General features: G+C 59.8%; 58 protein-coding genes and 4 tRNA genes (2 of these 62 running past the window's edge). 36 read left to right on the plus strand and 26 right to left on the minus strand.

Translation table 11 applies throughout. From position 1 onward, the window contains the following. A protein-coding gene (locus tag V3390_RS06560; protein WP_331703878.1) for a M14 family metallopeptidase crosses the window boundary here: on the plus strand, window positions 1-52 show its 3' portion. Its footprint begins 866 nt before the window's first position; 52 of the gene's 918 nt are visible here — the last part of the coding sequence; the start codon falls outside the window, past its left edge; its stop codon occupies window positions 50-52. Between the two features lie 72 nt (window positions 53-124). On the opposite strand, the gene V3390_RS06565 is transcribed toward V3390_RS06560, so the two are convergent. Further along, window positions 125-673: a peroxiredoxin gene (locus V3390_RS06565; RefSeq protein ID WP_331703879.1), complete on the minus strand. Its 549-nt coding sequence runs from the start codon at window positions 671-673 to the stop codon at window positions 125-127. On the opposite strand from V3390_RS06565, the gene V3390_RS06570 reads away from it, so the two are divergent. Next, window positions 672-1,178, plus strand: coding sequence for a VOC family protein (locus V3390_RS06570; protein WP_331703880.1), 507 nt, complete (start codon window positions 672-674; stop codon window positions 1,176-1,178). The genes V3390_RS06565 and V3390_RS06570 overlap by 2 nt on opposite strands. A 32-nt stretch (window positions 1,179-1,210) precedes the next feature. Here the strand turns inward: V3390_RS06570 and V3390_RS06575 are convergent, their stop codons facing one another. Then, complete coding sequence (locus V3390_RS06575) at window positions 1,211-2,434, minus strand: TIGR03862 family flavoprotein (protein ID WP_331703881.1); 1,224 nt, start codon at window positions 2,432-2,434, stop codon at window positions 1,211-1,213. A gap of 40 nt (window positions 2,435-2,474) precedes the next feature. Here V3390_RS06575 and V3390_RS06580 point away from each other — a divergent pair, with 40 nt between their 5' ends. Together V3390_RS06580 and V3390_RS06585 are read left to right on the plus strand one after the other, a co-directional pair. Next, a complete protein-coding gene (locus tag V3390_RS06580; protein ID WP_331703882.1) occupies window positions 2,475-4,118 on the plus strand; it encodes a serine hydrolase in 1,644 nt (547 codons plus the stop codon). A 12-nt stretch (window positions 4,119-4,130) separates the two neighbouring features. Then, window positions 4,131-4,400 carry a hypothetical protein gene (locus V3390_RS06585; RefSeq protein WP_331688546.1) on the plus strand — a complete coding sequence of 90 codons (270 nt, stop codon included), beginning with the start codon at window positions 4,131-4,133 and terminating at the stop codon, window positions 4,398-4,400. Between the two features lie 87 nt (window positions 4,401-4,487). Here the strand turns inward: V3390_RS06585 and V3390_RS06590 are convergent, their stop codons facing one another. Further along, on the minus strand, window positions 4,488-6,416 hold the full coding sequence (locus tag V3390_RS06590) for a DEAD/DEAH box helicase (RefSeq protein WP_331703883.1): 1,929 nt from the start codon (window positions 6,414-6,416) through the stop codon (window positions 4,488-4,490). 201 nt (window positions 6,417-6,617) lie between these two features. Here V3390_RS06590 and V3390_RS06595 point away from each other — a divergent pair, with 201 nt between their 5' ends. The 6 genes from V3390_RS06595 to V3390_RS06620 are packed head-to-tail and all read left to right on the plus strand — an operon-like array spanning window position 6,618 to window position 12,494. After that, window positions 6,618-8,153 carry a protein adenylyltransferase SelO gene (locus tag V3390_RS06595; protein WP_331703884.1) on the plus strand — a complete coding sequence of 512 codons (1,536 nt, stop codon included), beginning with the start codon at window positions 6,618-6,620 and terminating at the stop codon, window positions 8,151-8,153. A 31-nt stretch (window positions 8,154-8,184) separates the two neighbouring features. Next, a complete protein-coding gene (locus V3390_RS06600) occupies window positions 8,185-10,059 on the plus strand; it encodes an ATP-binding cassette domain-containing protein (protein ID WP_331703885.1) in 1,875 nt (624 codons plus the stop codon). 42 nt (window positions 10,060-10,101) lie between these two features. Then, window positions 10,102-10,698 (plus strand): rhomboid family intramembrane serine protease, encoded by a 597-nt coding sequence (locus V3390_RS06605; protein WP_331688550.1) that lies wholly within the window; start codon window positions 10,102-10,104, stop codon window positions 10,696-10,698. Between the two features lie 29 nt (window positions 10,699-10,727). Beyond that, on the plus strand, window positions 10,728-11,000 hold the full coding sequence (locus V3390_RS06610) for a GNAT family N-acetyltransferase (protein WP_331688551.1): 273 nt from the start codon (window positions 10,728-10,730) through the stop codon (window positions 10,998-11,000). Beyond that, a complete protein-coding gene (locus V3390_RS06615; protein WP_331688552.1) occupies window positions 11,001-11,747 on the plus strand; it encodes a pseudouridine synthase in 747 nt (248 codons plus the stop codon). A gap of 33 nt (window positions 11,748-11,780) precedes the next feature. Further along, the gene (locus V3390_RS06620) at window positions 11,781-12,494 is read left to right on the plus strand and encodes a hypothetical protein (protein WP_331703886.1); all 714 of its coding nucleotides are present in this window, start codon (window positions 11,781-11,783) and stop codon (window positions 12,492-12,494) included. Between the two features lie 26 nt (window positions 12,495-12,520). On the opposite strand, the gene V3390_RS06625 is transcribed toward V3390_RS06620, so the two are convergent. The 3 genes from V3390_RS06625 to V3390_RS06635 form a co-directional block, all read right to left on the minus strand. Then, window positions 12,521-12,889, minus strand: a complete 369-nt coding sequence (locus tag V3390_RS06625) for a nuclear transport factor 2 family protein (protein WP_331703887.1) — start codon at window positions 12,887-12,889, stop codon at window positions 12,521-12,523. Window positions 12,890-12,944: 55 nt separating this feature from the next. Beyond that, window positions 12,945-15,146: a M3 family metallopeptidase gene (locus V3390_RS06630; RefSeq protein WP_331688555.1), complete on the minus strand. Its 2,202-nt coding sequence runs from the start codon at window positions 15,144-15,146 to the stop codon at window positions 12,945-12,947. 97 nt (window positions 15,147-15,243) lie between these two features. Next, complete coding sequence (locus V3390_RS06635) at window positions 15,244-16,038, minus strand: ferredoxin--NADP reductase (protein WP_331703888.1); 795 nt, start codon at window positions 16,036-16,038, stop codon at window positions 15,244-15,246. Window positions 16,039-16,165: 127 nt separating this feature from the next. Between V3390_RS06635 and V3390_RS06640 the strand changes: the two genes are divergently transcribed. After that, complete coding sequence (locus V3390_RS06640; protein WP_331688557.1) at window positions 16,166-17,731, plus strand: fumarate hydratase; 1,566 nt, start codon at window positions 16,166-16,168, stop codon at window positions 17,729-17,731. Between the two features lie 32 nt (window positions 17,732-17,763). Here V3390_RS06640 and V3390_RS06645 read toward each other — a convergent pair whose 3' ends face one another. Continuing rightward, window positions 17,764-18,291 (minus strand): DUF456 domain-containing protein, encoded by a 528-nt coding sequence (locus V3390_RS06645; protein ID WP_331688558.1) that lies wholly within the window; start codon window positions 18,289-18,291, stop codon window positions 17,764-17,766. Between the two features lie 310 nt (window positions 18,292-18,601). Here V3390_RS06645 and V3390_RS06650 point away from each other — a divergent pair, with 310 nt between their 5' ends. After that, complete coding sequence (locus tag V3390_RS06650) at window positions 18,602-18,811, plus strand: cold-shock protein (RefSeq protein ID WP_331688559.1); 210 nt, start codon at window positions 18,602-18,604, stop codon at window positions 18,809-18,811. A 116-nt stretch (window positions 18,812-18,927) separates the two neighbouring features. On the opposite strand, the gene V3390_RS06655 is transcribed toward V3390_RS06650, so the two are convergent. Further along, entirely contained in the window at window positions 18,928-19,377 is a 450-nt protein-coding gene (locus tag V3390_RS06655) for a cytochrome c (RefSeq protein WP_331703889.1), read from the minus strand. An 83-nt stretch (window positions 19,378-19,460) separates the two neighbouring features. Here V3390_RS06655 and V3390_RS06660 point away from each other — a divergent pair, with 83 nt between their 5' ends. After that, entirely contained in the window at window positions 19,461-20,285 is an 825-nt protein-coding gene (locus V3390_RS06660; RefSeq protein ID WP_331703890.1) for a tRNA threonylcarbamoyladenosine dehydratase, read from the plus strand. Here V3390_RS06660 and V3390_RS06665 read toward each other — a convergent pair. After that, window positions 20,271-21,044: a TatD family hydrolase gene (locus V3390_RS06665; protein ID WP_331688562.1), complete on the minus strand. Its 774-nt coding sequence runs from the start codon at window positions 21,042-21,044 to the stop codon at window positions 20,271-20,273. The two genes, V3390_RS06660 and V3390_RS06665, sit on opposite strands and share 15 nt — an antisense overlap. 6 nt (window positions 21,045-21,050) lie before the next feature. Next, window positions 21,051-21,287, minus strand: coding sequence for a DUF6116 family protein (locus tag V3390_RS06670; protein ID WP_331688563.1), 237 nt, complete (start codon window positions 21,285-21,287; stop codon window positions 21,051-21,053). A gap of 144 nt (window positions 21,288-21,431) precedes the next feature. On the opposite strand from V3390_RS06670, the gene V3390_RS06675 reads away from it, so the two are divergent. The 4 genes from V3390_RS06675 to V3390_RS06690 all read left to right on the plus strand — a co-directional run bounded on the left by V3390_RS06675 (window position 21,432) and on the right by V3390_RS06690 (window position 26,308). Beyond that, window positions 21,432-22,163, plus strand: coding sequence for a glycine zipper 2TM domain-containing protein (locus V3390_RS06675; RefSeq protein WP_331703891.1), 732 nt, complete (start codon window positions 21,432-21,434; stop codon window positions 22,161-22,163). 121 nt (window positions 22,164-22,284) lie between these two features. Next, the gene (locus V3390_RS06680) at window positions 22,285-23,448 is read left to right on the plus strand and encodes an acyl-CoA dehydrogenase family protein (RefSeq protein ID WP_331688565.1); all 1,164 of its coding nucleotides are present in this window, start codon (window positions 22,285-22,287) and stop codon (window positions 23,446-23,448) included. An 8-nt stretch (window positions 23,449-23,456) separates the two neighbouring features. After that, on the plus strand, window positions 23,457-24,029 hold the full coding sequence (locus V3390_RS06685) for a GNAT family N-acetyltransferase (RefSeq protein ID WP_331688566.1): 573 nt from the start codon (window positions 23,457-23,459) through the stop codon (window positions 24,027-24,029). Beyond that, the gene (locus V3390_RS06690; protein WP_331703892.1) at window positions 24,029-26,308 is read left to right on the plus strand and encodes a thiamine pyrophosphate-dependent enzyme; all 2,280 of its coding nucleotides are present in this window, start codon (window positions 24,029-24,031) and stop codon (window positions 26,306-26,308) included. Before V3390_RS06685 ends, V3390_RS06690 begins: the two co-directional genes overlap by 1 nt. Here V3390_RS06690 and V3390_RS06695 read toward each other — a convergent pair. The 4 genes from V3390_RS06695 to ygfZ form a co-directional block, all read right to left on the minus strand. Then, window positions 26,305-27,096, minus strand: coding sequence for a hypothetical protein (locus tag V3390_RS06695; RefSeq protein ID WP_331703893.1), 792 nt, complete (start codon window positions 27,094-27,096; stop codon window positions 26,305-26,307). The genes V3390_RS06690 and V3390_RS06695 overlap by 4 nt on opposite strands. Next, window positions 27,093-27,650 carry a sigma-70 family RNA polymerase sigma factor gene (locus V3390_RS06700; protein WP_331703894.1) on the minus strand — a complete coding sequence of 186 codons (558 nt, stop codon included), beginning with the start codon at window positions 27,648-27,650 and terminating at the stop codon, window positions 27,093-27,095. Before V3390_RS06700 ends, V3390_RS06695 begins: the two co-directional genes overlap by 4 nt. A gap of 19 nt (window positions 27,651-27,669) precedes the next feature. Next, window positions 27,670-29,511 (minus strand): vWA domain-containing protein, encoded by a 1,842-nt coding sequence (locus V3390_RS06705; protein WP_331703895.1) that lies wholly within the window; start codon window positions 29,509-29,511, stop codon window positions 27,670-27,672. A gap of 97 nt (window positions 29,512-29,608) precedes the next feature. Further along, entirely contained in the window at window positions 29,609-30,388 is a 780-nt protein-coding gene (ygfZ, locus tag V3390_RS06710; protein ID WP_331703896.1) for a CAF17-like 4Fe-4S cluster assembly/insertion protein YgfZ, read from the minus strand. A 28-nt stretch (window positions 30,389-30,416) separates the two neighbouring features. Here ygfZ and sdhC point away from each other — a divergent pair, with 28 nt between their 5' ends. The 17 genes from sdhC (at window position 30,417) to V3390_RS06795 (ending at window position 45,203) form a co-directional block, all read left to right on the plus strand. Beyond that, window positions 30,417-30,812, plus strand: a complete 396-nt coding sequence (gene sdhC / locus V3390_RS06715) for a succinate dehydrogenase, cytochrome b556 subunit (RefSeq protein WP_331703897.1) — start codon at window positions 30,417-30,419, stop codon at window positions 30,810-30,812. Continuing rightward, complete coding sequence (gene sdhD, locus V3390_RS06720; RefSeq protein WP_331688572.1) at window positions 30,809-31,204, plus strand: succinate dehydrogenase, hydrophobic membrane anchor protein; 396 nt, start codon at window positions 30,809-30,811, stop codon at window positions 31,202-31,204. Before sdhC ends, sdhD begins: the two co-directional genes overlap by 4 nt. A 45-nt stretch (window positions 31,205-31,249) precedes the next feature. Next, on the plus strand, window positions 31,250-33,004 hold the full coding sequence (gene sdhA / locus V3390_RS06725; protein ID WP_331688953.1) for a succinate dehydrogenase flavoprotein subunit: 1,755 nt from the start codon (window positions 31,250-31,252) through the stop codon (window positions 33,002-33,004). 18 nt (window positions 33,005-33,022) lie between these two features. After that, window positions 33,023-33,805: a succinate dehydrogenase iron-sulfur subunit gene (locus V3390_RS06730; protein WP_331688573.1), complete on the plus strand. Its 783-nt coding sequence runs from the start codon at window positions 33,023-33,025 to the stop codon at window positions 33,803-33,805. A 31-nt stretch (window positions 33,806-33,836) separates the two neighbouring features. Next, the gene (locus V3390_RS06735; protein ID WP_331688574.1) at window positions 33,837-34,133 is read left to right on the plus strand and encodes an FAD assembly factor SdhE; all 297 of its coding nucleotides are present in this window, start codon (window positions 33,837-33,839) and stop codon (window positions 34,131-34,133) included. Further along, a complete protein-coding gene (locus V3390_RS06740; RefSeq protein ID WP_331688575.1) occupies window positions 34,072-34,521 on the plus strand; it encodes a hypothetical protein in 450 nt (149 codons plus the stop codon). Before V3390_RS06735 ends, V3390_RS06740 begins: the two co-directional genes overlap by 62 nt. Before the next feature lie 4 nt (window positions 34,522-34,525). After that, window positions 34,526-35,770, plus strand: a complete 1,245-nt coding sequence (locus tag V3390_RS06745) for a lipoprotein-releasing ABC transporter permease subunit (RefSeq protein WP_331688576.1) — start codon at window positions 34,526-34,528, stop codon at window positions 35,768-35,770. Beyond that, window positions 35,763-36,455: a lipoprotein-releasing ABC transporter ATP-binding protein LolD gene (lolD, locus tag V3390_RS06750; protein WP_331703898.1), complete on the plus strand. Its 693-nt coding sequence runs from the start codon at window positions 35,763-35,765 to the stop codon at window positions 36,453-36,455. The genes V3390_RS06745 and lolD overlap by 8 nt, the downstream gene beginning before the upstream one ends. 49 nt (window positions 36,456-36,504) lie before the next feature. Further along, window positions 36,505-38,892 carry a DNA internalization-related competence protein ComEC/Rec2 gene (locus tag V3390_RS06755; RefSeq protein WP_331703899.1) on the plus strand — a complete coding sequence of 796 codons (2,388 nt, stop codon included), beginning with the start codon at window positions 36,505-36,507 and terminating at the stop codon, window positions 38,890-38,892. Next, on the plus strand, window positions 38,873-40,633 hold the full coding sequence (msbA, locus tag V3390_RS06760) for a lipid A export permease/ATP-binding protein MsbA (RefSeq protein WP_331688579.1): 1,761 nt from the start codon (window positions 38,873-38,875) through the stop codon (window positions 40,631-40,633). Before V3390_RS06755 ends, msbA begins: the two co-directional genes overlap by 20 nt. Further along, complete coding sequence (lpxK, locus tag V3390_RS06765; protein WP_331703900.1) at window positions 40,630-41,652, plus strand: tetraacyldisaccharide 4'-kinase; 1,023 nt, start codon at window positions 40,630-40,632, stop codon at window positions 41,650-41,652. The genes msbA and lpxK overlap by 4 nt, the downstream gene beginning before the upstream one ends. Next, window positions 41,649-42,416, plus strand: a complete 768-nt coding sequence (gene kdsB, locus V3390_RS06770; RefSeq protein ID WP_331688581.1) for a 3-deoxy-manno-octulosonate cytidylyltransferase — start codon at window positions 41,649-41,651, stop codon at window positions 42,414-42,416. The genes lpxK and kdsB overlap by 4 nt, the downstream gene beginning before the upstream one ends. After that, window positions 42,413-44,239, plus strand: a complete 1,827-nt coding sequence (gene uvrC / locus V3390_RS06775; protein WP_331688582.1) for an excinuclease ABC subunit UvrC — start codon at window positions 42,413-42,415, stop codon at window positions 44,237-44,239. The genes kdsB and uvrC overlap by 4 nt, the downstream gene beginning before the upstream one ends. A gap of 7 nt (window positions 44,240-44,246) precedes the next feature. Then, a complete protein-coding gene (gene pgsA, locus V3390_RS06780) occupies window positions 44,247-44,810 on the plus strand; it encodes a CDP-diacylglycerol--glycerol-3-phosphate 3-phosphatidyltransferase (RefSeq protein WP_331688583.1) in 564 nt (187 codons plus the stop codon). A gap of 69 nt (window positions 44,811-44,879) precedes the next feature. Continuing rightward, window positions 44,880-44,955: transfer RNA gene (locus V3390_RS06785), tRNA-Gly, on the plus strand. 59 nt (window positions 44,956-45,014) lie between these two features. Further along, window positions 45,015-45,088 (plus strand) — tRNA-Cys (locus V3390_RS06790). A 39-nt stretch (window positions 45,089-45,127) separates the two neighbouring features. Then, window positions 45,128-45,203: transfer RNA gene (locus V3390_RS06795), tRNA-Gly, on the plus strand. Window positions 45,204-45,293: 90 nt separating this feature from the next. Here V3390_RS06795 and V3390_RS06800 read toward each other — a convergent pair. Continuing rightward, window positions 45,294-45,677 (minus strand): PAS domain S-box protein, encoded by a 384-nt coding sequence (locus V3390_RS06800; RefSeq protein WP_331704329.1) that lies wholly within the window; start codon window positions 45,675-45,677, stop codon window positions 45,294-45,296. 6 nt (window positions 45,678-45,683) lie between these two features. Then, entirely contained in the window at window positions 45,684-46,343 is a 660-nt protein-coding gene (locus V3390_RS06805) for a hypothetical protein (RefSeq protein WP_331703901.1), read from the minus strand. Window positions 46,344-46,431: 88 nt separating this feature from the next. Between V3390_RS06805 and V3390_RS06810 the strand changes: the two genes are divergently transcribed. After that, window positions 46,432-46,516, plus strand: a tRNA-Leu gene (locus V3390_RS06810). A 21-nt stretch (window positions 46,517-46,537) separates the two neighbouring features. Further along, window positions 46,538-48,166 (plus strand): FMN-binding glutamate synthase family protein, encoded by a 1,629-nt coding sequence (locus tag V3390_RS06815; protein WP_331703902.1) that lies wholly within the window; start codon window positions 46,538-46,540, stop codon window positions 48,164-48,166. Between the two features lie 116 nt (window positions 48,167-48,282). Here V3390_RS06815 and V3390_RS06820 read toward each other — a convergent pair whose 3' ends face one another. The 10 genes in view from V3390_RS06820 to ccmB are tightly spaced (at most 33 nt apart) and all read right to left on the minus strand, a layout consistent with a single transcriptional unit that may run on beyond the window. After that, window positions 48,283-48,876: a cysteine dioxygenase family protein gene (locus V3390_RS06820; RefSeq protein ID WP_331688586.1), complete on the minus strand. Its 594-nt coding sequence runs from the start codon at window positions 48,874-48,876 to the stop codon at window positions 48,283-48,285. A gap of 33 nt (window positions 48,877-48,909) precedes the next feature. Next, entirely contained in the window at window positions 48,910-49,998 is a 1,089-nt protein-coding gene (metX, locus tag V3390_RS06825) for a homoserine O-acetyltransferase MetX (protein ID WP_331704331.1), read from the minus strand. After that, window positions 49,995-50,996, minus strand: a complete 1,002-nt coding sequence (locus V3390_RS06830) for a tetratricopeptide repeat protein (RefSeq protein WP_331703903.1) — start codon at window positions 50,994-50,996, stop codon at window positions 49,995-49,997. Before V3390_RS06830 ends, metX begins: the two co-directional genes overlap by 4 nt. Beyond that, on the minus strand, window positions 50,993-51,433 hold the full coding sequence (locus V3390_RS06835; RefSeq protein WP_331688588.1) for a cytochrome c-type biogenesis protein: 441 nt from the start codon (window positions 51,431-51,433) through the stop codon (window positions 50,993-50,995). Before V3390_RS06835 ends, V3390_RS06830 begins: the two co-directional genes overlap by 4 nt. Beyond that, entirely contained in the window at window positions 51,430-52,005 is a 576-nt protein-coding gene (locus V3390_RS06840; RefSeq protein ID WP_331703904.1) for a DsbE family thiol:disulfide interchange protein, read from the minus strand. The genes V3390_RS06835 and V3390_RS06840 overlap by 4 nt, the downstream gene beginning before the upstream one ends. Further along, window positions 52,002-53,936 (minus strand): heme lyase CcmF/NrfE family subunit, encoded by a 1,935-nt coding sequence (locus V3390_RS06845; RefSeq protein ID WP_331704332.1) that lies wholly within the window; start codon window positions 53,934-53,936, stop codon window positions 52,002-52,004. Before V3390_RS06845 ends, V3390_RS06840 begins: the two co-directional genes overlap by 4 nt. 11 nt (window positions 53,937-53,947) lie before the next feature. After that, on the minus strand, window positions 53,948-54,403 hold the full coding sequence (ccmE, locus tag V3390_RS06850; RefSeq protein ID WP_331703905.1) for a cytochrome c maturation protein CcmE: 456 nt from the start codon (window positions 54,401-54,403) through the stop codon (window positions 53,948-53,950). Continuing rightward, entirely contained in the window at window positions 54,400-54,546 is a 147-nt protein-coding gene (locus tag V3390_RS06855) for a heme exporter protein CcmD (protein ID WP_331688591.1), read from the minus strand. The genes ccmE and V3390_RS06855 overlap by 4 nt, the downstream gene beginning before the upstream one ends. Beyond that, window positions 54,543-55,292, minus strand: coding sequence for a heme ABC transporter permease (locus V3390_RS06860; protein ID WP_331703906.1), 750 nt, complete (start codon window positions 55,290-55,292; stop codon window positions 54,543-54,545). The genes V3390_RS06855 and V3390_RS06860 overlap by 4 nt, the downstream gene beginning before the upstream one ends. Next, window positions 55,289-55,501 carry the final stretch of a heme exporter protein CcmB gene (gene ccmB, locus V3390_RS06865; protein ID WP_425493026.1) on the minus strand. Its footprint extends 471 nt past the window's final position, so the window shows 213 of its 684 coding nt (coding positions 472-684); the start codon falls outside the window, past its right edge; its stop codon occupies window positions 55,289-55,291. Before ccmB ends, V3390_RS06860 begins: the two co-directional genes overlap by 4 nt.

Genomic DNA, 55,501 nt, shown 5'->3' on the forward strand with positions numbered 1-55,501 from the left:
GCAGGTAGCCGCCGTGACTGCAGCGATTGAGTTTGCGCTGGCCAATCCGTAATTAAGCCACCAAATCTGCAATAAAAAAGGCCGGACTGTATAAGAGTCCGGCCTTTTGCGTTGGCATTGGCGGTTACAGCTTGCCTGCGGCTTCCAGCATGCTGCTCACATGCTCTTTCGGACTCAGATCCGAATGCGTAGCCTTGATCTTGCCATCGGTGCCGATCAGATAGCTGGTACGGTTCGACCAGCCCGGCTTGAGGGCCAGAGTCGCATCGTACTGTTTGGCGATTTTTGCGCCAGGGTCGGCGACGACCTGAAACTTGCCCGAGCAATGCTCGGTGGATGCCGAAAATTCAGCAAGACGGTCAATGTTGCCGGCGGTCACGCCGATGACGCTCACGCCCTTCTTCTTGAAGTCGTCGATGGCGACGCTGAAGAGGCGGGCCTCAATATTGCAGCCCTGGGTAAATGCAGCGGGGAAGAAGTACACGACAACCGGTCCTTTGCGCAGCGATTCGGCCAGATTGAACTTGATTGGCTTGCCGGCCAGATAGCCGGGCGCCTTGAACTGGGGCGCGGTGTCGCCGGGCTTAAGTGCAGCTGCTGCAGGGAATGCCAGCAAGGCGGTAACCGCTGCGGTGATGGCAGCCGTCATGCGGAGAAAAGGGAGGCGGATCATGGCAATGTGCCCGGTTGTTGCGGACTTTAATGATGGCACAATGAGAGCCTCTCCAACTGAACCTCAGGGCATACGCATCATGGGATTGGCAACCTATTTAACGTTTAACGGCAACTGCGAAAAGGCGATGACGTTTTACGCTTATGCGCTCGGCACTCAGATCAATGAGCTGCATCGTTTCAGCGACATGCCGGGCGATGAAATTCCCGCCGATTTTGGCGACAAAGTGATGCACGCCAATCTGACGTTTCAGGGCTGTGTTCTGATGGGCTCCGACGCACCTCCGGGGACCGGATTTGACGGAACGCACTGCGGCTTTTCTGTTTCCGTTAATGTCGCTTCAGTGGAGCAGGCCGAAACCGTCTTTGCCGCACTGTCTGACGGCGGCAATGTCACCATGCCAATCGGAGAGACCTTCTGGGCCAAGCGCTTCGGCATGCTGGTCGATCAGTTCGGCGTGGCCTGGATGGTCAACTGCGAAAACAGCGGTGATATCTCGTACTGAGATCGCCGCATCGCGCAATAAAGTAGTGCCGGCTATTGGCGCGCCAGTGTTAGCCAATAGTCCGCAGCCGCACGGCCGGCAATCACACCGCTGGCCATGCAGGCATTGAGCAGAAAGCCGCCGGTTGGAGCTTCCCAGTCCAGCATTTCGCCGGCGCAAAAGATGCCCGGCTCCTGCTTACGCATCAGGCCGTCTGTCAGCGCTTCGCGGCGTACACCACCGGCGGTGCTAATCGCCTCCTGCATCGGTCGCAGGCCGGTAAACGTGATAGGCGTATTGCGAATGGTATGGGCCAGTGCATCGGGCTCCAGCGGCGATTGCCGATAGAACTCGTTGAACAGATGCAGGCGACCGCCACTGAGTTTGAGCGCCTTGCGCGCGGTCTCCGTAAGCGAATGCTTGCCGCGTGAGGCCAACACCTCCGCCACTTTCTTGGTGGTCCAGTGCGGCATCAGATCCAGGTGCACCGTGGCTTTGCCGGTGCGCCAAATCCCATCGCGCAAGTCGGGGACTGCAGGGTAGAGGACACTGCCTTCGAGACCATAAGGCGTGATGACGCACTCGCCCTGACGCTCCACCGTTCGACCGGTCTGGTCGGTCCATTTCAGAATCACCGGTTTGATCGGCTCGCCAGCCTTACTCTGCAATACCGGTGACCACTCGCACTCCATACCACAGTTGGTCGCTTGCAGGGGCTCGAGCTCATCGGCGTGAAACAGAGACTGCCATTGGCCATCGCTGCCCAGCTGTGGCCACGATCCACCGCCCATGGCCAGCACCACGGCTGGTGCATCCCATGCGGCGATGCCTTCGGGCGTGTCAAACATCCAGCCTTGTTCGGTTCGATGCGTCAGCCGATGCCGGGTATGTATCTGCAGGCCGGCAGCACGGAGTCGGGTCAGCCAGGCGCGCAACAGAGGCGCGGCCTTTTTTTCGCGCGGGAACACACGTCCCGAGGTGCCGACAAAGGTCTCTGCGCCCAGCGCATCGGCCCATTGCATTAGTGCCTGATTGTCCAGGGCATCGAGCCAGCCGGCGACCCAGTCCTGCTGCTCGCGATATGCGGTGTCAAACTGCGGACGGCCCAAGCTGTGCGTGAGGTTGAGACCACCAATGCCCGCCAGCAAAAACTTTCTGCCGACCGATCGTTGCGAATCCATCAGGGCGACGCGCGCGCCGGCGGCCAGCAGTTGCTCTGCAGCCATCAACCCGGCGGGTCCGCCACCGATTACCAACGCATCTGCTGTTCGAGTCATTGGTATATTGTGAAGCGGTCCTGATCAATTGGAAACCCGAATGTTGCGCAAATCCCTATCTGTTGCTCTGTGCTCCGTACTGCTGATCGGTGCGCCGCTGTCGTTGTCTGCGCAATCGTCCGCGGTAACGCCGGTCGCTGCAGAACAAGGTAGCGCCGCCATCCTGCCCGATTTGGCGGCCTTTGACGCGTTCATTGAGCAGACGCGCAAGCAATTCGATGTGCCGGGTGTGGCGGTCGCGATTGTGAAAGACGGTCGGATCGTTCTGGCGAAGGGCTACGGTGTCCGCGAGCTGGGTAAACCGGACGCGGTGAACGCGCAAACGCAGTTTGCAATTGCATCCAATACCAAGGCCTTTACCGCGGCCGCTCTGGCCATGTTGGCAGACGAAGGCAAGCTGAGCTTCGATGACCGTGTCATTGATCACTTGCCCTGGTTCCGCATGAGCGACCCCTACGTCACGCGCGAGATGCGGATCAAGGATCTGCTGTCACATCGTTCGGGTTTGAGTCTGGGTGCCGGTGACTTGCTGTATTGGCCGACCACCACTTACACCACGCAGGAAGTGGCACAACGATTAAAAGACGTGCCGCTGTCAGGCGGTTTTCGCGAACGCTACGCCTACGACAACATTCTGTTTGGCGTTGCCGGTCTGGTCGTAGAGCAGGTTAGCGGCCAATCGTTCAAGTCGTTCTTAGAGCAGCGCTTTTTCAAGCCGCTGGAAATGAACAGCACGGTGTTCAATAGCGATGATTTGCGACCGGGCATGAATACCGCCGTCGGCCATGCCAAGTCCGACTGGACGCGACTGGAACCGGTCAAGGTGATGAGCTGGCACAACGTCTCGGGTGCCGGTGGTATCTATTCGTCGGTGCTGGATCTGTCGCAATGGATGGTGGCGCAATTGCGCAAGGGACAGTACGGCTCCGGCGATCAGCGCCTGTTCTCTGCAAAACAGCAACAGGCCATGTGGTCTATGCTTACGCCGATTAATGTCGGTACCCCGTCGGTCCCCGAGCTGCTGCCGACCAAGCCGAACTTTCTCGGTTACGGCATGGGTTGGCAACTGTCGGATTACCGGGGTCAGCGCATGGTCTGGCATACCGGCGGCTGGCCCGGCCAAGTAAGTCGAGTGACGCTAGTTCCTGATCAGGATCTGGGCATCGTAGTGCTGACCAATGCTGAAGTTGGCGCCGCCTTCAACGCAGTGACTTACAGGGCGCTCGATCTGATGCTGGGCACCGGCAGCACCGATTGGAACGCAGCCTACGGCAAGGCCGTCGCGAAGGCACAGGCGAACGCAGATGAGTCCTGGGCTAAGCATGTTGCCAAGCGCAATGTGAAACTCAAGCCCTCGCTACCTTTGAGCCGTTACGAAGGCACTTACGCCGATCCCTGGTACGGCGATGTGCGCTTGTTCAGGGACAAAGGCAAGCTGCGCATTCAGTTCAGTAAGACGCCGGATCTGCTCGGCACTTTGGAACCATGGCAAGGAGATACCTTTATTGCCCGTTGGGATCAGCGCTGGCTCAACGGCGATGCGTTCCTTACCTTCAATCTCGATGCCGATGGCCAGATCACGCTGGCGACTATGGCCGCCGTATCCCCGCTCACCGATTTCAGCTTTGATTTTCAGGACTTGCGCCTGAAGCCCGTCGCCGCTGACAATGCGACTGCCAAGTAACTAGGACACTTCATGACCGTTTCGTTTGCCATTTTGCTGTTTGTTGTCGTGCTGCTGTTCGTGCTCGTGTTTAAGGCGGTGCGTCTGGTGTTCAAGCTGCTGCTCTGGGCCTTGGCACTCGCTGCGATTTACTGGGTCGTCGCGCCCTTTGCAGGATTAACACCGCTTCCCGAAGTCCTCGAGTCGCGCGGCTTGCCGGTACCGGCATTTATGGATCGTGACCACACCATAGAACCGTCCGAGGTTCCGGTGGCAGATCCTGCCGCGCCCTTGCAGCAGTAATTCGGCAAGCAATAAAAAAGCCGCGACAGTCACGTCGCGGCTTTTTTGTGTCGGAGTCGTTTGACGGCCAGCGCCAAGGGTCAGTCCTTATTTGCGGAAACCTTGCTTGGAGCCCGAGCGGAAACCACCGCCACCGGGACGGCCACCGCCGCCGGGACGATCGCCGCGTGGGGCACGGTCGCCGCCACCGCCAAAGCGATCGCCGCCACCGCCGAACTTGCGCGGACCGCCACGGTTGTCACGGAAGTCACCGCCACGGCTTTCGCGGAAATCACGGGGTGCTTCGACGAAATCCAGGTCTTCCTTAGTGGCTGCACGGATGCGCAGACGTTGGCCTGCGACCCACACTTCCTGCAGGTGTTGCGTGACTTCTTCCGGCATGCCTTCGGGCAGATCAACCAGCGAATGGTCCTGACGAATATCAATGCGGCCGATGAAACGCGATTCGAGGCTGGCCTCATTGGCGATGGCGCCAACCAAGTTGCCCGGACGCATGCCATGGCGATGACCGACTTCGACGCGGTAGGTCATCATGCCGGCTTCGGGTTCAGCACGTTCGCGAGGTGCGCGTGGTTCACGCGGTTCACGACGTTCGCGCGGTTCGCGTTCGGCGCGTTCCGGACGCTCGCGTCCCGGCTTGTCGTCATCGAACTTGCGTGACTTGGGCTCAAACGAAGGCTCGGCCAGCAACAGCGCCGATTTGCCCTGCGACAGGACGCCCAGTGCGGCGGCCACTTCGGCCATCGGCACGTCGTTTTCCGTGGCGTAGCGCTCGACCATTTGGCGGAAATCGTTGATGGCCGGGTTGGACATCGCCTCGGTGATGCGATTCAGAAAGCGATCAACGCGCGTCACATTGACTTGGGCGACAGTCGGCAGATCCATCGCGTCGATGGGCTTGCGTGTGGCGCGTTCAATGGCTCGCAGCATGCCGCGTTCGCGCGGGGCAACGAACAGGATGGCATCGCCTTGACGACCGGCACGACCGGTACGGCCAATGCGGTGGATATAGCTTTCCGTATCGTACGGAATGTCGTAGTTCAGCACGTGGGTGATGCGTTCCACGTCGAGACCGCGGGCGGCCACGTCGGTGGCAACCAGCACATCAATCTTGCCGTCCTTGAGTTGCTGGATAGTGCGTTCGCGCTGAGCCTGCTGCACGTCACCGTTGATGGCGGCAGCGGCGACACCACGAGCGGCGAGCTTTTCAGCCAGCTCTTCGGTCATTTGCTTGGTACGGGCAAAGACGATCATGGCGTCGAAAGGTTCGGCTTCGATGATGCGGGTGATGGCATCGAGCTTGTGCACGCCGCCGACAACCCAGTAACGCTGACGCACGTTTTCGGACGTGACGGTCTTGGACTTAATCGCGATTTCGATCGGATCTTTCAGATAGGTTTGGGCAATGCGGCGAATTGCGGTCGGCATGGTGGCCGAGAACAGGGCGACCTGACGCGATTCCGGCGTACGCTTGAGCACGTTCTCGACATCGTCAATAAAGCCCATGCGCAGCATTTCGTCGGCTTCGTCGAGCACCAGGCACTTGAGTTCGGACAGATCCAGCGAGCCACGTTCCAGATGGTCGATGACGCGACCGGGCGTGCCGACAATGACTTGTACGCCGCGCTTTAGCGCTTGCAGCTGCGGGTAGTAGCTTTGACCGCCGTAAATCGGCAGGACGTGGAAGCCGGGAATATGGTGTGCATATTTCTGGAAGGCTTCAGCCACTTGGATGGCCAGCTCGCGCGTCGGTGCGAGTACCAGCACTTGCGGCTTCTTGGCGTTAGGGTCCAGGCGGGTCAGCAAGGGCAGCGCAAAGGCGGCCGTCTTGCCGGTACCGGTCTGGGCTTGGCCCAGCACGTCACGGCCTTCGAGAATCGGAGGAATCGTAGCGGCTTGAATAGGTGAGGGGGTCTCGTAGCCGACTTCAATCAGGGCTTTGAGAACGGGCTCGCTGAGTTCTAAATCGGCAAAGCGAACGGTTGCGGAATCCGCAACAGGAGTTTCTGTGGTCATGGGTTGTTCCATCCGGGCGGCCCTGTCGATAGTGGGCGCAAAAAAAGGTCGACATCGTCGAGATCGCCCACGAATGGATGGCGTCAACACAGACGCGAGTCATTGCACTAGGGCCAATTTCGAGGCTCATTCTACCACAGATGCCGTTCGATCCCGATGAGGCAATGGGTTTCGTTCATCGGCGTACACTGTTTGGAGCCTATGAGCACGCCCACACTCCCGTTTCCGTTCGCCAATTGGCAGCTGCAAGAGCAATGGGCCCAGTCCCTGCCGATGGATGCCAATACGAGTCCCAAACCGCGCCCGGTGGACTCCATGGGCGCCTTCGTGCAGCCCACACCGGTAGCGACGCCGCAGTTATTGGCGGCCTCTGCAAAGCTGTGTCAGTCGCTGCAGTTTGATCCGCGCGTGTTGGCAGACCCGGTCTTTGCGCCAGTTCTGACCGGCAACACCACCTTTAAAGGATTCCGTTCGTATGCCACCAATTACGGCGGGCATCAGTTCGGTAACTGGGCAGGTCAGTTGGGCGACGGTCGTGCCATTGTCATTGCCGAGTTGCGCAATGCAAAGGGCGAGCGGCAGGAATTGCAGCTCAAGGGCGCCGGGCTGACTCCGTTTTCACGCTTTGCCGATGGCCGTGCGGTGCTTCGATCGTCCGTGCGCGAATATATTGCGTCGGAGGCCATGCATGCCCTGGGCGTGCCGACATCGCGGGCACTGTGGTTGGCATCGACCGGTGATTCGGTTGTGCGTGATCGCTATTACGATGGCCATCCCGAGCCCGAACCCGGCGCGGTGGTGTGTCGCGTGGCGCCGTCGTGGATCCGTTTCGGTCATTTCGAACTACCGGCAGCGCGCGGCGATACGGCCTTGGTCAGGCAGCTCGCTGATTTTTGCATTGCGAAGGACTTTCCGCATCTGCAATCACATCGCGATGAGAACCGCTACGGCGACTGGTTCCGTGAGATTTGCGAGCGCACTGCCCGCATGATCGCGCATTGGCAGGCAGTGGGCTTTGTGCATGGCGTGATGAATACCGACAACATGTCGGTGCTCGGGCTCACCATTGACTACGGTCCGTTCGGTTTCATGGATCGTTTCGATTCGCAGTGGACACCGAACACCACCGATCACGCCCAACGACGTTATCGCTATGCGCAGCAACCGGCGGTCGGGTTCTGGAATCTGCAGCGGCTGGCCATGGCCTTGGGTTCACTGTTCCTCGATCCCGAGCCCTTGCGCGAGGGGCTAATGCACTATCAGCATCTGTTTGTGGCCGAGGATCTGCGCATGCAGTCCGCCAAGTTGGGCTTGACTTCGTATCCCAAAGACGTGGTGCAGGGCTTTGCCGAATTGCTGCAAGCGCAGGCGCTGGATTTCCGCCTGGCCTATCTGGCACTGCAGTTCAATGGCGATCTGGCGGAAACTTCGTATCTTGAGAGGCCCGACCAGGCGGCCATCAATCTATGGCTGGCTGATTATCGGGTGGCGCGTGCATCGCATGCGGCTCCGTTTGCCCACAATTCGCGCCTGTTACCGCATAACTGGCTACTGCAGGAGCTAATTGAGTCCACAGAGCAGGCCACTGCCCAGTCGCGTCAGGCGTCCGATCTCCATCTGTACTTACAGGCGATGGATACACCGACGACCACCCGCTATCCGTCTCATTGGGGTCAAATGCGTCCGGATTGGGCGTCTGAGCGGCGCGGCTGCACAGATCTGTCCTGCAGTTCCTAGGCCAGCAGTCGCGCTCCCAGTACAATGGGGCATGTCATTAGTTGCCTTTCAGAACGTAATTTTCGCCGTCGGCGGTCCTCCGCTGCTGGATAACGCCCAGTTCACTCTCGAGCGCGGCGAGCGCGTCGCGGTCATTGGCCGTAACGGAGCCGGTAAATCCACCTTCCTCAAGTTAATCGCCGGCGAGCATCGCCCCGACGAGGGTGAGGTGCGCGTGCAGACGGGCGTGCGCATCTCCCGCCTGGAGCAGGAAGTCCCGAATGACTGGCAAGGGCCGGTATTCGATGTAGTGGCGCAGGGCCTTGGCGATGTCGGTGGTCTGCTGGCGCGCTGGCACGATATCAGCCACGACCCCGATCCGGACTTGTCGGAGATGGCCTCGCTGCAGACACAGATCGAAGAGATCGGCGGCTGGGAACTGGAACGTCGCGTCGAACAGGCACTGCAACGGGTAGAGCTCGACGGCGAACTCGACATGCAATCGCTGTCCGGTGGTATGAAGCGTCGCGTCGGTCTGGCGCGTGCGTTGGTACAGAATCCGGACGTCCTGCTGCTCGACGAACCGACTAACCATTTGGATCTCGAATCCATTCAGTGGCTCGAAAAATTTCTGCTCAACTGGCCCGGTGCCACTGTCTTTATTACCCACGACCGACGCTTCCTGCGGTCATTGGCAACGCGCATTGTGGAAATCGACCGCGGTGAACTGAGCTCTTGGCCCGGCGATTACGCCAACTTTTTGCGCCGTCGCGATGAGCGCATGCATGCGCAGGCACAGGAGCAGGCGCGTTTTGACAAACTGCTCGCCCAGGAAGAAGTCTGGATCCGGCAGGGTATCAAGGCCCGTCGCACCCGTGACGAAGGCCGTGTTCGCCGTCTCAAGGCCATGCGCGATGAACGCAGCCAGCGCCGTAACGCGCAAGGTAACGTGCGGATGGAAATCTCGTCGGCACAGGGATCCGGCAAGCGTGTCTTCCTGCTCGACAACGTCACCCACGGCTTTAGCGATCGTTGTCTGATTCGCGATTTCAGCTCCACGGTGCTGCGCGGCGACCGCATTGGTCTAGTCGGCCCCAACGGTACCGGCAAGTCCACGCTGATCAAGCTGCTGCTTGGGCAAATGCAGCCCGATCAGGGACAGATCACTATTGGTACGCAATTGCAGGTGGCGTATTTCGATCAGTACCGTTCGATCCTGCGCGAGGACTGGAACGCACTCGAAAACGTCGCCGAAGGTCGTGACTTTGTGGAGATCAACGGCGCGCGCAAGCATCCGATCGGTTATCTGCAGGAGTTCCTGTTCAGCCCCGAGCGTGCCCGCGCACCGATCTCCGCGTTGTCGGGCGGTGAGCGCAATCGTCTGCTGTTGGCTAAGTTGTTTGCTCAGCCTTCGAACCTGCTGGTGATGGACGAACCCACCAACGATCTCGATGTCGAAACGCTCGAACTGCTCGAAGAACTGCTGGCCGATTACTCGGGCACCTTGCTGCTGGTCAGCCATGACCGCGAATTCCTCGACAACGTCACCACCCAGCTGTGGGTGTTCGAAGGCGATGGCCAGATCACCGAAGTGGTCGGCGGTTACGAGGATTGGGAGCGTCAGGCCAAAGCGCGCGAGAACGCCGCCGCTAGCGCTTCGAGCAAACCGCAAGCCGCTGCGACGGTTACATCGAGTGCGGTCAACGAGACGCCCAAGCGCAAGCTCAGCTACAAAGAGCAGCGCGAACTGGAGCAGTTGCCGCCGGTTATTGATGGCCTGGAACAGCAGATTGCGCAGCTGACCGCGCAATTGTCCGATCCGGCGATTTTCGGCGATCCTGCGGCGCTGCGCCGGGTCAGTGAGACGCTAGAGGCCGCTCAGGCGGAGCTGGATGCCGCCTATGCACGGTGGACCGAGCTTGAATAAACTGTATTTGCAATCCCTGACTCTAAGAGGCGCCGCCAGTTCATGATGACCTTACTGATCATTGCCGTGACCGTTCTTGTTTCCGTCCTGGCCATGAAGAACCAACGTCTGATGGATCGCCTGGTGTTCTGGGTTCATGCCATTCGACGCAACCACCAGTGGGATCGTTTCGTCACCCACGGCTTTGTCCACGCCGACTTTTCGCATCTGGCGTTCAACATGATCACGCTGTTCTTCTTCGGGCAGTTTGTTGAGCGTATTGTCAGTGCGCGTCTGGGCTCGTTTGGCTTTCTGCTGTTCTATCTGAGTGCGATTGTAGTGGCCATCGTGCCCACCTATCTCAAGCACCGAAACCAGGCCAACTACATGAGCCTGGGCGCCTCCGGCGCGGTGTCGGCTATGACCATGGTGTTCGCGCTGGTTAATCCGTGGTCGCTGATTTTTGTGTTTTTCATTCCGGTGCCGGCCATTATTTACGCGGCTCTGTTTATCGGTTACTCGATCTGGCGTGATCGCCAGCAAGGTGACAACGTCAATCACAACGCCCACTTGGCGGGTGCCCTGTACGGCATCCTGTTCATGCTGCTGCTGGAGCCCGGCCTGGTCGGAAACTTCCTCGGCAAGCTGCTGAACCCTTAAGATCATAGATTCAGATCGGGAGAGATCGAATGAATACCATTGAACATCGTCCGCAGGAATCGCGTTTCGTTACAGTTGTCGAAGGCATCGAGGCCGAGTTGAACTACACGGAGCTCGGCGGCGTTATGCACATCACGCACACGGGCGTCCCTTCGGAGATCGGTGGCCGCGGCATCGCCGGGCAGCTGGTCAAGTCCGCATTTGAACACGCACGCAGTGCGAATCTCAAAGTGTCTCCGGATTGCACCTATGCCGAAGCATGGATTGCCAAGCATCCCGACTACAATGATTTGGTGGTCTGATTGAGCGATACTCAAGATCCAGGTGCCGCCCCGGTTCGACTGAACAAGTTCATCGCAGGTACCGGACATTGCTCGCGCCGTGAGGCCGATCGCCTGATTGCCGACGGTCGCGTCAGCGTCAATGGCCAGCGCGCCGGTATCGGCACCGAGGTGACCGAAGCCGACCTCATTCTGATCGACGGCCAGCGCCTGATGCCGCGTGCCCGCATTAAGGGCCAGCGTCGCCATGTGTACATTGCGTTGAACAAACCGACCGGTGTCACCTGTACTACTGACTCCGCGGTCAAAGGCAACATCGTAGATTTTGTCGGTCACGACAAGCGCATATTTCCGATCGGCCGTCTCGATAAAGATAGCGAAGGCCTGATCCTGCTGACCAGCAACGGCGATATCGTTAACGAGATTCTGCGCGCGGAAAATAAGCTCGAAAAAGAATACCTGGTTGCCGTCAACAACTCCGTGACCGATGCATTTTTGCGTGGCATGGCCAAGGGCGTGCCTCTGCACGGGCAAACCACGTTGCCGTGCAAGACCGGCAAGATCGGTCCGGTCGGTTTTCGCATCGTCCTGGTGCAGGGCTTGAATCGCCAGATTCGCCTGATGGCCGCTCACTTCGGCTATCGGGTCAAGAAGCTGGTGCGGGTGCGCATCGGTAACGTCAAATTAGGTCACCTCAAGCTCGGTCAATGGCGCAATCTGACCGATGCCGAGCTGCAGGGTCTGATTCCGTCGCGGACGGAATGGTAAAGTAAGGCCGTCACTGTCTGTGGAGTTTGGCTCTTGAAAGTTGCGTTCATTCCGGTACTGGTAGTTGGCCTGTTGTCTGTAGGCATGGTCGGTTGTGACAGGCAGGATGCGGCGCAGACAAGCGCTGCCTCCGCCAATGCGACTCCACTGACCAAACTGCCACCGATTGCCGTGCAACTCAAAGATGTCGCGGACATCACGCCGGCCTATAACGTGGCCATCAGCTACGATGCGGCGGTCGGGCAGTTCGAGCCGCTGGCCAAGCAGGTCACTGCATTTGCCGATCAGCAGACGGCAGCCTTTAAGTCGGCGTTGGGGGCCACTCCTGCACCGGTGGGCGATGCAGCGCAACGACCGACCCTGAGTCTGTACATGGTCAGCGTGGCCAATGCGCCAGGTCTGGCCGCCGTAGCCGCTAACGGCAGCGCCTATACGGGTAAGGGCGCTGCGACGCCCATCGTGCAGCGTTGGGTTTACCTACCGCACACGCAACAGGTGCTGAGCCAGGCACAACTGTTCCCCGGTACAGCGCTTACCAATGCACTGAAATCCAAGGGTGCAGCGGGCACCGCTGCCGGAATGGAACCGACCTTGGATAGCCAAGGCAAAATCACCGAGATCCATTTCGTGTATGTGCTGTCGGCCGCCGAGAATGCCGATGACGCAGTCCACAAAATTGCGGTGCCGGCTGCGCAATTGCGCGGCTTCATCGCGCCGGCCTATCGCGGTCTGCTCGTAAGCAAGTAACGCGGCCGGATTCATTCGCGTAGATCTTAAAACGCACCTGCAGAGTTAGTTGCGTCGGTCGGCACTTCCATCGCGACATCCCACAGTTCGGCGATCTTTTCCCCTTCAAAGCGATAAATATGCGCGCAGGCGTAGGGCGCCGATGTCGGTGCGTGCTGCACGCGACTGTGGGTCATCAGGGTGTCGCCGTCTTCCAGAATTCGCAGCACTTCGATTCGGGTCTGCGGGGACTGCAGTGCGGCTTCATGCATTGCCAGCGCAAGCGAATCCGCATCGGGCGCGAACCACGGGTTGTGATGCACAAATCCCGAACCGGCATACTCCGCAAACGCGGCATGACTGTCGCCCAGTGCGCAACGCGTAATGAAATCCTTGACGATGAATTTGCGGTCCATAAAAAAGGCCACTCCGGTGAGGGAGTGGCCAGTGTAGCAAAGCGATTTCGGCTGATTACTTGCCGGCGTCGGTGCTGCCTTCGGTAGTCAGGCCGCGACGTTCCAGCAGCGGCTGGATGTTCGGATCCTGACCGGTGAAGTCACGGTACAGCTGCACCGCATCCTTGGAACCGCCGCGCGACAGCAGGGCATCGCGGAAGCGTTGGCCGTTAGCCTGGCTCAGGCCGCCGTTGTCCTTAAACCACTTGACGGTACCGGCATCCAGCACTTCGGACCAGATGTAGGCGTAGTAGCCTGCGGCATAGCCGCCCATGATGTGGCTGAAGTACGGGGTCTTGTAGCGCGGCGGCACGGCGGTGTAATCCGTGCGGTTGGCCTTGAGAGCGGCGTCTTCGAACGCGACCACACCCTTGGCATCGGGCAGATCCTTAGCAGCGCGTTGGTGCCAGCTTTGGTCCAGCATTGCAGCGCCCAGGTACTCAGTCGTGGTGAAGCCCTGGTTGAACTTGCTCGAGGCCAGGACCTTATCCAGCAGTTCCTTCGGCATGGAGGCGCCGGTCTGGTAATGCTTGGCGTAGTTGGCCAGAATTTCCGGCCAGTCGGCCCACATTTCGTTCACTTGCGACGGGAACTCGACAAAGTCACGCGGCACGCTGGTGCCCGAGAAGGTCGGGTAGGTCACGTTGGAGAACATGCCGTGCAGTGCATGGCCGAATTCGTGGAAGGTCGTGGTCACTTCGTCCCAGGTCATCAGGGTCGGAGCATTGCCTTCGGGCTTTTGGATGTTCAGATGGTTTGCGACCACCGGCTTGAAACCGGTCAGCGCGCTTTGATCCACATACGAGTTCATCCATGCACCGCCGCGCTTGGACGCACGTGCATACGGGTCAAAGATAAAGATGGCCAGTTGCGAGCCGTCCTTGTCGAACACGTCGTAGACCCAGGTGTCGGGATGATACTTCGGCAGGTCGGTGCGTTCCTTAAAGGTCAGACCGAATTCCTGATTGGCTGCATAGAACACGCCGTTCTCGAGCACGTTCTTCATTTCGAAGTACGGCTTGAGTTGGGTTTCGTCAAAGTTGTACTTAGCCTGACGCACCTTTTCGGTGTAGTAGGCCCAGTCCCACGCTTCGAGTGCGAACGTCGGTTCACCCTTGGCCTTTTGCTCGGCATCAATCATGGCCTGCAGGTCGGCGCCTTCCTTACGGGCATTGGCGACGGCCGGACCGACCAGCTGATTCAGCATGTCGTTGACGGCTTGCGGCGTCTTGGCGGTCTGGTTTTGCAGTGCGTAATCGGCATAGGTCGGGAAGCCGAGCAGGGCAGCACGCTCAGCACGCAGCTTGGTGACTTGAGCAATAATGCCGGTGTTGTCGAAGGCATTGCCGCGCGAACCGCGAGCAACGGACGCCTTGTAAATGCGCTCGCGCAGGGCGCGGTTTTCAAGGTTGGTCAGCGGCGGTTGGCCGGTGGTGTTGAGCAGCTTGACCAGGTACTTGCCCTTGAGGCCCTTGGTCTCGGCAGCCTTAGCTGCAGCCTTGATTTCGTCTTCGCTCAGGCCCTTGAGTTCTTCGGCGGTGTCGACCACGACAGCCGAATCATTCACTTCCTTCAGGACGTTTTGCGAGAACTTGGTGCCTAGGTCAGCCAGCTGGCCGTTGATGGACTTGATCTTGGCCTGATCTGCAGCGCTCAGCTTGGCGCCCGAACGGACAAAGTTTTCGTAATAGCGTTCAACCAGACGGATCTGTTCCGGGTTGAGGCCCGAACTGTTACGTGCGTTGTAGACCGTCTCGATGCGTTGGAACAGCTTGGGGTTCAGCGAGATCTTGTCATCGTGAGCAGCGAGCTTGGGCGCGTAGGTTTCGTCGATCTGGTCGCGCGCCGGATTGGTGTCGGTACCTTGCAGGTTAAAGAACACCGAGGCCGTGCGATACAGGGTGCGACCCGACTTTTCCATCGCGACGATGGTGTTTTCGAACGTCGGAGCCGCCTTGTTATTGACGATGGCATCGACTTCTTTCAGTTGTTGCGCCATGCCCAGATCAAGTCCCGGACCGAAATCGGAATCCTTGATCTTGTCGAATTGCGGGTAATGCAAGGGGAGCGGGCTGTCGGAATTGAAAATGCTGTTCACGGCCTTAGCGGGTTTGGCGGCAGATGCCGACTTGGAGGACTTGCGAGTTGCAGCATCGGCTGCGAACGCCGTTGTGGTGCCCAATGCCAGGGCGAGAGCGACGACCAGGGTCTTTTTCATATTCCGGCTTGTGTCCTTGCGGTTTCTAGTGAATGCACTAGCGTAGCGCAGGCGGGGTGCCTAGGACCCCTGACAAAAGTCAGGGGTCGGTCGCTGTTTATTTTTCGACGAAGGCCCGTTCGAATACGTATTGACCCGGGGTGCCGATACGCGGAGCCGCCGTAAAGCCGCGGCTATCCAGCAGTTCGCGGAAATCGGCCAGCATTTGCGGCGAACCGCACACCATGGCGCGATCGTGCTCGGCGTCGAGCGGATCCAGGCCCAGGGCGGCCATCATTTGGCCATTGCTCATCAGTTCCGTCAGGCGTCCGCGATGGGATATGACTTCGACCTCAAAATCATGACGAGTCACGGCCGGGAAGTATTTAAGCTTTTCGCGCACCATGTCGCCGAGGAATTCGTGCTGCGGCAGGACACGTGTGATGTAGTCGCGATAGCACAGGTCGGTCTCGTAGCGCACACCATGACACAGCACGATGTGGTCGTAGCGCTCATAGGCCTCGGGATCCTTAATAAGCGACAGCCAAGGGGCAAAACCGGTGCCGGTGCCCAACAGATACAGGTTGCGGCCCGGATGCAGGTCGTGCAGGAGCAGGGTGCCGGTGGGCTTCTTGCCGATCAGGATCTTGTCGCCGACCTGGATGTGCTGCAGTCGCGAGGTCAGGGGGCCATTCTCGACCTTGATCGAGAAGAACTCCATGTGTTCCTCCCAGTTGGCACTGGCAATGGAATAGGCGCGCATCAGCGGGCGGCCTTCGACCTCAAGGCCAATCATCACGAACTGGCCATTTTCAAAACGAAAACCCGGATCGCGGGTGGTCGTAAAGCTGAAATAGGCATCAGTCCAATGGTGGACGCCGGTGACGGTGGCAGTTCCAAATGCAGCGGACATGGGCGGGTGGAGCTCCAAAGCGGTTCAAATTCAGGACGCACTATTGTACCAACGCAACCGTACGAAGGCGGTCATGGCGCCGCGCGGGTGTAAAATGGAGGGCTGATTTCCCCGATAGCCTTGACTCATGACTGCCAGCAACGCTTCCGCCAATCCCGCCGATTTTGCGCCCGTTTCCATTCGCCAGGCCGATCTGATCCAGTCGGTGGCCGACGCCCTGCAGTACATTTCGTATTACCACCCGGTCGATTACATTACGAACCTGGCGGCCGCCTACGAAAAAGAGGAATCGCCGGCCGCGAAAGACGCCATGGCGCAGATCCTGATCAATTCGCGCATGGCGGCCGAGGGCCATCGTCCGCTGTGCCAGGACACCGGCATCGTCACCGTATTCCTTGAAATCGGCATGAGCGTGCGCTGGGATGACGCGACCATGAGCGTCGAAGACATGGTCAACGAGGGCGTGCGCCGCGCCTACATGGATCCGGACAACACCCTACGTGCATCGGTACTCGCTGATCCCGCCGGCAAACGGCAGAATACCCGCGACAACACGCCGGCCGTGGTGAACGTCAAAGTGGTTCCGGGCAACACCGTCGAAGTCATCGTCGCCGCCAAGGGCGGTGGCTCCGAGGCCAAGTCCAAGTTTGCAATGCTCAATCCGTCTGACTCCATTGTCGATTGGGTACTTAAGACGGTGCCGACCATGGGCGCCGGCTGGTGCCCGCCGGGCATGTTGGGTATCGGCATTGGCGGCACCGCAGAAAAAGCGATGTTGCTGGCCAAAGAGTCGCTGATGGAGCCGATTGATATCAATGATCTCAAGGCTCGCGGCGCCTCCAATCGCGCCGAAGAGCTGCGCCTGGAACTGTACGAAAAGGTCAACGCGTTGGGTATTGGCGCTCAAGGTCTGGGCGGTCTGACCACGGTGCTGGACATCAAGGTCAAGGATTATCCGACTCACGCTGCCAATTTGCCGGTTGCCTTGATCCCCAACTGCGCGGCCACGCGTCACGCGCACTTCACTCTCGATGGCAGCGGTGCGGTCATGCTGGATCCGCCTTCGCTCGAACATTGGCCGCGCCTGACGTATGACACCTCTAAGGGGCGTCGCGTCGATTTGGACGCCATCACCCAGGACGAAGTCGCCGGCTGGAAACCCGGCGATGTGCTGCTGCTCAACGGCAAGCTGCTGACCGGTCGCGATGCTGCGCACAAGCGCATGGTCGACATGCTCAACAAGGGCGAGACGCTGCCTGTGGATCTGCGCGGTCGCTTTATTTATTACGTCGGTCCCGTGGATCCGGTGCGCGAAGAGGTCGTCGGCCCCGCAGGTCCCACCACGGCCACGCGCATGGACAAGTTTACGCCGCAGATTCTCGATCAGACCGGTTTGCTCGGCATGGTCGGCAAGGCCGAACGCGGTCCTATTGCCATCGAGGCCATTCGCAAGCATCGCTCGGCCTATCTGATGGCCGTCGGTGGCGCTGCGTATCTGGTATCCAAAGCGATCAAAGCCGCCAAGGTCGTCGCGTTCGAGGACCTCGGCATGGAAGCGATCTACGAGTTCGAGGTCAAGGACATGCCGGTCACGGTTGCCGTTGACTCGCAGGGCACCTCCGTACACACAACGGGCCCGCGCGAATGGCAGGCCCGTATTGCCGGAATTCCGGTGGTTGTCGAAAGCGTCTAAGTAATTAGTAGTGCCTTCGCGCCGAGCGGGATTTACCCGAGCAGTGTGAGACTCGAATCCACCGGCGAATTGCCGGTGAACCAGGCCAGTGCAAACAAACCGAGCATGGCAAACGCCAGGCCTAGTTTGAGCACAACGCCCAGGATGATTCCAAAGGTAGTGCCGACGCCGACTTTAGTGGCCTGTTTCAGATCGCGGCGGTTGATCAGTTCACCGATCAGCGCGCCCGCAAACGGACCAATAAAGACACCGATGGGGCCCGCAGCCAGTACGCCGACCAAGGTGCCGACCACGGCGCCGATAATTGCGAGGCGGCTGGCACCTACACGTTTAGCGCCCATGGACGCCGCCATGAAATCAATCCCGAAGCTCAACACGGTCAGAATGCCGAGTAGGACCAGGGTCAGAATGCTGACGCGCTGAAAGTCATCGGCCCAGGCCGCAACGACCATGCCGACGAACATAATCGGCAAGCCGGGCAGGGCCGGGAGCACGATTCCGGCCAGTCCGACCAGGACCAAAACTGCGGCAATCAGGTATAAAACGGTGGATGTGTCCATGGGGCTCCGGAATTTGGCCAATAATTTGGCCGTATTTAATGGGATTTTGCGCCAAAATCTGTGACAGAGTTCGCAAATGAGAACTAGAGGTGCCTGCAGACATGATAAATGCGTTGCAGACGATTGCAAATTAAATTTGGTGCGGTTAAGGTGAGACTGCTGTTTTTGCTTGGGTCACTGTGAACCGTGGCCTGAACACCGGCCTAGCCGGGTGTTAGATCTCGCTTCCTCCATGCAAGTCAGCCGTCGTGGCCAATTCATCCTGAATTGGCGTGGCGATTTTATTAACGCTTCATGGAGCAACAAGTTTATGTCAACCCGCGAAACCGGAACCGTCAAGTGGTTCAACGATGCCAAGGGCTTCGGCTTTATCAGCCGTGAAAATGGCGAAGATGTGTTTGTGCATTTCCGCGCCATTGAAACCAATGGTTTCAAGAGCCTGAAGGAAGGCCAAAAGGTCACCTTCACGGTGGTCGATGGCCAAAAGGGTTTGCAAGCCGACGCAGTCCAACCGGTCTAAATCGATTTGTAAGAGTGTCCGACCTATCGGGCACAAAAAAACCCGGCGCTTGTCGCCGGGTTTTTTATGGCCGAAACCTTTTGGGTTCCGGCCGGGATCGCTCAGCCCTGCAGGACTCAGTCCTTGAACTTGGAGTGGCAACCCTCGCACGAGAGGCCAATGTTGCGCATGGCCTGACTGACGCCGTCGCAAGTTTGCGGTGCAGCCATCAGTGCATTGTTCGAGGAGGTGCGCAGATCCGTAGCGGCCTTTACGAAAGCGGCATCGTCGGCATATTTAGGGAAGGCGGATTCGAGATCGCGCGCCATGACGTTGATGGCCTGAATACGCGGAATGCTGTCCGAAGCGCTGCACTTGGCAGCAGCGACATTCTGCTTGAGCTGGCCCATATTCCAGCCCATGACGTGCATTGAACCTTGTTGGAACTGCGATTGCGGATTGCTGCTAAGCGCGTTGAGTGCATAGACCGCACCAAAGGCACCGATCACCAGGCCCAGTAGCAAGACAAAGAAATAGCGGCCAAAGGCACTGGAGCCCTTCTTGGCGTTCGGTGCGACATCGTTCATTGCAATCTCCGTGGGCAGTTCCGAATCAATGTAACATGGCCGCGCTGCATCTCGACAGGCGGTATAGAACGTTAAAATAGCGCATGCCCGAATCGAATGTACAGGACTGGACCGAACGCTTTGCCGGAATTGACCGCTTATATGGTCGCGGAGCCGTGGAGTTTTTCCGCACGCGCAGAGTCATCATTATCGGTATCGGTGGTGTGGGTACCTGGGTTGCTGAATCACTAGCCCGCACCGGCATTGGCCATCTCACACTGGTCGACGCCGATGAAGTTTGTGTTTCCAATACCAATCGGCAGCTGCCGGCTCTCGCACCCAACTATGGCCGTTCCAAGGCGCAACTGATGGCCGAGCGCATGCGCTCCATCAATCCGCACATTGATGTAGCGGTGCAGGAGACTTTTCTGACGCCGGCCAATATGGCCGAGCTTCTGGGTCACAACTACGACGTGGTGATCGATGCCTGCGATGCGTTTCGCGTCAAGGTCGAGATGGCCGCATGGTGCAGACGTCGCAAGCAACCCCTTGTCATGGTGGGTGCTGCCGGCGGACGCACCGATCCGACACAGGTCCGCATTCGCGATCTGTCCAAGACCGAGCAGGACGCGATGCTGGCACTAATTCGCCGCAAGCTCCGCGAGGAGTTCAATTTCCCGCGCAATCGCTCGCGCTATTTCGGTGTTTACGCCGTGTATTCGCTCGAGAACGTGCAATATCCGCAGGCTGACGGCACCGTGTGCGGCATCCGTCCCAATGTCAGCGGTGAGGCCGCGCTGAATATCGATTGCGGTGGCGGCCTGGGTTCGGCGACACACATCACCGGCACCTTTGCGTTTGCCGCGTGTGCCAAGGCCATTGAGCTGCTGCTGAAACAGCGCGACCGTGTGCCCTCAGATTCGCAGTAAGCGATGCATGTTGGCTGTGGTGGCTGTCGCAACCTCGTCCGGAGAGATTCCGCGCAGTTCCGCCACGGTATTCGCAACATCCGCCATGAAGGCCGGTTCGTTCCGTTGACCACGCCGTGTTGCGGTGGGCTGATCGGGCGCGTCGGTTTCGAGTACCAAGGCCTCTAGCGGCATTTGCGTGACGACTGAGCGCAAGCGTAGGGCACGCTCATAAGTGACCGGTCCACCGATCCCCAGTAGAAACCCCATGTCGAACAGACGCTTGGCCTGGTCGAGACTGCCGGGATAACTGTGTACGATGCCGCGTAAAGGTCCAAAGCGGCGAATTGTCGCCATCACATCGTCAACGGCGCGGCGCGCATGCAGAATCACGGGTAATTCGCGGTCGCGGGCTATTCGCATTTGAGCGTCAAGAAACCATTGCTGCTGCGTTTTGTCGAAATCCTCGACGTAAAAATCCAGGCCGCATTCGCCAATGGCGACCGTGTCGGGATGCGCATCGAGCCAACTCTGCAGGTCGCTGATGCACAGCGGATCGGGCGCGGGCAAGTACATGGGGTGGTAGCCATAGGCGGCGAACAGCCCCTGTGTTTTGGCGCACAAGTCAGCAATGGCTTGCCAGTTGTCAGCATTGATGGCCGGGATTAACTGCTCTGTGACCTTGGCATCGGCAGCCCGCTGTAACACGGCAGGGCGATCCGGATCAAAGACATCCGCATCGAGATGCGCATGACTGTCAAACAGTGAAACCGCTGACATTTGCAGTTAGCGACGAGTTTCGTGATCAATCACGCGATTGTCAGTTGCTGTGACGGCATCTTTCGGCTTGCGCCATTGGCTAAACAGAATAGTGGCCAGACCTAGCAGCAGTTCGTCTGCAAACGGAATCAAATCAGGAATGAACAGGTCCAGCAGAAAAAAGGCAGCCGTCAGCTTGAATAGTGTCGGAAATTTCAGGCGACCAAGGAAACGCAACAGCACGGCAGCGATGGGAGTACGCATGGGAAAGCCCTCGAAAGATGAACCAATGCAATAACAATGGGTGGTTTTATTCGACTTTACAAGCGCGGTTCATGGTTTTGCGGGGTTCGATTAAGGTTGCAAATGCTTCAATGGCCACATGGGTATGGATAGAGGACCGCAGCCATGAACAACAAGACATTACTTGCCGCCGCTTTGGGCATCGCCGTCATGGGTGGTGTGGCCTATGCAGCCTACAACTCCATCAATTTCAGCCAAAACATCGGCTCTGAGGCGAGTTCGCCGCAGATCATCATGCCGATGACTGTGGATGCTGGGACCAATTCGACGGGCAGTGAATTCGTTCAACCAGCCGTGGAGCCGATGGCATTGGCTCCGGCTGCCAGCTCGAGCGCTGCAGTAGTGGCCGCTCCGATGGCCTTGGCTGCCGCCAAGCCTGCAACAGCTCAAAAGCAGTACGCCACCATTACGGACATCGAACCGATCACTAAGGCCGTTGCCCAGAGCACGCCGCGCCAAGTGTGTGAAAACGTCACTGTGCAACAGCGGACTCCGGAACGCGACGGCAATGTCGGCGGTACCGTGGCCGGTGTGCTGATCGGTGGTCTGGTCGGTAACCAGGTTGGCGGTCGTGATGGCCGCAAGGCTGCTACGGCTGCAGGTGCGATTGCTGGCGGCTATATCGGCAACCGTGTTGACCGTAATCATGTCGGTGGCCGCACGTATTCGACCACGGAGCGTCAGTGCCATACGGTCACGGATCGCGCTTCGACAAGTAAAACAGTCGGCTATCTGGTCAGCTACCGCGAACCCGATGGTTCGAACGGCACAATTCGCATGAATTCGCGTCCGAAGGGGTCGCGACTGCCGATGCGCAACGGCGTCGTCTCGCTGTAAGCCGAAAATACACTCCGTTACGTTCTAAGAAGGGCTGCCTGCACTGGCGGCCCTTCTTTTTTGCGGCTTTTGCATTCGTATACAATTGGGCAACATCTGCCCGCTATGAGCCTTCAGTTCCATGTCCTTGAATCCGCTAGATCTGTACGACATCCAGTCCATGCTTTCCGAAGAGGAAAACGCCGTCCGCGAGGCCGTTGCACGGTTTGTCGACACGCGCGTGATCCCGGTCATTGGCAATGCCTTCGACGAAGCAAGGTTCCCGGTGGAATGGATCCCGGAAGTGGCGGAACTGGGCCTGCTCGGCAGCTCCTTGCCGGCCAAGTACGGCTGCGCTGAACTGAGTTCTGTTCAATACGGACTGATCTGTCAGGAACTGGAGCGCGGTGATAGCGGTTTGCGTTCGTTCGTGTCGGTGCAGTCGTCGCTGTGCATGTATCCGATTTATGCCTACGGTTCCGAGGAACAGCGCATGCGCTGGTTGCCGTCGATGGCCCAGGGCAAGACCATTGGGTGCTTCGGTCTGACCGAGTCGCACGGCGGTTCCGATCCGGCCAACATGAAAACCCGCGCTGTCAAAGATGGCGATCATTGGGTCTTGAACGGTTCCAAGATGTGGATCACCAACGCCACCATCGCCGACATTGCAATCGTCTGGGCCCACACCGATGAAGGCATTCAGGGCTTTGTCGTAGAAAAGGGCATGGAAGGTTTCTCGACGCAGGAAATCAAGCACAAGATGTCACTGCGTGCTTCGGTAACCGGCGCACTGTTTTTTGATAACGTTCGCGTGCCCGATGCCAATCGCCTGCCGAACGTCAAGGGTCTGAAGGGACCTTTGGGCTGTCTGACGCAAGCGCGCTACGGCATCTCCTGGGGTCCGATCGGTTCGGCTATCGCCTGCCTGGAGGAAGTACTGGCTTACACCAAGGAGCGCATTCTGTTTGATCGTCCGGTGGCCGCAACGCAAAGCGCGCAAATCAAAATGGCCGAAATGGCCCGTCGCATCACGCTGGCTCAGTTGCTGGCGCTGCGCCTGGGACGCCTGAAAGACGAAGGCAAAATGGTGCCGCAACATGTCTCGCTGGCCAAGTGGAACAATTGCCGCATGGCCATCGACATTGCCCGCGAGTGTCGCGATTTGCTGGGCGGTGCCGGTATTACGACCGAGCATCACGCCATTCGCCATGCCTTGAATCTGGAATCGGTGATCACGTACGAAGGGACGGAGACGGTGCATCAGCTGGTGATCGGGCGCGAACTGACCGGCATCAACGCGTTCTGAGTGCGGCCGTGAACGCCGCACATGGCAATCCGGTGATCGAAACTTCGCGCCTGACCCTGCGACTGCCTGAGTTGCAGGATTTCGAAGCGATGCATGAAATCTACGGGGACGAAGAGACTGCCCGCTATATCGGCGGTCATCTGAGCCGCCCGGCATCCTGGCGTCGCTTTCTGGTGATGCCGGGTGCATGGGCTGTGCAGGGCTTTGGCATGTTTTCAATCGTCGAACGTGCGACCGGTGAACTGGTGGGGCAGTGCGGGCCGTGGCATCCGATTGAGTGGCAGGGCACCGAGATCGGCTGGGCCATTCGTCCGCAGTTCTTTGGTCGTGGCTATGCCTTCGAAGCGGCAGTCGCGGCGATGGATTATGCCTGCGACGTCTTAGGCTGGACCGAGCTCATCCACACCATTCATCACGACAATGCGCCATCAATCCGCTTAGCGGAGCGGTTGGGTTCGCTTCATGTGCGCGACGCCGAGCTGGCACCCGCCGGTAGCGGTGTGCATGTGGGCATCTGGGCCCAGTCTGCACAGGACTGGGCGCAGCACCGGCAATCTTTTCTTCATCTGTTGAGTCCCTAATGTTTAACGCCGTTCCTTCGCCCATTCCTGCCCGCATGAAAGGGCTGAACCGCGCGCAGATTTGCGATGACAACTGGCTGGAGTTCGTGCGTGCATTTCAGCCTGCTGCACAGGGCGTTGCCGACCGCGCCGCGCTGAGCGATACCGACCTGCTGGAACTGTTCGAGTCGCAACTGATCTCGAGGCATCTCGATCTGATGGCTCGCGTTTTGCGCGTGCAGAACAAGGTGTTCTACACAATCGGTTCGAGCGGCCACGAAGGCAATGCCATGGTGGCGCGTGCGACGCGCCACACCGATATGGCTTTCCTGCATTACCGCAGCGGCGCGTTTATGGCGGAGCGTTTTCGCAAGCTGCCGGACATGGATCCGATCATGGATTCGGCCTTGTCGTTTGCAGCCAGCTCCGAGGATCCGGCGTCGGGCGGTCGCCACAAAGTCTGGGGTAGCAAACCGCTATGGGTGTTGCCGCAGACTTCGACCATTGCATCGCATCTGCCTAAGGCCTTGGGTACGGCAGTAGCAATCGAGTCGGCCCGTCGCGTTGGCCACGCGTTGCCGGTGCCCGATGACAGCATCACGATCTGTTCGTTCGGTGATGCCTCGGCCAATCACGCCACCGCGCAGACTGCGTTCAATGCGGCTGCATGGACAGCACATCAGGGACTGCCGGCGCCTGTGCTGTTTGTCTGCGAAGACAACGGTATCGGCATCAGCGTCAAGACGCCCGAGGGCTGGATTGCCAAACGTTTCGCCAACATGCCCGGGCTGGATTATCGCTACGCCGATGGTCTGGATCTGGAGCAGGGTTTTGCCGATGTCCGGGCTGCCGTTGAGCATTGCCGCAAGACACGCCGTCCGACCTTTCTGCATCTGCGCACCACGCGCATCATGGGTCACGCCGGTACCGACTTCGAGATCGAATGGCGCTCCATTGACGAGCTGTGCCGCGTGGAGGCGACTGATCCGTTGTTGCGTTCCGCCGCATTGATTTTGCAGCGCGGACTCAAGTCGGCCGCAGAGCTGGAGACCTGGTACGAGGAGGTCCGTGCACGCTGTTTTGCAGCCGCCGAAGCGGCCGATCAGCGTCCGAAACTGAGCAAGCTTAAAGACATCATCAAGCCCTTGGCGCCGCATTCGCCGGCCAAGGTCATGGCCGAAGCGCGACGCGCCGATTACGCGCAGCGACGTCTCGAAGTGTTCGGCGGCGAATCCAAACTGCCGGAACAGCAGCCCGCTCGCCATCTGGCCATCGCCATCAATCAGGCGCTGCACGATGTAATGGCCAAGTATCCTCAGACCGTTCTGTTCGGCGAAGATGTCGCACAGAAGGGCGGGGTGTATACAGTCACCAAGAATCTGCACAAGGCCTTCGGTCGGCGACGTGTGTTCAACACGCTGCTCGATGAGACCATGATTCTCGGCATGGCGCAGGGCTTTGCCAATGTCGGCATGCTGCCTCTGCCTGAGATTCAATACCTGGCCTATCTGCACAATGCATTGGACCAGCTGCGTGGTGAGGCGGCGTCGCTGCAGTTCTTCAGTAATAACCAATATGCCAACCCGATGGTGGTCCGCGTCGCAGGCCTAGGCTATCAGCGCGGCTTTGGTGGCCACTTCCACAACGACAACTCGATCACGGCGTTACGCGATATCCCCGGTCTCGTCGTAGGCTGTCCGTCGCGTGGTGACGATGCGGCCACCATGTTGCGGACCCTGGCCGCGATGGGTGTGGTCGATGGCCGCGTCAGCGTGTTCCTCGAACCGATCGCCTTGTACATGACCAAGGATCTGTGGGAGCCGGGTGACGGGCTCTGGCAGTTTGCCTATCCCGCGCCCGAAAAAGCGATGCGCCTGGGCGAAGGCCGTCTGTACGATGCCAAATTTGTCGCGGGCGAAAAGCCACGCAATGATCGCAAGGACCTGGTCATCGTCACCTTTGGCAATGGCGTGCCGATGAGTTTGCGAGCGGCGCGACGCATTGCCGCAGCGCGCCAGTGGAACGTCGAGGTGCTCGATCTGCGTTGGCTGGTGCCGTTCGATCCGACCTGGATGCTGAAACATCTCGAGGATGCAAAACGTATTTTGGTCGTGGACGAGGGCCGTCACAGCGCCGGCATCAGCGAGGGCGTGATCACTGCTTTGGCCGAACACGGTCTGGGCAAAGTGCCAATGGCTCGCGTGGTCGGCGCCGATACGTTTACTCCGTTGGCGGGTGCCGCATTTGCCGTCATTCCTTCGGAGCAAGAAATCGTTGAAACCGGTATGCAGCGGTTCTAATCCGCTAGCAGGGATTTGATGGAGTCGGGGAGCGCTACGTCGGGATAAGTGCGGCGGAAGTGCTCCAGTTCCTGCCTGGCGCGTACGGGTTCACCGTCTTTTAGAAGCTGCTCGATCTCCAGCAGCCATGCCTTGGGGGCCTTAGAAGCGATGTCGGCTCCTGATGTCGGTACCGCTGCGCGTGCAGCAGTCGGCGCTGCACCCGCCTCCATATCTTCTACAGGTGCAGGCGTTGGCATCGGCGGAGGCGGCGGAGCGGCCATCACGGCAACCGGGGCGGGCGCCGGTGCTGCGGCCGGGGCGGACACTGACGCAGTAGCCGAAGCACGAGTCGCAACTCTAACTTTGGGTGCTGCAGCCGGCGCAACGGACTGTGTTGCAGCCACGCTCTTGTGCTCCTGAGTGACCGAAGCTGATGCCGCGACCTGGTCAGCGACCGGAGCGCTTGCCGTTACGGACGCCGTCAGGGCAGGTGCAGGACTCGATGACGTTGCTGACGTAGCCGAAGCCGAAACGGTTGGAAACTCAGCCTGTCGGTCCAATGTGTCCACGGCCTGATATCGGAATAGCGCCACTGCACTTAATGCCACGGTGGCAGCAAGTCCTGACCATTGCATCCATCGGTGATCCCGACGTGGTTTGGTTGTTGCCTGGCGAGCGAAAGCAATGACACGACTGTCCAGTTCCGCCGAAGGAGCGACCTTGGAATCGACCGAACGCAGCAGCCGGGACAGAGCCAGTTCTTCGTCGGTCAAGGGCTCATGCTCATGACGGGCGCTATTGTTCATCGCACCAGCACCTGCCGCAACTTATCCATGCCATAGCGCAGACGTGATTTGACCGTCTCGCGCGAACTGCCGGTGATGTCGGCAATCGCTTCGAGCGACAGCTCCTGCTCCAGACGTAACAGCAACACGGTGCGCTGTTCGGATGGCAGGGTCTGCAATGCCAGGCGCAGAGCGCGTCGCTGCATGAAATCCGAATGTTCCGACTCGGGAGTCGTGGTGGTGCTCAGCAAGTCCAGACGGTCCTGCGCATCCGCCGGGGCCGAGGGACGATGCCTGACGGAGCGCCAATGATCCTCGAGCCGGTGCTGCGCAATGCGCAGGAGCCACGCAGTGAATTGGCCCTGTGCGCGATATTCGGAACGGGCCTGCACAACCTTGTGCCAGACGTCCTGAAACAGCTCGTCGCAAAGCGGACGATCGTGCAAATGCCGATAAAGATAGCCGTACAGCCGGCTGCGATGCCGACTGTACAGTTTCGAAAACGCCGTCTGATCATTCATGGCGAAGGCCGCCATCAACGCATCATCGTCCAAGCCGGGCTCACTTCCGTCCATGGAAGCGAGAGTAGCCCTTTCATGGCTTGGGCTCAACCGCGGTGCCGGCCAGCTGCCGATCGGCCAGTTTGGCCAGGCCCACGAATTGGCGGCGAGTGCCGTCAGCGTCGCGTCCGACGGCCGAGTTGGCGGTGCGGATGACATCAGCCCAGTGCCAGTTGCCGATGTTCGTGCCGCCGCGCAACAGATCCGCAAAACCGATTACTGCCGCAGCAAAGCGCAGCGATTCGCTGGGGCGTTGCAGAGCAGAGGCCAGTACCGGCTGTGAGACCAGGGTGCTGTTGTCCTGATTCGGCAACTTATAGCGAATCGAGATGTTGGCGATCTCGCCGTTACCTGCGGCTGTCGAAGTCGCGGCCTCGGAACTGCCGTATCGGCGTGGCGAGGTGCCCTTGGCGGCGGACTGCGCCGGCGTCAACTCGTAGATCGCGGTCACTTGCTGGCCGGCACCGACTTCGCCCGCATCCACACGATCGTTGCTGAAATCGGCCTCGTTCAGAACGCGGTTCTCATAACCGATTAGACGGTATTCGGCCACTTCTGCCGGATTGAATTCGACCTGGATCTTCATGTCCTTGGCGATGGTCTGCATCACAGACTGCATTTCATCGCGCATGACGCGCTGCGCTTCGAGCGGGGAATCAATGTATGCGTGACGACCGTTGCCGACATCTGCTAGCTGCTCGGCCATTTCATCGTTGTAGTTGCCTTCGCCAAAACCCAAGGTGGTCAAGGCCACGCCGCTGCTGCGCTGGCTGGCGACATAGGTCTTGAGTGACTCGCCGTTAAAGTTGCCGACATTGAAGTCACCGTCAGTAGCCAGCAGGATGCGATTGGCGCCATCCTTGCGGAAGTTCTCCCGCGCTACTTTGTACGCAAGCTCCAGGCCTTCGCCGCCGTTGGTGCTGCCGCCGGCATCCAGTCGATCGAGCGCCTCAATGATGGCCGACTTGTTCGAACCCGGTGTCGAAGGCAAGACCAGCCCCGCCGAGCCTGCATAAGCCACGATGGCGACCCGGTCCACCGGCCGTAAGCTCTTGACCAGTTGTTTGAGGCTGTACTTCACCAAATCCAACTTATCCTCGGATTCCATCGAGCCGGACGTGTCGATCAGGAACACGAGATTGGCCGGCGGCGGCGAGCTGGCCCGCGGTGCATAGCCCTTGATGCCGACCATCATCAGCGTCCGGCCGTTATTCCACGGTGCCGTCGCGTACTCCGTACTGATGGCGAAGGGCTTGCCGGCGTCACGCGGTTCGTTGCGCGAGTAGCGGAAATAGTTCAGGAATTCTTCGACACGCACTGCATCGGCGGGGATTCGATCGTTGCCGCAAATCATGCGACGTACGTTGGCATAGCTACCGGTGTCCACATCAATGGAGAAGGTCGAAACCGGATTGTCATCCGTTCGAGTGAGTGCGTTGTCCTTGAAGTGGGCGTAATTCTCGGTGTTGCGCTCGGGCAACTGCATGCCCGGCGTAATCCCGCGCGCTTTGCTGACATAGCGTGCTGCGCTTGCGTGCGCGGCTTGTGCGTGAACCACTGCCGCACTGGCGGCTGCCTGTTGCGCGGCAGCGACTTGCGGCGCCAATGGGCGGGCGCCGGAGAGGACGACGGGTGCCGGGATCGGTGGCGGCGCTGAAGGGGGCATGCCGATTGGCACCGGCGGGCTCATATACCGATCGTCGTCCTTGCGGTCCTGCCAGAGGGCGGACATGTCCGGACACACGACTACGCCTTGTTCCTTTAGGACGGCAGGTTTTGCCGGAGCGGCATTGGCAGCAAGGCTGCTCAGGCCAATGGAGGCAGAGAGCAGAGCAACGGTGATAGCGCTGAAACGGGGAGTGACTTGCAAGTTCATGGCGCAATTCCAAGTGGGTTCAATGAGCTAAACGCACGAACCGCGCCAATGGGGTTAAACCCGTAACATTATTTTTTGGCCACCGGGCCCCAAGTGCTTACAGAACGGCCAAGCCGGCCTGATCATCGCCGAACTGAGCGCTGCAAACCAAAGTGGCCGGATCGGCCTGCGTCAGAGCAATATCGCTCAGCAGCGTCAATTGCCGCTTGTTCTTGCCGAGAAAATGGGTGCGTGCCACGATCTCCTGACCGGGGTAGCAGCCTTTCTTGACCGATACTGCATGCAGTAACTGCAAGCTGATCTGGTGCGGGGTCCATCGTTCGATCTGTTCGCCGTGCAGTGACGGGATACCGCCCAATAGTGAAGCCATTGCCCAGGCGGATGCGCCCTCGGTAACCGCAGTCTCAGCCCGTGGCCGCAAGTGCAGGGAGCGCGGGACTAGAGCAGTGGCGAGATTGAGCTCCAGCTGACGCGCATTCCAGTCACCGGCAATCTGCTGAGCAGCAACTGTCGAGGTACCAAACCGGCCCACACACTCGAGCTCGGACCAGACGCCCAGTTGCACGCGGTTGCGCAAAACGTAGCCGATCAGGCGACGACCCAACTCCGCAGCGGGCATGTCGGGTGAAACGATCAGGAGCTCATCCTCGGCAACGCGCAGCAGCAGGAACAGTGCAATCACGCGTCCTTTGGTGCTCAGCCAGCCGTTCCATTGCCACTGCATCACATCGAGCAGGGCGACATCATTCATGAACTGCGCTTGCGCAAACGCGACGGCATCCGGGCCTTTGAGGCCAAGGATGGAATAGCCGGGCAACACCGAGTCCGACGGGCTCGATGCAAGAAACTTGTTAAGAGAGGGCGGAATGTTTACCATTTAGTGATCCATTTTAAGGGATTTGCGAATGGCAAACCGCGACCGTCCATTGTCACCGCACCTGCAGGTCTATCGCTGGCAGGCGCAAATGGTGTCGTCAATCCTGCATCGGGCCACCGGCATCTTTAATGTCCTTGGTGCTCTGGTGTTGGTCTGCGGACTCATGCATCTGGCATCGGGTCCTGCTTCCTGGGCTCAGTTCATGGAGTGCATTCGCTCTCCGATAGGCTTCCTGTTCCTGTTTGCGTGGAGCTGGACCATTGCCTATCACCTGATCAACGGCATCCGCCATATCGTGCAGGACGCCGGCTACGGCTTCTCAATTCCTGCCTTTGTGCGCAGCAGCTGGATCAGCCTGATTGGCAGCCTGGTGCTGACCGTGATGGTCTGGCTGATTGTCATCACTAACGGAGGTGCCGCATGAGCCGCGCTGCAGATTCCTTGCGTAACCCGCTCAAGCGCGCCCGCGGTCTGGGCAGTGCAAAGTCGGGTACCGGTCATTTCATCCGTCAGCGTGCAACCGCCATTGCGGTGGGCCTGTTCGGTTTGTACACGCTGGGCCTGATTCTGTTCTGCATGACCTCCGATTACGCCAATGCCATTGCGGTGGTTCGCCATCCGCTGAACATGGTCGTGCTGATCGGATTGGTCATCACCATGTTCTGGCACGCCAAACTCGGTCTGCAGGTCGTGGTCGAGGATTACGTCCACACGCATGGCCTGGCGATTACTCTGCAATGGCTAATCGTTTTCATCTGTGCCGTCGCTGCGCTTGCAGGCGTGACGGCCATCCTGCGCATCGCGCTCGGAGCTTAATTCGTGGCAACTAATTCGTATCCCATCCAGGAACATGACTTTGACATGGTCGTGGTCGGCGCCGGTGGTGCCGGTCTGCGCGCCACCTTCGGTCTGGCCCAAAAGGGCCTAAAGACGGCCTGTATTACCAAGGTGTTCCCGACGCGTTCGCATACCGTCGCCGCTCAGGGCGGTATCGCCGCTGCGCTGGCCAACATGGGCGAGGACAGCTGGCAGTATCACTTCTACGACACCGTCAAAGGTTCGGACTGGTTGGGCGACCAGGATGCCATCGCCTACATGTGCCGTGAGGCCATTCCGGCCGTGGTAGAACTGGAGCATTACGGTGTGCCGTTCTCGCGCACCGATGAGGGCAAGATCTATCAGCGTCCGTTCGGTGGCATGACCACCCGCAACGGCGAGGGCCCGCCGGCGCAACGTACCTGTGCCGCTGCAGACCGTACCGGTCACGCCATCCTGCATACGCTGTATCAGCAGTCGTTGGCTCACGATGCCGAGTTCTTTATCGAGTATTTCGCACTCGACCTGATCATGGACGACAACGGTGCCTGCACCGGCGTGCTGGCCATGGACATGTCCGACGGCACCTTGCACCTGTTCCGCGCCCAAGGCACCGTGCTGGCCACCGGCGGTTACGGCCGCGCCTATTTCAGCGCGACGTCGGCTCACACCTGTACGGGTGACGGCGGCGGTATGGCGCTGCGCGCCGGTCTGGCCCTGCAGGATATGGAATTCGTGCAATTCCACCCGACCGGTATTTACGGCGCGGGCTGTCTGATCACTGAGGGTGTGCGCGGTGAAGGCGGCATTCTGCGCAACAGCCAAGGCGAACGCTTCATGGAGCGTTATGCACCTTCGGTCAAGGATCTGGCACCGCGTGACATGGTCAGCCGTTCGATGACCATGGAAATTCGCGAAGGTCGCGGTGTTGGCGAGCACAAGGATCACATCCTGCTCGATCTGACGCACCTAGGTCCCGAAGTCATTCATAAAAAGCTGCCGGGTATCGCCGAAAGCGCCCGCATCTTTGCCGGCGTCGATGTTGAAAAGCAGCCGATTCCGGTCATCCCGACGGTTCACTACAACATGGGCGGCATTCCGACCAACTACCACGGCGAAGTGGTGCAACTGCGCAACGGCAACCCCGACGCGGTGGTCCCGGGTCTGTACGCCATCGGCGAAGCAGCCTGCGTGTCCGTGCACGGTGCCAACCGTCTGGGTTCCAACTCCTTGCTCGACCTGGTGGTGTTCGGTCGTGCGGTCGCCAATCGCGCTGCCGAAACGATCACTCCTGCCAAGTCGCAAACTGCCGTGCCGCAAGCGTCGGTGGATAAGGCAATTGACCGTCTCGACAATCTGCGTTATGCCCGCGGCAGCACGCCGACGGCTGTCATCCGTGACCGCATGCAACGCACGATGCAGGCCGACGCGGCCGTGTTCCGTACCGGAGAAACGCTGGCCGAAGGCGTCGCCAAGATGCGGGACATTCACGCCTCCTTTGCCGATGTGCAGACCACCGACCGTTCGCTGATCTGGAACTCGGATCTGATCGAAACGTTCGAACTGGCCAACTTGCTTGACCAGGCCGTGGTGACCATCGTCTCGGCGGAGAACCGCAAGGAATCGCGCGGTGCACATGCCCGCGAGGATTTCCCGCAACGTGATGACGAGAACTGGATGAAGCACACACTGTGCTCCATCGACGAAAAGGGCAATACCAACCTCGACTACCGTCCGGTGCATTTGTACACCAACACCGACGATGTAGCCGTTATTCCGCCGAAAGAACGTAAGTACTGATCGGGGAGAGAACAGATCATGGCAGAATTTTCGCTTCCCAAGAACTCCAAGGTAGAAACCGGTCGTCACTGGCCGGCGCCTAACGCCAAGAACAAGCGCGTTTTCAAGATTTACCGTTGGAACCCCGAAGACGGTCGCAACCCCACGCTCGACACTTACGAGCTGGATCTGGACTCCTGCGGGCCCATGGTGCTGGACGCACTGATCAAGATCAAAAATGAGATTGATCCGACACTGACCTTCCGTCGCTCCTGCCGCGAAGGCATCTGCGGCTCCTGCGCCATGAACATCGGCGGCACCAACACGCTGGCTTGCGTGCGTGCCATCGAAGATGTCCCGGGTAAGGACATTGCCATCTATCCGCTGCCGCACATGGAAGTAGTCAAGGATCTGGTTCCGGATCTGACGCATTTCTATGCGCAATACGCATCGATCAAGCCGTGGCTGCGCACGCAGTCGCCGGCCCCGTCCGATCGTGAGCGTCTGCAGTCGCCGGCCGATCGCGACAAGCTCGACGGTCTGTACGAATGCATCCTGTGCGCCTGCTGCTCCACCTCGTGCCCCTCGTACTGGTGGAATGGTGACCGTTACCTGGGTCCCGCGATCCTGCTGCAGTCCTATCGCTGGATCATCGACTCGCGCGATGAGGACACCGGTGCCCGCCTGGACGATCTCGAAGACCCGTTCAAGCTATACCGCTGCCACACCATCATGAACTGCGCCCGGACCTGCCCCAAGGGTCTGAATCCGGCCAAGGCCATCGGCGAAATTAAAAAGCTGATGCTTGAGCGGCAGATTTAATTCAAGCAACTGCATAATTAGCCGATAAATCATGACGGATTCACAACCGAATGATTTCGCAGAGGCCGCCGACGAGGCGGCCTTGTTGCGCAAAGTCCGCTGGAAGTGTCGGCGCGGCATGCGCGAACTCGATCGCATCATGGAACGCTACCTGTCGGACCGATGGCCGCAGGCGTCCGCTGCTGAGCGCGATCAGTTCCTGTCCTTGCTCGATGTCGAGGACGATAAGCTCTTCCAATGGTTCATGGGTTACGAGCCCTGCACGGATGAGCGCTATTCCGACATCGTCCGCCTCGTCGGTGGATTACCGCCTGATTCGGCAAGCTAGTCGGCTGCCGGTTGGTATCAGCGCCCTGGCGGGGCTGTTTTTGACGTTCTCTTTAACCGGCAGTGCCTTACGGACTGCGGCGACGGGCTGGCAGCTGGTCGCGGCCGTTCTGACGCTAGCGGCATTGTGGTGTTTGCATTCCCGGCTGGTGCGAGTCACGCGTCTGGAGCTGGAGTGGGGCACCGCCGGTCCGATCATTCTGGACGGCGAATCCTTTAAGAGCCTGCAGACCGAGTGGCGTGGGCCGCTTTGCTTGATGGTGTTTTCTGCGGGCGATGCGGTGGCCACTCGCGTGGTGGCCTTCGTCGATGGCGAGGAGCGGCGTGAATTCAAGCTGGCTGTGATGCGGCGGGATGCTTCGCAGGCGCGTGAAGCCGTGGCACCATAGGCACATGTTCAAACCCTTACCCGTAGCCATCGGCTTGCGCTACCTGCGCGCCAAACGCCGAAATGGCTTTATCTCCTTTATTTCGCTGGCTTCCATTCTCGGCATTGCGCTGGGTGTGGCGGCGCTGATCACGACCCTGTCCGTCATGAGCGGCTTTCAGATCGAAATTCGCGATCGCATGCTGCAAATGGTGTCGCACGCCACGGTCACCGGATACGGTGAGCCGGTGTACGGCTGGCGCGAGGTGGATCAGGACATTCGCCGCAACCCTGACGTCGTGGGCGTGGCACCCTATGTCGAAAAGGAAACGCTGCTGACCGGACAACGCAATCAGCCGGCCATGGTGCGCGGCGTCGAGCCGGCGTTGGAGCCACAGGTCTCGGTGATCAGCAGCAAGGTGACCAGCGGCAAGTTCTCCGATCTGCAGCCGGGGTCGTTCAATATCATTGTCGGATCCGAACTGGCGCAATGGTTGGGCGTGAGCGTGGGCGACAAGGTGACGCTGATGACATCGGACTATCGCATCACGCCGGTGAGCGCGGTGCCGCAGCTCAAGCGCTTTACGGTGAGTGGCATCTTTTCAGCGGGCTATAACGAATACGATCGCGGCATGGCCTTCGTGCACATGCAGGATCTGCAGCGCGTATTGCGCATTGGCGAAGGCGTGACCGGCCTGCGTGTCAAAGTGCGCGATATGGACAAGGCCTCGATCGTGGCAGGGCAGCTCAATACCGCCTTGCGCGGCCAGTATCAGGTGTCCGACTGGTCGCGTGAGAACATCAACATGTTCCGCGCCCTCAAGATGGAAAAGACGCTGATGGGCATCCTTCTGTCGCTGATCATTGCGATGGGCGCGTTCAATCTGGTGTCGTCGCAAGTCATGCTGGTGACCGATAAGCAGGCCGACATCGCCATCCTGAGGACCTTGGGATTCTCGCCCGGCGGTGTGATGCGCACATTTATGGTGCAGGGCTCGCTGATTGGCATTATCGGTACGCTCGCCGGTGTGATCTTCGGTGTGCTGCTGACCTTGAACCTCGAAAATATCCTGCAGGCCATTGAGGCCGTATTCGGTGTGCAGCTGCTGCCGGAAGATGTGTACTACATCACCGGCTTGCCAACGGATATGCGACTGAGTGACATCCTGACGATTTCGGCGGTGTCGCTGACCATGGCCTTCCTTGCGACTTTGTATCCGGCGTGGCGAGCTGCGCGCACCGCACCTGCCGAGGCCCTGCGCTATGAGTGAAATTCTTGATTCCGTACTGGCCTGCCGCGGTCTGTCGATGACCTATAACGAAGGCCAGCTCCAGACCCCGGTATTCAACGGGCTCGATTTAAAGGTGGCTCCGGGTGAGACGGTGGCAATTGTCGGTGCATCGGGCGCGGGCAAGAGTACCTTGCTGCACCTGCTGGGCGGCTTGGATACGCCAACCTCCGGTGAGGTTTATGTCGCCGGCACGCTGATGTCGTCGCTCTCCGATAAGGAGCGCGGCACGTTGCGCAATCGCGCCCTGGGCTTTATCTATCAGTTCCATCACCTGCTGCCTGAGTTCACCGCGGTGGAAAACGTCATGCTACCGGTGATGCTGGCCGATCAGTCGGTGGCCGCTGCCAAGGCACGGGCGATCGAGTTGCTCGAGGCGGTCGGCCTGGGCCATCGTCTGAATCACAAGCCCGGTGAGCTCTCCGGTGGTGAACGACAACGTGCTGCCGTGGCTCGTGCGCTGGCCAATCGTCCGCGCTGCATTCTGGGCGATGAGCCGACGGGTAATCTCGATGAGCGCACCGCTGCAACGGTGTTTGAACTGATGCTGGGCCTCAATCGCGAACACGGCACCTCGCTGGTGATGGTGACGCACGATCGCCGTTTGGCCGCACGCATGGATCGCGTGGTGGAACTGATCGAAGGCAAGCTGCAGCTCGTCGCCTAAACGCGAGACTTAAGCCGGCGCCACTCCGCCATGCAGTCAGTCTGCATGGATGTCCACGGAGCAGTCACCGTTATGCATTCCGCGCATAGGCCTGCCGGCCGCTGCGGCCTTGCTGGCGGGCGCCGTGTGGGCGCTGCATGCGCCGATGACTTTATCTCCCAACCCGGCCTGGGCCTTGCTGGCGGTCGGTGCGGCGGCCTGGCTGTGGTGTTGGCCATTGCGGATTCCCGGGCTGCTCGCTCTAGGGTATGGCCTGGCGACCTTGCACGCGGGACAGGTGATGGCCCACACATTGCCGGCCGAGTGGGATCGCAAAACCGCCACTCTTATCGCCACTGTCACGGATCTGCCCCAGCTTGAGCCCAAGGGGGCACGTTGGCGCATGCGCGTGGAATCGTCGCCGCTGCCCACACTGCGCCATCAGAGCATCCGTGTCAGTTACTACCCCTCGCCCAAGGACGGTGCAGATGGCGGCGAGGACTTCGCCTCTAGGATCCATGTCGGCCAACGCTGGCGCTTAACGGTGCAGTTGCGTGCGCCGCGATCGCTGATTAATCCCGGCGGGTTTGACGGTGAACGGCAGGCGTTTGCACAGCGTCTGGTGGCGACGGCAATTCTCAAACGACCTGAGACGGCACGACTGCTGGAGTCGCGACAGGGGCTCAATGCCTGGCGTGAAGGGATGAGTGCGCGAATCGCTGCAACGACAACATCCCCGTATGCTCGGTTTATTCGCGGTTTGGCGCTGGGCGATACGCGGTCACTGACGGACTCCGACTGGACTATCCTGCGCAACGACGGACTGACACACCTGATCGCCATCTCCGGATCGCACGTGGGTTTTGTCGGTGCGATGTTTGCCCTGCTGGTCGGTGCTTGGCTTCGGCTCTTTCCGCGCGTGCAACGCGCCCTGCCACGACCGATCGCCATGAGTGTGGCCGCGGCCGGAGGTGGACTGCTGTATTGCGCGGTCACCGGCAACGAGGCGCCGACCCTGCGTACCGCGCTGATGATGGCGGTGCTGGCGGTAGCCGCGGTGCAGCGGCGTCGCATTGCGCCGCTGGATCTGCTGGCTCTCGTCGTTATGCTGATGGTGCTGTTCGATCCGCTGGCGGTGATGGGCGCGGGGTTCTGGTTGAGCATGCTGGGCGTGGGATGGCTGATGGCGGTGATGCCTTCGCACAACGAGGGCACGCTACGGACTTTTATGCGCACGCAGTTTGTTGCGACCTTTGCGCTGATGCCGGTGGCGATGCTGTGGTTCGGTCAGGTCTCCATTGCCGGCTCCTTAGCGAACTGGATCGCGGTGCCGTGGTGGAGCGGGGTGGTGGTGCCCTTGGCGTTGATCGGAACGGCGTTAGAGGCACTAATGCAGGGCGCAGGTGCGTGGGCGTGGAGTCTGGCATCGTGGGCGTTCGGGTTGACGTGGCCTTTGTTCGAATGGATCGCGGCGCGTGCGTGGTCCATGGCCTGGATGCCGTCCGTTTCGTTGGCGGTGTTGCTGATCGCTTGTGTGGGAACGCTGTGGATGACCATGCCGCGTGGCATGCCGATGCGGTGGCTGGGACTGGTCGGTATGGTGCCGTTGTTCTGGCCTTGGTTGCCGCGGCCTGCGTATGGGAACATCGAGCTGCGGGTGATTGATGTCGGGCAGGGCTTGTCGGTGTACTTGCGCACCCATCGGACGGATGCGCTCTACGATGCAGGCCCAGCAAAGCCGGGTGGGCGCGATGAGGGGGAGCTGTCGGTGTTGCCTTCGTTACGGGCGATTGGGGTGCGACGCCTGGCCTGGATGATGCTCAGTCATGGCGACAACGATCACGCCGGTGGGGCCGCCAGTGTGCGACGCGGCATGCCGGTGCAAACGGTATGGGCGCCGCAAGGTGCAAAGGTGCCGGAGTCGCAACGTTGTTTTCGCGGCCAGCGCTGGCAACAGGATGGCGTGCGCTTCGAGGTGCTGTGGCCACTGCGCGGGAGTCCGTATCTGGCCAATGATTCGAGTTGCGTGCTGCGGATCGAGTCGCGCTCAGGAGTGGCCCTGCTGACCGGCGATATCGGCGTGGACGTAGAACGCGAGCTGGTGCGCCTGAATGCGGCCCAATTGCGGGCGCAACTGGTGAGCGCGCCGCATCACGGCAGTTTGACTTCGTCGTCGGACGCGCTGATTCGGGCTGCAGGGGCCAAGTGGGTGCTGGGCGGCACCGGTTACCGCAACATGTTCCGGCATCCTCGGCCGGCGGTGGTCAAGCGCTGGCACGATGCAGGCGCCCGATTTCCGGTCACGGCCGACTACGGCATGCTGACCGCCACGTCGAGTCCGCAGGGCTGGAAGGTCACGGCCCTGCGCGAACAGCGGCCGCGCCTGTGGGACGCACAGCGGCATCGGCAGGGATCGGCAGTTACGGTATCCTATGAGGATGACCGAAGCGGCCTATAGCTCGCCCTGGAGCACGTACAAACGCCTGTTGGCGACTGCTAAACCGTATCGCCCGCTACTGCTGCTGGCTCTGATCGGTATGCTGCTCGAGGCGGCGGCCGGCGGCTACTTCACGCTGCTCATGAAACCCATGGTCGATCAGACCTTTGTGGAACGCAGTGCGCAGGTGAGCTGGGCCATTCCCTTGACCATCGTGGGCCTGTTTGTGGTGCGCGGCTTTGCCGGCTATCTGTCCGATGTGTTCATGGCCAAATCCGGTCGCAGCATCTCGCGCGACTTGCGAGTCACCTTGCTGGGTAAGTATCTGCGCCTGCCGGGTTCGCGCTTCGACGACGAGCCGGTGCCATCCATGCTGATGCGGCTTGGTAACGACAGCGATCAAGTTTCGTTTGCAGTGATTGACGCCATGAAGGTGCTGATCCAGCAGTCTTTGCAGGCGCTGGTTGCATTGGGTGTGATGCTGTACACCTCGTGGCAGGTGACCGCGGCGATCCTGCTGATGGCGCCGCCGCTGGCTTGGATTATGGACCGCGTCGGTAAGCGCTATCGCCGCATTGGCCATCGCGTGCAGGAAAGCGGTGCCCAGCTGATGCTGCTGGCTGATCAGGCGCTGACGAATCAGCAGGACGTCAAAGTCTATGGCGCGCAAGCGGCCGAGGTCGGGCGGTACGGGCAGCAGGCCGATCGTCATCTCGAACTGGGTCTTAAGGTGGAGTCCACCCGCAGCGTGTCCTCAGCCATCGTGCAGCTGATGGGCGCCGTGGGCCTGGCCCTGTTGATGATTTTTGCAGGGCGCGAAGCATCGGCCGGGCGGTTGAGTGCGGGCGGCTTCGTCGTGCTCATGGTCAACATGATGGCGATGATTCCGGCGCTTAAGCAGTTGACCAATGTGCAGGGCATGATTCAGCGCGGTATCGCGTCGGCGCAACGCATGTATTCCGTGCTGGATGCAGCCGACGAGCCCGATCAGGGAACTGTGGATCCGGGACGCGTGCGCGGACGCATCGAATTCCGTAACGTCAGTGCGCGTTATCCCAATGCGACCGCGCTGGCGCTGCAGGACATTAGCTTTGTCGCCGAGCCTGGTACGGTGACCGCCATCGTTGGACGATCGGGTAGTGGCAAGACCTCGCTGATTCAATTGCTGCCGCGCTTCTACGAGCCGGAGGCAGGGCAGATTCTGCTCGATGGTGCCGAGGTGCGCGAACTTAAACTATCGGCCCTGCGCCGGCAGATTGCTTATGTCGGACAGCGGGTTCTGCTGTTTGACGGCACGGTCGCTGAGAATGTGGCCTACGGTGAGTTGGCCGATCTCGAGCGCGAACGCCTGCAGCAGGCCATTGCTGGTGCTAATGCAGCGGAGTTCATCGAACGTCTGGACCACGGCGTGGATACGGCGATCGGTACCGGCGGCGGCAAGTTGTCCGGGGGCCAACGTCAGCGTCTGGCCATCGCCCGTGCCATGCTGAAAGATGCGCCGATACTCATCCTTGACGAAGCGACGGCTGCCCTGGATACCGAGTCGGAACGTCTGGTGCAGGCTGCACTGGAGCGGCTGATGCCCGATCGCACCACCTTGGTCATTGCGCACCGCCTGTCCACCATTGAACATGCGGATCAGGTTCTGGTGATGGATGCCGGTCGCATCGTGGAGCGCGGCACGCATAGCGAACTGCTCGCAAGTGATGGCATGTATGCGCATCTCCATCGCATGCAGTTTCATGAGCCGCAGTCGGCATGAGTAAGCGCCAACCTCCGTCGTACTGGTACGGCAACCAATCTGTACCTTGGACCGCACGCGCGCTGGCGGGTGTCTATGGCACCGTGACGCAGTGGCGTCGCAAAGCCTATCGCAATGGGTGGTTAAAGAGCGGCTCGGTGCCGGTTCCGGTGCTGGTCGTCGGCAATCTGACCACGGGTGGTACGGGCAAGTCGCCGACGGTAATCGCCATCGTTAAACGACTGCAGGCCGAGGGTTACCGCCCGGGTATCGCCAGCCGCGGTTACGGCCGCAGCGATGAAAAGCAGGCCCTGCGCGTCACTGCCGAAACGCCTATTGCTGATAGCGGTGATGAGCCGGCCATGCTGGCTCGCGCAACCGGCGCCCCGGTGCAGTTGGATGCGAATCGACTGGCCGCTGCACGCGCGCTTGTTGCGGACGGTTGCGATGTGATTGTCTGTGATGACGGTCTGCAGCACTACGCACTGGCCCGCGATCTGGAAATCGAAGTCATTGATGCCGATCGCCGCTACGGCAATGCCATGCTGCTGCCGGCCGGCCCCTTACGTGAGCCGGTGGAACGTGGCGATGAAGTGGACTTCCGCATTCTGAATTGGGCGACGACTGAGCCCAGGCAGTTGGTGCGCGGACTGTGGCCCATGCAATATCGCTACGGTGATGCGGTCAGTGTTGCCACCGGCAAGACCCGATCGCTCGACTCGTTTCTGCAACGCCGCGTTCACGCAGTTGCCGGTATCGGCAATCCCGAACGCTTCTTTGAGTTTCTGCGTCAGCGCGGCATGCTGATTATTCCGCATGCGTTTGCGGATCATTATCCGTATGCACCCGCCGATTTGCAGTTTGAGAAGGCACTGCCGGTACTGATGACGTCTAAAGATGCAGTGAAATGCCGTGCCTTTGCTGCGTCGAACGTCTATGAGCTGCCGATCGAAGCGCAGTTGCCGGATGCCTTCTGGAATCAGTTGCTGGAGCGGGTCGCACAGATTAAAGAGCGCAGGAATCCGCAGGTGACTGCATGACCGATTTTGTCGTTGCCATTCCCGCGCGCTACAGCGCCACACGTCTGCCCGGCAAGCCCTTACGTGATATCGGCGGCAAGCCGCTGGTCGTGCGCGTGGTCGAGCGTGCATTGCTCGCGGGTGCGGCCGAAGTGTGGGTTGCGGCGGACGACGAGCGCATCCTAGACGCTCTAAAAGGTACACCTGTACGAGTAGCTCTCACAGCGACCACGCATCAATCGGGAACCGATCGGCTGGCCGAATGCGCGCGAATTGCGGGGTGGGCCAATGATCGTATTGTGGTGAATCTGCAGGGCGATGAGCCATTCGCTCCCGCCGAGGGCATTCGTGCCGTCGCGCGCCTGCTGGAAGCCTCTGAGGCGCCCATGAGCACCTTGTGTACGCCAATTACGGAACTGCGTGAGCTGCTGGACCCGAACGTTGTCAAAGTGGTGGCCAATCAGCGCGACGAGGCTCTGTATTTTTCGCGCGCGCCGATTCCGTTTGCCCGTGACGCGTTTGCGTCCGGTATGACCGAGTTGCCGAAGGGACTGCGTGCTCTTCGACATATCGGGATTTACGGTTACAGGGCCGGGTTCCTGCAGACGTTCAGTGCCATGCCGCCATCGTCGTATGAGCAGATGGAATCCCTGGAACAGTTGCGGGTGCTCGAGGCCGGTTATCGCATTGCCGTGCAAGTGACCCCGGCGGCGTTCCCGCCCGGCGTGGATACGCCCGAAGATCTGGAGCGGGCGATCCGCCATCTTGCTGCCGGCTTGGCATGAGTGAAGACCGACCCGCTTTTGACGGCAAGGATTTTGTCCGGCATCTGAGCACCGCTCCCGGTGTGTATCGCATGCTGGATGCGCAGGGCAACGTGCTGTATATCGGCAAGGCCAATGCCTTGCGCAACCGCGTTTCGAACTATTTCAATCAGTCGCCCAAGTCGCCGCGCATTCAGACCATGATTGCGCAAATCGCGAGCATGGAAGTCACGGTAACGCGCACCGAGGCCGAGGCGCTGATCCTTGAAAACGAGCTGATCAAGTCGCTGAAGCCGCGCTATAACGTGCTGCTGCGCGACGGCAAGAGCTACGCGTACATTCTACTGACCGATGCTGAGGTGCCGCGTGTGATGTCGCATCGCGGGCCGCGGAGCGTGAAAGGGCAGTATTACGGCCCATATCCCAGCGGCCTTGCCATTCGCGAGACGCTCAACCTGATCCAGAAGCTGTTCAAGCTGCGCAGTTGCGAAGACTCCGTATTCCGTAACCGCTCGCGGCCCTGCCTTCAATATCAGATTGGGCGCTGCAGTGCGCCGTGCGTGGATTTTATCGAGCCCGACGAGTACGCCGAATCCGTTGCCCGCGCTCGCATGTTGCTCGAGGGCCGTAGCGACGATCTGACCGCCGATCTGTCGGCACAGATGCAGGCTGCCAGTGAGGCGCTGAACTTTGAGCGTGCCGCGCGTCTGCGCGATCTGATCGCTGCAATTCGCACCGTGCAGGCGCGTCAGTATGTCGATGGCCGTGCTGCCGATCTGGATGTGCTGGCGCTGGCGCGAGAGCAGGGCGCTGCCTGTGTGGTGCTGCTGGCTTTCCGCGACGGTCGCAACTTCGGCACGCGTTCGTTTTTCCCGCGCATTCATGGTGGCGAGAGCGACGGCGAGATTCTGTCGGCATTTATCGCCCAGTACTACCTTGAGCACAATCCGCCGATGGAAATCGTCACAGCGGTGGAGCCCGATGATCGCACCGTGCTCGAAGAAGCTCTGGCATCGGTGTCGGGACGCAAGGTGCGGATCCGCAATACGGTGCGTGGCGAGCGCGCCAACTACGTGGAAATGACACGTCGTACGGCAGAACTGGCGTTAACTGCGCATGTCTTTAGCCACAGTGCACAACTGCAACGGGTAAAGGATCTGCAAGCCTTGCTTGGCCTTGCCGAGACACCGAATCGCATTGAATGCTTTGATATCTCGCACACCATGGGCGAGGCCACGGTGGCGTCGTGCGTGGTATTTGATCGCACCGGCGCCGTGCGCCAACAGTACCGTCGCTTCAATATCACCGGCATTGAACCCGGCGATGACTACGCGGCCATGCACCAGGCGCTGACACGCCGCTTCCGACGCGCCATCGAGGAGGGCACGCCCTTGCCCGATGTGCTGCTGATTGACGGTGGTAAAGGGCAAATCGCCCAAGCCCGCGATGTGCTGACCGAACTTCAGGTGCAGAACGTCACTATCGTCGGCGTGGCCAAAGGCCCCGAACGCAAGGCAGGCGAGGAAACGCTGATTTTGCCCGACGGCACCGAACTGCAGCCTGGCGCCGCATCGCCCGGATTGCAGTTCGTGCAGCAGGTTCGCGACGAAGCACACCGCTTTGCCATCACCGGTCATCGCGGTAAACGCCAGAAAGCCCGTAATGCCAGCGCGCTCGAGGGCATTGACGGCGTCGGTCCTAAACGCCGATCGCAGATGCTCAAGCATTTTGGCGGTTTACAGGGGCTGAAAGCGGCGGGAATCGAAGAGATTGCCCGCGTCGACGGCATCAGCGACAATCTAGCAGAACGCATCTACGCAGCCTTACACGGCATGGACGCCTGACAACATCTTGAAACTTAATCTTCCGACCATCCTGACCTTGCTTCGCATCGTGCTGATTCCGGTGCTGATCCTGGTGTATTACTGGCCCAATTCCTGGACCAATATTGCGGCGGCTGCCATTTTTGCCTTCGCCTCCGTTACGGATTGGCTCGACGGATGGATTGCCCGCAAGTGGGATATGCAGAGTCGTTTCGGCGCGTTTCTCGATCCGGTGGCAGACAAACTGATGGTTGCGGTGGCACTGGTTCTGGCCGTACAACACCAGCCAACGCAATGGATGTCGCTGTGGGTGAGTGTCATTATCGGCCGCGAAATTGCCGTAAGCGCCCTGCGCGAGTGGATGGCTGAAATCGGCCATCGGAGCAAAGTCAAAGTGGCGCTGCTCGGCAAAATCAAGACACTGGTGCAGATGGTTGCCGTCACGTGCCTTCTGTTTCGCGAAGACTTTCTGGGCCTGCCGATCTTTGCCATCGGTGAATGGCTGCTGGCCGGAGCCGCGCTTTTGACATTGTGGTCCGGGCTGGATTACCTGCGCGCCGCATGGCCAAGCCTAGTCGATCAGAACGACTAAAACTGAAATAATTGCGTGCAAAAGGTGTTGACAGCCATCGGGAAATCGGTCTAAAATCTCGGTTCCGCTGCGGGAGTAGCTCAGTTGGTAGAGCACGACCTTGCCAAGGTCGGGGTCGAGGGTTCGAGTCCCTTCTCCCGCTCCAATTATTCATTGGAGTCAGCGGTAGCCCGTGTTCGGTCCTGTATTGGAGTGATCATCAGGGGCCGAGTTGCAGAGTGGTTATGCAGCGGATTGCAAATCCGTCTACGCCGGTTCGATTCCGACCTCGGCCTCCATCCTCCACTTGGCTGGCAGGGGCTAAAAGACAATTAAATGCGGGAATAGCTCAGTTGGTAGAGCACGACCTTGCCAAGGTCGGGGTCGAGGGTTCGAGTCCCTTTTCCCGCTCCATTGTTTATCAGATTACGGTCGCTAGCAGCGGCCGTTTTTCGTTTTCGGCCCTATAAATGATTACGGCCGCCAGTGGCGACCGTGTGGGTATCAGACGTCGATCGGTGCCGGTTCCGGCTCCAAGTCCGCGGGCTGACGCCAATGATGCGTCAGATCGGCAATGACAACGACGTAGTCTGTAGTATTGCCCGACGTGACTTGGGTCGAGCTGATTTCAACGGGGGAGCGGCGTCCGTCCGAGTCGATACCGGTGCCGGAATAATCATCGCCCTCTTTGGGCTGGGCCGATTGCAGGGTCTTAAAGCTGCCGAGGACACGCTCGCCTGTGCCGCTATCGGCAAGGAGCTCTGTCAACTTCTTGCCCTGCAGGGTCAAAGGGTCCCAGCCGAAAACTACAGTAGCTGCACGATTGCTGGTCAGCATGGAACCGGCCGTGCTGACGGTAAAGATGGCCTCACCGGTTCTGTCCAGAATGGCGCGTTAGCGCTCGGTCTGAGTCTGCAGCAGTTCAAGAGCTCTGTGGCGCTGCTTGTTAATTCGGAAAATGGCCGCAGCGCAGGCGACCAGGCAAAGACCCAGCAGGATCAGCGTGCTCAGCACATTGCTCTGTAATCGGTTGCGGTACAAGTTGGCGTTCCTATTGAGATCGCGCCAGCGTTGATTGGCGGAATTATTGAGCAATTCCGACTCTTTCTCGATATCGGCCAGCATGGCCCTACGCAATGGGGCAGGGCCCTGCATTCGCGTATTGGTGATGTAGGCTTGGGCCAACGAATTGATTCGCTGCAGACGTTCCCGATCCAGGGGGCTCAGCGAATTAGTGGACATCAGGCTCATGGTGATCCGTGCCAACTCCACGTAACCCTGCTCGGGTGCGGATACCGGTTTGTCCGCGAGGTCTACCGGCAACGGACTGGCCGGTTCGCCAACCTCGGAGGCGCCTAATTTGGTCGTTGCCGTCTGCAAGTCCTTTAAAGTCAGGCGCAATTCAAATGCATCGGTCGCCAGGTCGCGGTTGTCGCGTAATTCCTTGGCGGCATGCGAGTAATAGACTGCAAATCCCAGCGCAAAGATGACGGTGATGACTAGTATCACAAGTAGTAGTAGCGGGCTACGACGACCCGGCGAGGGTAGTGACATGGACTATTCGGCGCCTTAGGTAATCGTATAAGGATATACCCGAACTGAGTAGTGCAACACGCTTAAGATGGTATTATTTCAAACGCACGGGAATGTGGCGAAATTGGTAGACGCAGCAGACTTAAAATCTGCCTCAGCAATGAGTACGGGTTCGATTCCCGTCATTCCCACCACACCAATTTTAGCGGGTGCGCATGCGTTATTTGGCGTTAGTCACAGTTTTCGTGCTGCTTGCTCTCGCAGCCTGGGCCTCATGGGTCCATTCCGCTTGGTGGCTGGCCGCGGTGGCGCCCTTGCTCCTGCTGGCAGCGGCCGGCATCTATGACCTGCTGCAACCGCAATCCACGCTGCGGCGCAATTATCCGTTGTTAGCCCATCTCCGATTCTTTCTCGAATCCATCGGACCCGAGCTGCGACAGTACTTTGTCCAGGCTGACCTTGATGAGGTCCCGTTCTCCCGCGCTCAGCGTTCACTGGTGTATTCACGAGCCAAGAAAGTCAGCGATGTGGTGGCCTTCGGCACCTTGGGCAATGTCTACGGTGAAAGCTACGAGTGGATCAATCATTCGCTGGCCCCGGTCAGGATTGCCGAGCCCGACTTTCGCATTCGCATTGGCGGACCGCAGTGCCGGCAGCCATACGATGCCAGTGTGTTCAACGTTTCGGCCATGAGCTTTGGCGCCTTGAGCGCTGCTGCCGTGCGAGCATTAAGCAACGGTGCCGCGCTTGGCGGGTTCTATGTAGACACCGGCGAGGGTTCGGTATCGCCTTATCATCTCGAGGGCGGTGGTGATCTCGTCTGGGAACTGGGCACCGGTTACTTTGGCTGCCGCACGGAGCAGGGCGGTTTCGACGCGGATAAGTTCCGCGCTACAGCGGCCAATCCGCAGATCCGCATGATCGAGATCAAGCTCTCGCAGGGTGCAAAGCCCGGCAAAGGCGGGGTCTTGCCCGGCGCCAAAGTCTCGCCGGAGATTGCCGCGACACGCGGCGTACCGGTCGGCGTTGATTGCATTTCGCCTGCATCGCACTCTGCATTCGACTCGCCGTTGGGCCTGCTGCAGTTTGTCCGGCAGCTGCGCGAACTCTCCGATGGCAAACCCGTCGGCTTTAAGCTGTGTATCGGCCACCCGTGGGAGTGGTTCGCAATCGTCAAGGCAATGGTGGAATCGCAGATCCTGCCGGACTTTATCGTGGTTGATGGTGCCGAAGGCGGCACCGGTGCGGCGCCCGCTGAGTTCATTGATCACGTCGGCGTGCCCATGCACGAGGGCCTGCTGCTGGTTCACAACACGCTGGTTGGCGCCGGCCTGCGCACTCAAATTCGGCTTGGCGCTGCGGGACGGATCACCAGTGCCTTCGAAGTGGCCAAGACCATGGCGCTCGGTGCGGACTGGTGCAACGGGGCCCGTAGTTTCATGTTGTCGCTGGGCTGCATCCAGTCGTTGAGCTGCCATACGGACCATTGCCCGACCGGTGTCGCGACGCAGGATCCGCGCCGCTGGCGGCAACTCGATGTCACGGACAAGTCGCAGCGCGTGTTCAATTATCACCGGGCCACGGTGCATGCGTTGGCCGAGCTGCTGAGTGCTGCGGGCCTGTCGCACCCGCAGGAACTGGGCCCCGAGCATGTGCTACGGCGGATCTCACCGACCGAGGTTCGTGCCTTCGACCGGATTTATAATTTCATTGCGCCCGGTTCGTTGCTGGGCGATGACTTGCCGGATCATGATGTGCTCACGTCGTTCTGGCAGCAGGCTCGCGCGGACAGTTTTACGCCGCCACGTTCCGTCATGGAACACCGCAAAAGCCGCGAATTCTAAGGAGCGCGGAACTTGAAAGATCCGAATGCTGAACGCTGGGGTTATACCTGGCTTGCTATTGCTGCCATTGTCATGGCATTGGCACTGATCTACATTACGACCGGAATCGTCTGGAACTAATCGTCAGTACAGAGCGTCTTGCAGTGGCGGAGATACCAGCCGCTGCCGCCCTCGACACTCGCCGCATCGACCGGTTCGAACATGGCGCTACGTTCCATCGGGCGCTCGTAGATGTGCAATGAGATGGCCGAATCCGTCGCATCGCGGTTATGAATGGTGTGGTATTCGTGCGGTGGAATCAGACGGCCGGCGGAACCCGTACAAGCCTGCAGACAGGGAGTCCGATGAAACCGATAGCGTTCGCCGTCGGTTTCGAGTAATTCGTACTGGGCGATTTCGAGTTCGCCCTGCCACACGGATTCGACACACCAGAGGCCGCTATGATCGTGCACGGGTGTGCCTTGCTCAGCAGCCCAGGTCATGGCAACGACGCTGTAGCCCAGGTCATCGCTACGGTAGATCTCGCGGCGGGCGTAGTGGTCATCGACCGGTTCAAAACAGCAGGCAGGCAGCTGCACCGCCGGATCGTTATAGAGCTCAATGAGAGCGCAGCGGATCGCCTCGGTGGTGGCTTGCGCATCGTCCGGTGTAATGGCCGCGTCAAAGGCGCGGATCATTTTGTCTTTACCGGGGAAGTCGTACTGCACCATGCGAATCTCGCTGAATTTAGGACGCTTTGGCCATTATAGGCGATGCAGGTAATCGCGCACCGCGGGTATGAATCGGTCGTAATCCACCAGAAACGCGTCGTGTCCCTGCGGTGACGGCAGCGACAGGAACTGCGTTGGAGCACCGGAACTGGCCAGCAGCTCCGCGATCTGTTCCTGCTGCTGCACCGGAAACAGGATGTCCGTCTGCACGCCGATCACCAGCGCGGAGTCGAGTTGCACGCGTTGCAGATCCTCAATGCGCTCAAACCAATCCATTGCGCGGCTCATGAACAGATAGCTGTTCGGGTCAAAATAGCGCACAAAGCGGCGGGCATGGCCTTCGAGATAGGACTCGACCGCGAACTCCATGCCAAAGGGATCGTCGTCGTCGGTATCGGAGTCCAGTCGCACACGCCCAAAACGCCCATCCCATTCAATCGCAGAGCGGTAGGAGATGACGCCGAGTTTGCGGGCCATACGCATGCCGGACTCGGGGTAGCTCTCGTCGGTGTAGTTGCCGCCGTCCCACAACGGGTCCAGTCGAATGGCCTCGCGTTGCAGTGAGCGAACCGCGATGGAAAAGGGCAAAGCCGTAGCCGCAGCAGAGACGTCGATGAGGTGGCGGACGCGATGCGGATGGTCACAGGCCAGAGCCAGTGCCGTCATGCCACCCATCGAGGCACCGATCACGACTTGAGCGGTTTCAATCCCAAGATGTTCCAGCACATGCGTAGCGGAATCGGCCGCATCCTCGATGGTTAAGTTCGGGAAATCCAGGCGATACGGCGTACCGGTGTCCGGATTCATCGAGGCAGGACCCGTCGAGCCTTTGCAACTGCCCAGACTGTTGACGCAAACAACAAACCAATTGTCCGTGTCGATGGCCTTGCCGCTGCCGATCATCGGCTCCCACCAGCCGGGGGACGGGTTCGCGTCCGTGGCGGCGGCATGCGCATTGGCTGACAGACCGGTGAGTATCAGGATCGCGTTGGAGGCCTGCGCGTTGAGCGTGCCCCAGGTCTCATAGGCAATGCGGGCGCCTTCGATGCTGCGGCCATCACGAAACGTGTAGGGCGAAGGCAATGGCGCAAACAGAGAACCTGCCGGAGTAAATTCCATCAGTTGGACTCCGGAATTTGTAGCGTGACGGAGCCGCCGGAGTGTGCTTTGACTTCCTGGCTGCGCAGATCGTCAGCGGCCGGTGTCGCGGTACCTTGCATCGAAACCCGCGCACTGATGGAGACCTCGCCCGCCTGGCTGAGGCGACCGGCCGGCATCGGTGCATCGGCATCGGTCAGGTAAACCGTAGAAGGCAACTCGTCCGGGGTATAACGCTTAGCTGCGACCGGCATACCCTGGCCTTGGCGCTTGGCCGCGACAAAGATCGCGGCCTCGGGTGGCAGACGACGCCGCAACGTGTCAGGTAGACGAACCTGCACGCGCAACGCTTCGGGCGGCAAGGCGCGGAGACGTTCGGCGGACAATGGCGATTGACCTGCAGCCTCGCGGGCCGCATTGACCTCGGACAGAAGCGCTTCGCCGGCGCTGCGATCCATCGTGCTCAGCAAGGGTTCCCAGGTCGCAGCTGCCTGTGCATTGAGATTCCGTTGGCGCTGCGCGATACCCAGGAACCAGCGAGCTCGCTGGTGTTGTGCGTTGCTGTGCAGCGCGGTCTGCAGCCAGCCCATGGCTTCATCGCTGATGCGGTGATCCGCAGCAGCAAGCGATTGGGTTTCGGCAGCTTGGGTCAGGATGTCGGCGTCTTGCGGTGCGGCGGCGACAGCTTTGCGCAGCGACGGACTGACGGCGTCGGCATGGCCTTCGGTCAGATCTGCTTGAGCGAGCAGCAACCAGGCCTGTGCATCATCAGGGTGCGTGCGGACGCGTTCACGTAACTGCGCCACTGCATCCTGCATGGTAGTTGCCGGCAAGGCGAGTTGCGGATTCAGGGCGTTTGGCGTGCCGACAATCATGTACAGACTGGCGATGACCACACCGAGTGCAACGGCCATTCCCAGCAACCGGGCAGTGCCCATACTGTGCTGCAGTGGTTTTAGCGCCACGGCCAATACGAGTGTGACCAGTGCGAGCCCGATCAATGCAAAAACTAAGGTGCTCACCATTTCACATCCTGTTGGTCGGCATCCTGCACAGCGGCAGGTCGATGGCGCCGTTGCCACATCCATAAACCGGCGCCGGCAATGATTACCAGTAGACCCGGTGCAATCCACAGCAGTGCAGTCTTACCGCGATAGGCCGGCTTGTAGAGAACGAACTCACCGTAGCGGGTCACAAGGAACGCGCGGATCTCATCGTCGTTGTGGCCCTGACGCATCAGGGTCAGCACTTCCTTGCGCAACTCAATGGCGATTTGCGCATTCGAATCGGCCAGCGACTGGTTCTGGCACATCACGCAGCGCAGTTCTGCGGCCAAGGCGTGAAAGCGTTGCTCCTCGGCGGCATTACGGAATTCCAGCGGGACATTGCCGGGAACTTGAGCGGTCGCTACCGGCGACCACAGCAGCGCAAGGCATAGCAGCAGTGCGTAACGAATCATTTGAACAGCCCCGGCGCTTCACTGGCCAATTCGGTCAGCAAGGGCATCACTTCGGAATCAATGATCTCCTGACTAAGCGGTCCGACATGTTTCCAGCGGACGACTCCTTTGCCGTCGATCAGAAACGTCTCGGGTGCGCCGTAGATGCCGAAATCAATCGCAGTCCGTGAATCGCTGTCGACCATTACGGCGTAATACGGATTGCCGAACTGCTCCAGCCAGCGCAGGGCATCGGCACGCTCATCGCGCCAGTTATAGCCCACGACTTTGATCTTTTGCTTTTCTGCAAAGGCCGTGAGGACCGGATGCTCAACCCGACACTCCGGACACCAGGAACCCCACACGTTGAGTAAGTACGGCGCGCCCGCGAAATCGCGCGGTGTATAGAACTTATCGGGCCGGTGCAGATCGGGCAGTTTAAAGTCCGGTGCTTTGCGGCCGATCAATGTCGAAGGCAACGCATCGCGATTGTCATCGCGCGCGAGGTAAATCCCGCCGGCCAGTAGTGCGCCCACCAGAAGAGCAAGGATCAGCGGCATCCAGCGCCAGATCGAATTGCGAGTTGTCGTCATGGCGAAGTTTCCTCGACCGGACGCAGTGTCACACGGCGGAAGCGACGATCCGTGGCGGAAACCAGACCACCGGCCATCATCATCAGAGCGCCGAGCCAGATCCAGCGCACTAGCGGTTTGATCTGTACCCGCAGAGCCCAACGATCATTGCCTACCGACTCGCCTAAGGCGACGTACAGATCGCGTGTGATGCCGGCGTCGATTGCAGCTTCGGTCATGATCTGTTTACCCGCCATGTACTGACGCTTTTCAGGGTGCAGAGTGACCACGGTCTTATCGCCTTGCGTCACCGTCACGGTTGCACGTTGCGCCACATAGTTGGGGCCCTGTACGGATTCCACGCTGTCCATTCGGAACGTATAGCCGCCCAGATCGTGCGAGCCGCCTAGTGCCACCGCCACTTCGGTCTGCTGATTGCGTGCCTCAACGACCAAAGCGCCGGCGAGAAACACCGCCACACCAAAGTGCGCCAGCAGCATGCCAACGGTTTCGGCATTCAAGCTGCCTTGAGCGCGTCGCCGCCACCAGTACGCCAAGGTGCCGGTAGCGATCCAGAGGGAGAGCAGCACCGCTGCAGCGGTTTTCCAGTGGCTGGGGCTGGCGGTCAGGTGCACGGCTAAAGCCGCGAGCACGGCCAGCGTCCACCACGGCAGTAAGGCCTTGAGCGTGTCGGGCTGATCGCGACGCCACTTGAGAAAGGGGCCTAGCGGCAGCACCAGCACCATCGGTGCCATTAGCAGCACAAACATCGCAGCAAAGTAGGGGGGACCCACGGAGATCTTGCCCAGATTCAGCAGGTCAGCCAGCAGCGGATACAAAGTGCCCAGGCACACCATCGCAGCGGCGACGGTCAGCAGCACGTTGTTGACGAGCAGGGCGCCTTCGCGCGAGATCCAGGAAAAGCCGGTGGACTCGGTGGCTCGCGTCTCCGGTGCACGCAGCGCATACAGCACCAGCGATCCGCCAATGACCAAACCAAGGAACACCAGAATGAAAACACCGCGCGACGGATCCGAGGCGAAGGCATGCACGCTGGTCACAACGCCGGAACGCACCAGGAAGGTGCCGAGCAAGGACAGTGAGAAGGCCGCAATGGCCAGCAGCAAAGTCCAGCCGCGGAACTCACCGCGCTTTTCAGTGACCGCCTGCGAGTGAATCAATGCCGCACCAACCAGCCACGGCATAAAGCTCGCGTTCTCGACCGGATCCCAGAACCACCAGCCGCCCCATCCAAGTTCGTAGTACGCCCACCACGAGCCCAGTGCAATACCAAAGGTCAGGAATGCCCAGGCCACCAGCGTCCACGGACGCGTCCAGCGAATCCACTGCGCATTGAGACGGCCATCGAGCAATGCGGCCACAGTAAAGGCGAACGGCACGACAAAGCCGACGTAGCCGAAATACAGCATCGGCGGATGGATGATCAGGCCCGGATCCTGCAGCAGCGGATTCAAGTCGGCACCTTCGGCGGCGGCCGGGAGAACGCGTGCAAACGGGTTGCTGGTAAAGATCAGGAAGGCCAGAAAGCCTACGGAGACCATGCCCATCACGGCCAGCACGCGCGCCACCACCGGCATCGGCAAGGAGCGCGAGAAGCGGGCCACGGCCAGAGACCACAAGCTCAGGATCAATGTCCACAGCAACAGCGAACCCTCGTGCGCACCCCAGACCGCCGAGTAGCGATAGAGCAAAGGCAGCAGCGAATTGCTGTTGTCGGCCACGTATTGCACCGAGAAGTCCGCTGTGACGAAGGCGTAGGTCAGCAGGCCAAATGCTGCTGCGACCAGCACAAACTGCAGCACTGCAGCCGGGCGTGCGGTTTGCATCCAGGCGGTGTTATTGCGATGAGCGCCTAGCAGCGGCAACACCGCCTGCAGCAGACTGACCAGCAAGGCGCAGATCAGCAGCAGCTGCCCGATTTCAGGAAGCATCAGGCCCCAGATCATGGTGCTGGCGTCTCCTGCACGTTGTGCTTGCGATGGGACACGCCCATCTTGTCAGCGACTTCCTTGGGCATGTAATTCTCATCGTGCTTGGCGAGCACTTCTTCGGCGACGAACGTATCGCCGCGCATGCTGCCGGTGGCGATCACCGCCTGATTCTCACGAAACAGGTCCGGCAGGATGCCGGAGTAGGCGACCGCTAACTGTGCATCGCCATCGGTCACGGCGAATTCGGACTCCAGAGTCCCGTCGGTGCGACGGAAGCTGCCCTTGGCGACCATGCCGCCCAAACGGAAACGGTCGGCCTTGGCGGTTGCACCGGCTTTCACCTCGGAGGGAGTGTAAAGAAACGTGGCATTGCGTTGCAGCGTGATGGCCACCAGTGCGGCGGCAGCAGCAGCAGCGAACACCAGTGCCAGTATCAGCAGCAAGCGGCGACGGCGGACAGGATTCATTGTTCGTCCTTAATTTGCAGTAGAGCTTGGCGACGCGCATGTCGGCGCATCGAACGAAGGGTGAGCATTGGTGCCAGCCAATCCCAGATCAGGCCGGCAGCAAACACGGCCAGGGCACTCCAGACATAAGCGGCGTAAGTCATGACTTGGTGTCCAGTACATCTTGCGCCCAGCGCTTGTCGGCCTCGCGACGCAGATTCTCGGCGCGGGCGCGGCGCAACAGGGACGCGACGAACCAGCAGTTCACGGCAACAAACATCCAGATGATGGGCGTGGTCATGGACGGATCCATTTTGGACTGGCCAAACACACTGAAGGTCGAACCCTGATGCAGCGAGTTCCACCATTCAACGGAGTACTTGATGATCGGCAGCAACACCACGCCGACGATCGACAGGAAGCCCGCAGCACGTGCGGCGGCGCGGCGGTCCTCGATGGCGTTGTACAGAGCCATCACGCCGAAATACAGGAACAGGAGCAGCAATTCCGTGGTCAGGCGCGGATCCCAGACCCACCAGGTGCCCCACATGGGCTTGCCCCAGATCGAGCCCGTCACCAGTGTGACCGCAGTAAACATGGCGCCGATCGGCGCGCAGGCCATTGCAAGAATCTCTGCGAGTTTGATATGCCAGATAATGCCGATGGCAGAGTACACGGCCATCGCGGCATACACGGCCATACTCATCGATGCGGCCGGCACGTGAATATAGATGATGCGAAAGCTATCACCTTGCTGATAGTCCGCAGGGACAACAAACAGTCCCTGATACAGGCCAACAGCACCGCACAGCAGCGAAAGCACCAGAAACACCGGTGCCCAGCGACTGGCGAACCGATGAAAGTAGGGCGGTGATCCCAACATGTGGAACCAGCGGACGATAGGATTCATGTCAATGCAACTCGCATGGCGGCGGCAGTTGCCCATGGCGCAAGCACCACGGCAATCACCAGTCCGATCAGTAATTGAAGAAGGCCGTTCCCCCACGGATCAAGTCCGAGCGTGGCGGCGGTTACAGCGGCCGTACCAAAGATCAGCACCGGCACGTAAAGAGGCAGGGCCAGCAGCGCCATCAGCAAACCCGCGCGGCGCATGTGCAC

It is taken from the genome of Aquilutibacter rugosus (assembly GCF_036541335.1).
Taxonomy (GTDB): Bacteria; Pseudomonadota; Gammaproteobacteria; order Xanthomonadales; family Xanthomonadaceae; genus Aquilutibacter; species Aquilutibacter rugosus.

Bases quoted from the DNA above. Each gene is read 5' to 3' on its own strand.
- V3390_RS06600 (WP_331703885.1), top strand. From the start codon at position 8,185: ATGTCATTAGTTGCCTTTCAGAACGTAATTTTCGCCGTCGGCGGTCCT.
- V3390_RS06670 (WP_331688563.1), bottom strand. From the start codon at position 21,287: ATGCGTACTCCCATCGCTGCCGTGCTGTTGCGTTTCCTTGGTCGCCTG.
- V3390_RS06595 (WP_331703884.1), top strand. From the start codon at position 6,618: ATGAGCACGCCCACACTCCCGTTTCCGTTCGCCAATTGGCAGCTGCAA.
- sdhD (WP_331688572.1), top strand. From the start codon at position 30,809: ATGAGCCGCGCTGCAGATTCCTTGCGTAACCCGCTCAAGCGCGCCCGC.
- V3390_RS06755 (WP_331703899.1), top strand. From the start codon at position 36,505: ATGTCCACGGAGCAGTCACCGTTATGCATTCCGCGCATAGGCCTGCCG.
- kdsB (WP_331688581.1), top strand. From the start codon at position 41,649: ATGACCGATTTTGTCGTTGCCATTCCCGCGCGCTACAGCGCCACACGT.
- V3390_RS06675 (WP_331703891.1), top strand. From the start codon at position 21,432: ATGAACAACAAGACATTACTTGCCGCCGCTTTGGGCATCGCCGTCATG.
- V3390_RS06690 (WP_331703892.1), top strand. From the start codon at position 24,029: ATGTTTAACGCCGTTCCTTCGCCCATTCCTGCCCGCATGAAAGGGCTG.
- V3390_RS06805 (WP_331703901.1), bottom strand. From the start codon at position 46,343: ATGTCACTACCCTCGCCGGGTCGTCGTAGCCCGCTACTACTACTTGTG.
- V3390_RS06585 (WP_331688546.1), top strand. From the start codon at position 4,131: ATGACCGTTTCGTTTGCCATTTTGCTGTTTGTTGTCGTGCTGCTGTTC.
- V3390_RS06635 (WP_331703888.1), bottom strand. From the start codon at position 16,038: ATGTCCGCTGCATTTGGAACTGCCACCGTCACCGGCGTCCACCATTGG.
- V3390_RS06745 (WP_331688576.1), top strand. From the start codon at position 34,526: ATGTTCAAACCCTTACCCGTAGCCATCGGCTTGCGCTACCTGCGCGCC.
- V3390_RS06630 (WP_331688555.1), bottom strand. From the start codon at position 15,146: ATGAAAAAGACCCTGGTCGTCGCTCTCGCCCTGGCATTGGGCACCACA.
- V3390_RS06625 (WP_331703887.1), bottom strand. From the start codon at position 12,889: ATGGACCGCAAATTCATCGTCAAGGATTTCATTACGCGTTGCGCACTG.
- V3390_RS06855 (WP_331688591.1), bottom strand. From the start codon at position 54,546: ATGACTTACGCCGCTTATGTCTGGAGTGCCCTGGCCGTGTTTGCTGCC.
- V3390_RS06680 (WP_331688565.1), top strand. From the start codon at position 22,285: ATGTCCTTGAATCCGCTAGATCTGTACGACATCCAGTCCATGCTTTCC.
- ccmE (WP_331703905.1), bottom strand. From the start codon at position 54,403: ATGAATCCTGTCCGCCGTCGCCGCTTGCTGCTGATACTGGCACTGGTG.
- V3390_RS06730 (WP_331688573.1), top strand. From the start codon at position 33,023: ATGGCAGAATTTTCGCTTCCCAAGAACTCCAAGGTAGAAACCGGTCGT.
- msbA (WP_331688579.1), top strand. From the start codon at position 38,873: ATGACCGAAGCGGCCTATAGCTCGCCCTGGAGCACGTACAAACGCCTG.
- V3390_RS06735 (WP_331688574.1), top strand. From the start codon at position 33,837: ATGACGGATTCACAACCGAATGATTTCGCAGAGGCCGCCGACGAGGCG.
- sdhA (WP_331688953.1), top strand. From the start codon at position 31,250: ATGGTCGTGGTCGGCGCCGGTGGTGCCGGTCTGCGCGCCACCTTCGGT.
- V3390_RS06840 (WP_331703904.1), bottom strand. From the start codon at position 52,005: ATGACGACAACTCGCAATTCGATCTGGCGCTGGATGCCGCTGATCCTT.
- V3390_RS06845 (WP_331704332.1), bottom strand. From the start codon at position 53,936: ATGCTTCCTGAAATCGGGCAGCTGCTGCTGATCTGCGCCTTGCTGGTC.
- lpxK (WP_331703900.1), top strand. From the start codon at position 40,630: ATGAGTAAGCGCCAACCTCCGTCGTACTGGTACGGCAACCAATCTGTA.
- V3390_RS06815 (WP_331703902.1), top strand. From the start codon at position 46,538: ATGCGTTATTTGGCGTTAGTCACAGTTTTCGTGCTGCTTGCTCTCGCA.
- V3390_RS06660 (WP_331703890.1), top strand. From the start codon at position 19,461: ATGCCCGAATCGAATGTACAGGACTGGACCGAACGCTTTGCCGGAATT.
- V3390_RS06650 (WP_331688559.1), top strand. From the start codon at position 18,602: ATGTCAACCCGCGAAACCGGAACCGTCAAGTGGTTCAACGATGCCAAG.
- V3390_RS06640 (WP_331688557.1), top strand. From the start codon at position 16,166: ATGACTGCCAGCAACGCTTCCGCCAATCCCGCCGATTTTGCGCCCGTT.
- V3390_RS06705 (WP_331703895.1), bottom strand. From the start codon at position 29,511: ATGAACTTGCAAGTCACTCCCCGTTTCAGCGCTATCACCGTTGCTCTG.
- V3390_RS06695 (WP_331703893.1), bottom strand. From the start codon at position 27,096: ATGAACAATAGCGCCCGTCATGAGCATGAGCCCTTGACCGACGAAGAA.
- lolD (WP_331703898.1), top strand. From the start codon at position 35,763: ATGAGTGAAATTCTTGATTCCGTACTGGCCTGCCGCGGTCTGTCGATG.
- V3390_RS06605 (WP_331688550.1), top strand. From the start codon at position 10,102: ATGATGACCTTACTGATCATTGCCGTGACCGTTCTTGTTTCCGTCCTG.
- sdhC (WP_331703897.1), top strand. From the start codon at position 30,417: ATGGCAAACCGCGACCGTCCATTGTCACCGCACCTGCAGGTCTATCGC.
- V3390_RS06860 (WP_331703906.1), bottom strand. From the start codon at position 55,292: ATGAATCCTATCGTCCGCTGGTTCCACATGTTGGGATCACCGCCCTAC.
- V3390_RS06820 (WP_331688586.1), bottom strand. From the start codon at position 48,876: ATGGTGCAGTACGACTTCCCCGGTAAAGACAAAATGATCCGCGCCTTT.
- V3390_RS06565 (WP_331703879.1), bottom strand. From the start codon at position 673: ATGATCCGCCTCCCTTTTCTCCGCATGACGGCTGCCATCACCGCAGCG.
- V3390_RS06700 (WP_331703894.1), bottom strand. From the start codon at position 27,650: ATGGACGGAAGTGAGCCCGGCTTGGACGATGATGCGTTGATGGCGGCC.
- V3390_RS06610 (WP_331688551.1), top strand. From the start codon at position 10,728: ATGAATACCATTGAACATCGTCCGCAGGAATCGCGTTTCGTTACAGTT.
- V3390_RS06740 (WP_331688575.1), top strand. From the start codon at position 34,072: ATGAGCGCTATTCCGACATCGTCCGCCTCGTCGGTGGATTACCGCCTG.
- V3390_RS06575 (WP_331703881.1), bottom strand. From the start codon at position 2,434: ATGACTCGAACAGCAGATGCGTTGGTAATCGGTGGCGGACCCGCCGGG.
- V3390_RS06645 (WP_331688558.1), bottom strand. From the start codon at position 18,291: ATGGACACATCCACCGTTTTATACCTGATTGCCGCAGTTTTGGTCCTG.
- V3390_RS06655 (WP_331703889.1), bottom strand. From the start codon at position 19,377: ATGAACGATGTCGCACCGAACGCCAAGAAGGGCTCCAGTGCCTTTGGC.
- V3390_RS06590 (WP_331703883.1), bottom strand. From the start codon at position 6,416: ATGACCACAGAAACTCCTGTTGCGGATTCCGCAACCGTTCGCTTTGCC.
- uvrC (WP_331688582.1), top strand. From the start codon at position 42,413: ATGAGTGAAGACCGACCCGCTTTTGACGGCAAGGATTTTGTCCGGCAT.
- V3390_RS06835 (WP_331688588.1), bottom strand. From the start codon at position 51,433: ATGATTCGTTACGCACTGCTGCTATGCCTTGCGCTGCTGTGGTCGCCG.
- V3390_RS06570 (WP_331703880.1), top strand. From the start codon at position 672: ATGGCAATGTGCCCGGTTGTTGCGGACTTTAATGATGGCACAATGAGA.
- V3390_RS06580 (WP_331703882.1), top strand. From the start codon at position 2,475: ATGTTGCGCAAATCCCTATCTGTTGCTCTGTGCTCCGTACTGCTGATC.
- ygfZ (WP_331703896.1), bottom strand. From the start codon at position 30,388: ATGGTAAACATTCCGCCCTCTCTTAACAAGTTTCTTGCATCGAGCCCG.
- V3390_RS06665 (WP_331688562.1), bottom strand. From the start codon at position 21,044: ATGTCAGCGGTTTCACTGTTTGACAGTCATGCGCATCTCGATGCGGAT.